At 72.8% G+C, this 57,244-nt stretch carries 47 protein-coding genes, 1 tRNA gene and 1 pseudogene (2 of these 49 only partly in view); 23 read left to right on the top strand and 26 right to left on the bottom strand.

Annotation, left to right across the window (positions count from 1 at the left end):
- Both ACIQVT_RS15815 and ACIQVT_RS15810 read right to left on the bottom strand, forming a co-directional pair.
- A protein-coding gene (locus ACIQVT_RS15815; protein ID WP_403752714.1) for an SUKH-4 family immunity protein crosses the window boundary here: on the bottom strand, positions 1–2,605 show its 5' portion. 5 nt of this gene lie to the left of the window's left edge; the window shows 2,605 of its 2,610 coding nt (coding positions 1–2,605); its start codon is at positions 2,603–2,605; its stop codon lies off the left edge, out of view.
- A gap of 10 nt (positions 2,606–2,615) precedes the next feature.
- On the bottom strand, positions 2,616–3,656 hold the full coding sequence (locus ACIQVT_RS15810) for an SMI1/KNR4 family protein (protein ID WP_403752711.1): 1,041 nt from the start codon (positions 3,654–3,656) through the stop codon (positions 2,616–2,618).
- A 275-nt stretch (positions 3,657–3,931) separates the two neighbouring features.
- Here ACIQVT_RS15810 and ACIQVT_RS15805 point away from each other — a divergent pair, with 275 nt between their 5' ends.
- Both ACIQVT_RS15805 and ACIQVT_RS15800 read left to right on the top strand, forming a co-directional pair.
- Positions 3,932–4,447, top strand: a complete 516-nt coding sequence (locus ACIQVT_RS15805; protein ID WP_403752708.1) for a YwqJ-related putative deaminase — start codon at positions 3,932–3,934, stop codon at positions 4,445–4,447.
- A 67-nt stretch (positions 4,448–4,514) separates the two neighbouring features.
- The gene (locus tag ACIQVT_RS15800) at positions 4,515–5,045 is read left to right on the top strand and encodes an SUKH-3 domain-containing protein (protein ID WP_403752705.1); all 531 of its coding nucleotides are present in this window, start codon (positions 4,515–4,517) and stop codon (positions 5,043–5,045) included.
- Positions 5,046–5,069: 24 nt separating this feature from the next.
- On the opposite strand, the gene ACIQVT_RS15795 is transcribed toward ACIQVT_RS15800, so the two are convergent.
- A complete protein-coding gene (locus ACIQVT_RS15795) occupies positions 5,070–6,383 on the bottom strand; it encodes a sensor histidine kinase (RefSeq protein WP_403752702.1) in 1,314 nt (437 codons plus the stop codon).
- Positions 6,384–6,550: 167 nt separating this feature from the next.
- Between ACIQVT_RS15795 and ACIQVT_RS15790 the strand changes: the two genes are divergently transcribed.
- From ACIQVT_RS15790 to ACIQVT_RS15760, 7 genes and pseudogenes are all read left to right on the top strand, one after another.
- Positions 6,551–7,423 (top strand): hypothetical protein, encoded by an 873-nt coding sequence (locus ACIQVT_RS15790; RefSeq protein ID WP_403752699.1) that lies wholly within the window; start codon positions 6,551–6,553, stop codon positions 7,421–7,423.
- Positions 7,424–7,436: 13 nt separating this feature from the next.
- A tRNA-Gln gene (locus tag ACIQVT_RS15785) sits at positions 7,437–7,508 on the top strand.
- Positions 7,509–7,623: 115 nt separating this feature from the next.
- A complete protein-coding gene (gene glmU / locus ACIQVT_RS15780; RefSeq protein WP_403752696.1) occupies positions 7,624–9,072 on the top strand; it encodes a bifunctional UDP-N-acetylglucosamine diphosphorylase/glucosamine-1-phosphate N-acetyltransferase GlmU in 1,449 nt (482 codons plus the stop codon).
- Positions 9,073–9,225: 153 nt separating this feature from the next.
- The gene (locus ACIQVT_RS15775; RefSeq protein ID WP_403752693.1) at positions 9,226–10,206 is read left to right on the top strand and encodes a ribose-phosphate diphosphokinase; all 981 of its coding nucleotides are present in this window, start codon (positions 9,226–9,228) and stop codon (positions 10,204–10,206) included.
- Positions 10,207–10,411: 205 nt separating this feature from the next.
- The gene (locus tag ACIQVT_RS15770; protein WP_403752690.1) at positions 10,412–11,002 is read left to right on the top strand and encodes a 50S ribosomal protein L25/general stress protein Ctc; all 591 of its coding nucleotides are present in this window, start codon (positions 10,412–10,414) and stop codon (positions 11,000–11,002) included.
- A 75-nt stretch (positions 11,003–11,077) separates the two neighbouring features.
- Positions 11,078–11,680, top strand: a complete 603-nt coding sequence (gene pth, locus ACIQVT_RS15765; RefSeq protein ID WP_403752687.1) for an aminoacyl-tRNA hydrolase — start codon at positions 11,078–11,080, stop codon at positions 11,678–11,680.
- A pseudogene (locus tag ACIQVT_RS15760) lies at positions 11,677–12,035 on the top strand (hypothetical protein). The gene pth and the pseudogene ACIQVT_RS15760 overlap by 4 nt, the downstream one beginning before the upstream one ends.
- Before the next feature lie 97 nt (positions 12,036–12,132).
- On the opposite strand, the gene ppc reads toward ACIQVT_RS15760, so the two are convergent.
- The gene (ppc, locus tag ACIQVT_RS15755) at positions 12,133–14,865 is read right to left on the bottom strand and encodes a phosphoenolpyruvate carboxylase (protein ID WP_403752684.1); all 2,733 of its coding nucleotides are present in this window, start codon (positions 14,863–14,865) and stop codon (positions 12,133–12,135) included.
- A 302-nt stretch (positions 14,866–15,167) separates the two neighbouring features.
- On the opposite strand from ppc, the gene ACIQVT_RS15750 reads away from it, so the two are divergent.
- Both ACIQVT_RS15750 and ACIQVT_RS15745 read left to right on the top strand, forming a co-directional pair.
- On the top strand, positions 15,168–16,175 hold the full coding sequence (locus ACIQVT_RS15750; protein ID WP_403752681.1) for an acyl-CoA desaturase: 1,008 nt from the start codon (positions 15,168–15,170) through the stop codon (positions 16,173–16,175).
- The gene (locus ACIQVT_RS15745; RefSeq protein WP_403752678.1) at positions 16,172–16,852 is read left to right on the top strand and encodes a TetR family transcriptional regulator; all 681 of its coding nucleotides are present in this window, start codon (positions 16,172–16,174) and stop codon (positions 16,850–16,852) included. The genes ACIQVT_RS15750 and ACIQVT_RS15745 overlap by 4 nt, the downstream gene beginning before the upstream one ends.
- 4 nt (positions 16,853–16,856) lie before the next feature.
- Here the strand turns inward: ACIQVT_RS15745 and ACIQVT_RS15740 are convergent, their stop codons facing one another.
- The gene (locus tag ACIQVT_RS15740) at positions 16,857–17,669 is read right to left on the bottom strand and encodes a trans-aconitate 2-methyltransferase (RefSeq protein WP_403752675.1); all 813 of its coding nucleotides are present in this window, start codon (positions 17,667–17,669) and stop codon (positions 16,857–16,859) included.
- Between the two features lie 89 nt (positions 17,670–17,758).
- Here ACIQVT_RS15740 and tamR point away from each other — a divergent pair, with 89 nt between their 5' ends.
- Complete coding sequence (gene tamR, locus ACIQVT_RS15735; protein WP_403752672.1) at positions 17,759–18,256, top strand: MarR family transcriptional regulator TamR; 498 nt, start codon at positions 17,759–17,761, stop codon at positions 18,254–18,256.
- Here the strand turns inward: tamR and ACIQVT_RS15730 are convergent.
- Entirely contained in the window at positions 18,215–18,982 is a 768-nt protein-coding gene (locus ACIQVT_RS15730) for a LuxR C-terminal-related transcriptional regulator (protein WP_403752669.1), read from the bottom strand. The genes tamR and ACIQVT_RS15730 overlap by 42 nt on opposite strands.
- A gap of 316 nt (positions 18,983–19,298) precedes the next feature.
- On the opposite strand from ACIQVT_RS15730, the gene ACIQVT_RS15725 reads away from it, so the two are divergent.
- Entirely contained in the window at positions 19,299–19,742 is a 444-nt protein-coding gene (locus ACIQVT_RS15725; protein WP_403752666.1) for a GNAT family N-acetyltransferase, read from the top strand.
- Between the two features lie 32 nt (positions 19,743–19,774).
- On the opposite strand, the gene galK is transcribed toward ACIQVT_RS15725, so the two are convergent.
- Genes galK through galT form a run of 3 tightly spaced genes read right to left on the bottom strand, consistent with a single transcriptional unit; the run spans position 19,775 to position 22,949 of the window.
- Positions 19,775–20,929, bottom strand: coding sequence for a galactokinase (galK, locus tag ACIQVT_RS15720; protein WP_403752663.1), 1,155 nt, complete (start codon positions 20,927–20,929; stop codon positions 19,775–19,777).
- Positions 20,929–21,891 (bottom strand): UDP-glucose 4-epimerase GalE, encoded by a 963-nt coding sequence (gene galE, locus ACIQVT_RS15715; RefSeq protein WP_403752660.1) that lies wholly within the window; start codon positions 21,889–21,891, stop codon positions 20,929–20,931. Before galE ends, galK begins: the two co-directional genes overlap by 1 nt.
- Positions 21,888–22,949 (bottom strand): galactose-1-phosphate uridylyltransferase, encoded by a 1,062-nt coding sequence (gene galT / locus ACIQVT_RS15710; protein ID WP_403752657.1) that lies wholly within the window; start codon positions 22,947–22,949, stop codon positions 21,888–21,890. The genes galE and galT overlap by 4 nt, the downstream gene beginning before the upstream one ends.
- 197 nt (positions 22,950–23,146) lie before the next feature.
- Between galT and ACIQVT_RS15705 the strand changes: the two genes are divergently transcribed.
- Together ACIQVT_RS15705 and ACIQVT_RS15700 are read left to right on the top strand one after the other, a co-directional pair.
- Complete coding sequence (locus ACIQVT_RS15705; protein WP_403752654.1) at positions 23,147–24,838, top strand: sodium:solute symporter family protein; 1,692 nt, start codon at positions 23,147–23,149, stop codon at positions 24,836–24,838.
- Positions 24,839–24,859: 21 nt separating this feature from the next.
- Complete coding sequence (locus ACIQVT_RS15700) at positions 24,860–25,198, top strand: hypothetical protein (protein ID WP_403752651.1); 339 nt, start codon at positions 24,860–24,862, stop codon at positions 25,196–25,198.
- A 450-nt stretch (positions 25,199–25,648) separates the two neighbouring features.
- On the opposite strand, the gene ACIQVT_RS15695 is transcribed toward ACIQVT_RS15700, so the two are convergent.
- From ACIQVT_RS15695 to rsmI, 10 genes are all read right to left on the bottom strand, one after another.
- Complete coding sequence (locus ACIQVT_RS15695; RefSeq protein ID WP_403752648.1) at positions 25,649–26,329, bottom strand: LuxR C-terminal-related transcriptional regulator; 681 nt, start codon at positions 26,327–26,329, stop codon at positions 25,649–25,651.
- Between the two features lie 175 nt (positions 26,330–26,504).
- Positions 26,505–28,286, bottom strand: coding sequence for a PQQ-binding-like beta-propeller repeat protein (locus tag ACIQVT_RS15690; protein WP_403752645.1), 1,782 nt, complete (start codon positions 28,284–28,286; stop codon positions 26,505–26,507).
- Positions 28,287–28,395: 109 nt separating this feature from the next.
- Positions 28,396–30,447, bottom strand: coding sequence for a PQQ-binding-like beta-propeller repeat protein (locus ACIQVT_RS15685; protein ID WP_403752642.1), 2,052 nt, complete (start codon positions 30,445–30,447; stop codon positions 28,396–28,398).
- A gap of 222 nt (positions 30,448–30,669) precedes the next feature.
- Positions 30,670–32,478, bottom strand: coding sequence for an ABC-F family ATP-binding cassette domain-containing protein (locus ACIQVT_RS15680; protein ID WP_403752639.1), 1,809 nt, complete (start codon positions 32,476–32,478; stop codon positions 30,670–30,672).
- Between the two features lie 90 nt (positions 32,479–32,568).
- Positions 32,569–33,462, bottom strand: coding sequence for a 4-(cytidine 5'-diphospho)-2-C-methyl-D-erythritol kinase (locus ACIQVT_RS15675; protein WP_403752636.1), 894 nt, complete (start codon positions 33,460–33,462; stop codon positions 32,569–32,571).
- Positions 33,463–33,624: 162 nt separating this feature from the next.
- Positions 33,625–34,512: a 16S rRNA (adenine(1518)-N(6)/adenine(1519)-N(6))-dimethyltransferase RsmA gene (gene rsmA / locus ACIQVT_RS15670; RefSeq protein WP_403752633.1), complete on the bottom strand. Its 888-nt coding sequence runs from the start codon at positions 34,510–34,512 to the stop codon at positions 33,625–33,627.
- 120 nt (positions 34,513–34,632) lie between these two features.
- A complete protein-coding gene (locus ACIQVT_RS15665; protein WP_403752626.1) occupies positions 34,633–36,120 on the bottom strand; it encodes a ubiquitin-like domain-containing protein in 1,488 nt (495 codons plus the stop codon).
- 112 nt (positions 36,121–36,232) lie between these two features.
- Positions 36,233–37,129, bottom strand: coding sequence for a TatD family hydrolase (locus ACIQVT_RS15660; RefSeq protein WP_403752623.1), 897 nt, complete (start codon positions 37,127–37,129; stop codon positions 36,233–36,235).
- Positions 37,130–37,176: 47 nt separating this feature from the next.
- Complete coding sequence (locus ACIQVT_RS15655) at positions 37,177–37,599, bottom strand: hypothetical protein (protein ID WP_403752620.1); 423 nt, start codon at positions 37,597–37,599, stop codon at positions 37,177–37,179.
- A gap of 191 nt (positions 37,600–37,790) precedes the next feature.
- Positions 37,791–38,639, bottom strand: a complete 849-nt coding sequence (rsmI, locus tag ACIQVT_RS15650) for a 16S rRNA (cytidine(1402)-2'-O)-methyltransferase (RefSeq protein ID WP_403752617.1) — start codon at positions 38,637–38,639, stop codon at positions 37,791–37,793.
- Positions 38,640–38,765: 126 nt separating this feature from the next.
- Here rsmI and ACIQVT_RS15645 point away from each other — a divergent pair, with 126 nt between their 5' ends.
- The 3 genes from ACIQVT_RS15645 (at position 38,766) to ACIQVT_RS15635 (ending at position 44,041) form a co-directional block, all read left to right on the top strand.
- Positions 38,766–40,523, top strand: coding sequence for a dolichyl-phosphate-mannose--protein mannosyltransferase (locus tag ACIQVT_RS15645; RefSeq protein WP_403752614.1), 1,758 nt, complete (start codon positions 38,766–38,768; stop codon positions 40,521–40,523).
- 128 nt (positions 40,524–40,651) lie between these two features.
- Positions 40,652–42,280, top strand: a complete 1,629-nt coding sequence (locus tag ACIQVT_RS15640) for a penicillin-binding transpeptidase domain-containing protein (RefSeq protein ID WP_403752611.1) — start codon at positions 40,652–40,654, stop codon at positions 42,278–42,280.
- Positions 42,281–42,376: 96 nt separating this feature from the next.
- Complete coding sequence (locus tag ACIQVT_RS15635) at positions 42,377–44,041, top strand: penicillin-binding transpeptidase domain-containing protein (RefSeq protein ID WP_403752608.1); 1,665 nt, start codon at positions 42,377–42,379, stop codon at positions 44,039–44,041.
- A 10-nt stretch (positions 44,042–44,051) separates the two neighbouring features.
- Here the strand turns inward: ACIQVT_RS15635 and ACIQVT_RS15630 are convergent, their stop codons facing one another.
- Positions 44,052–44,390, bottom strand: coding sequence for an SsgA family sporulation/cell division regulator (locus tag ACIQVT_RS15630; protein ID WP_403752605.1), 339 nt, complete (start codon positions 44,388–44,390; stop codon positions 44,052–44,054).
- Between the two features lie 149 nt (positions 44,391–44,539).
- On the opposite strand from ACIQVT_RS15630, the gene ACIQVT_RS15625 reads away from it, so the two are divergent.
- The 4 genes from ACIQVT_RS15625 (at position 44,540) to ACIQVT_RS15610 (ending at position 48,716) form a co-directional block, all read left to right on the top strand.
- A complete protein-coding gene (locus tag ACIQVT_RS15625) occupies positions 44,540–45,583 on the top strand; it encodes an energy-coupling factor ABC transporter permease (RefSeq protein WP_403752602.1) in 1,044 nt (347 codons plus the stop codon).
- A gap of 1 nt (position 45,584) precedes the next feature.
- Positions 45,585–46,346, top strand: a complete 762-nt coding sequence (cbiQ, locus tag ACIQVT_RS15620; protein ID WP_403752599.1) for a cobalt ECF transporter T component CbiQ — start codon at positions 45,585–45,587, stop codon at positions 46,344–46,346.
- Positions 46,334–47,092, top strand: a complete 759-nt coding sequence (locus tag ACIQVT_RS15615; RefSeq protein ID WP_403752596.1) for an energy-coupling factor ABC transporter ATP-binding protein — start codon at positions 46,334–46,336, stop codon at positions 47,090–47,092. The genes cbiQ and ACIQVT_RS15615 overlap by 13 nt, the downstream gene beginning before the upstream one ends.
- 454 nt (positions 47,093–47,546) lie before the next feature.
- Positions 47,547–48,716, top strand: a complete 1,170-nt coding sequence (locus tag ACIQVT_RS15610; protein WP_403752593.1) for a serine hydrolase domain-containing protein — start codon at positions 47,547–47,549, stop codon at positions 48,714–48,716.
- A gap of 15 nt (positions 48,717–48,731) precedes the next feature.
- Here the strand turns inward: ACIQVT_RS15610 and ACIQVT_RS15605 are convergent, their stop codons facing one another.
- From ACIQVT_RS15605 to ACIQVT_RS15580, 6 genes are all read right to left on the bottom strand, one after another.
- Positions 48,732–49,007 (bottom strand): DUF1876 domain-containing protein, encoded by a 276-nt coding sequence (locus ACIQVT_RS15605; protein WP_403752590.1) that lies wholly within the window; start codon positions 49,005–49,007, stop codon positions 48,732–48,734.
- Between the two features lie 96 nt (positions 49,008–49,103).
- Positions 49,104–49,724, bottom strand: coding sequence for a contact-dependent growth inhibition system immunity protein (locus ACIQVT_RS15600; protein ID WP_403752587.1), 621 nt, complete (start codon positions 49,722–49,724; stop codon positions 49,104–49,106).
- Between the two features lie 180 nt (positions 49,725–49,904).
- The gene (locus ACIQVT_RS15595) at positions 49,905–50,462 is read right to left on the bottom strand and encodes a hypothetical protein (protein ID WP_403752584.1); all 558 of its coding nucleotides are present in this window, start codon (positions 50,460–50,462) and stop codon (positions 49,905–49,907) included.
- A gap of 60 nt (positions 50,463–50,522) precedes the next feature.
- Positions 50,523–51,170, bottom strand: coding sequence for an RNase A-like domain-containing protein (locus ACIQVT_RS15590; RefSeq protein WP_403752581.1), 648 nt, complete (start codon positions 51,168–51,170; stop codon positions 50,523–50,525).
- 165 nt (positions 51,171–51,335) lie between these two features.
- On the bottom strand, positions 51,336–53,534 hold the full coding sequence (locus ACIQVT_RS15585) for an MMPL family transporter (RefSeq protein WP_403752578.1): 2,199 nt from the start codon (positions 53,532–53,534) through the stop codon (positions 51,336–51,338).
- A gap of 106 nt (positions 53,535–53,640) precedes the next feature.
- Complete coding sequence (locus ACIQVT_RS15580) at positions 53,641–54,243, bottom strand: TetR/AcrR family transcriptional regulator (protein WP_403752575.1); 603 nt, start codon at positions 54,241–54,243, stop codon at positions 53,641–53,643.
- A gap of 182 nt (positions 54,244–54,425) precedes the next feature.
- On the opposite strand from ACIQVT_RS15580, the gene ACIQVT_RS15575 reads away from it, so the two are divergent.
- Positions 54,426–57,244: the 5' portion of a S41 family peptidase gene (locus ACIQVT_RS15575; RefSeq protein ID WP_403752572.1), read on the top strand. 472 nt of this gene lie beyond the right edge of the window; 2,819 of the gene's 3,291 nt are visible here — the first part of the coding sequence; it begins with the start codon at positions 54,426–54,428; its stop codon lies off the right edge, out of view.

Here is a 57,244-nt window from a genome sequence, read left to right as displayed (position 1 = left end):
GCAACCCGTCCCACATCTGCTCCAGCAGCACCGACCACCAGCTCTCCGGCGACCCGAGCGCCGCCGGGTCCAGCGTGGCCAGCTGTGCCTGGAAGTCGACGGTCCAGCGGCCCGCCTGCTCCTGGTTCAGCCCGTACCGCAGCCGCCACATCCGGCCCAGCAGGGCCAGGCAGCGCACGAACTCCGGCAGCCCGGTGTTGACGAACTGCGGCGCCACGGGCGCGCCGCCCGGCCCCGCCTCCACGGGCACGGCCACGATGTTCGCCGTCCCGTACTGCACGCAGACCGCCTTGCCGAAGTCGGTGCCCATGACGAGGTACGAGCCCGCGTCCGCGGCCGGCCGCACCCCCCGCTCCGCCGCCAGCTCCGCCAGCGTCGGCACCGGACGGCCCGGCTGGGCCTGCGCCCAGAAGAACGGGCCCATGTCCAGCGGCAGCCCCGCCACCACCAGCGTGTGCGCCACGACCGGCGGCACGCCCTGCCGGGAGACCGCCTGCTGCTCGAACCGGAAGATCCCCGGGCCGAACGCCGCGGCCAGCTCCTGCGCGACGGCCTCCGGCGGGACGGGCGGCACCGGCCGCACCGGCGGCAGCGGCGCCCGCACCGGCGCCGGCCGCGCCGGACCGTCCGCCACCTGGTGCAACTCACCCTGGTGCGCCAACAGCTGACGCATGCCCTGCTGCCGGCTCGCGTGGTCCGTGCCGTACGGCGCGATGCTCGCGATCCGCGCCTGCGGCCACTGCTCCCGGATCATCCGCGCGCAGTAGGCGCCCGGCAGCTCGCACGACTCCAGCTCCGTGTGCAGCTCCAGCACCTGGTCCGGCGGCACGTTCATGGCCCGCAACTCATGGAAGATCTGCCACTCCGGGTGCGGCGTACCCGGCGCCGAACGCCGGATCAGCTGCTGCTCCGAACCGTCCTGCGCCCGGTAGCGCAGCACCGCCTGGTAGCCGGGGCCGACCGTCGGCTGTCCCTGCTGCGGGTACCCGTACGCCCCGGCGGGCCCCGGGAACGGACCGCCCGGCGGCGGCATCGCCCCGGGCGGCGGCATGGCACCCGGCGGGGGCATCGCCCCGGGCGGGGGCATCATGCCGGGCGGGGGCACCGCGCCGGGGGCGGGCGGCGGGGGCATGCCCGGACCGCCCGGCGCGGGACCGGACAGCACGGTCTCGGCGTGGTGCACCCCACCCGGCGTCCGGCCCGGAGCGCCGGGGGCGCCGGGCGTCCCCGGCGGCTGCGGCGCGCCCGGCGCACCGGCCGGACGGCCGGGGTCGGCCAGCATCGTGGCGGCGTGGTGCACACCGCCCGGCGGCGTACCCCCCGGAACACCCGGGGGCGCCTCGGGCGGACGGGGGCCGCCCACGGTCTCCGGCGCTCCCGCGCCACCCCGGCGCTCCGGCCCGGTGGCCCCCTCGGACCCCTCCGGTCCCAGCGCCGAGACGAGCTGCGTCGGCACGTACCCACCCGCGGGCGCGCCCGGCGCGGGCGGCGGCACCGCGTTCCCCGGGCGCGCGCCCGGCAGACCGGGCGCCCCCGGCGGCGGCGGAGGCGCGCCCACCACACCGCGCGCCTTCTTCGGCGGCGGCGCCGCCTTGCTCGTCGCGGCGTCCGCGATGTCCCCGGCGTTCGGCGCGAGCTGCCGTCCCGGCGCGCCCGGCCCGGCCGGCGCCAACGGGTAGCCGTACCCCGGGGCGTCCCGCGGCGGGGGCGTGCTGCCGTGCGGGCCCGCCATCGTGGGAGCCGCCTGCGAGGCGTCGGGCGCGGGCGCGGGCGCGGGCGGCGGGGGCGTGGACCCCGGCCCCGGGCCCGGCGCGCCGGACGCGTCGAGCGCCGGCACGACCGCAGTCGGCGGCAACTGGCTGCCGCCCGACATCAGCGCCGTCGGCGCGTCCGGCGCGGCCTTCGGCGGGCGCGGCGGAGCGTCCTGATCACCGAGCGGTGGCGCGAACACCGTCGCGGGCAGCGGCACCGAACGGTCCTCCCCGGCACCGTCCGCGTTCGTGTCGGTACCGGCCCAAGGCGTGGCCCCCGCGGGCACGTCCACCGGCCCCGGCACCCCGGCCCGCGTCGACGCCGCCGCGGCCCCGCCCGGGGACACCGCACCCGGCACCCCGTCGGAGACCGCCGCGCCGGCGGTCGGACCCGCACCACCGGAGACGGCACCGGCACCGGCCGCCGCACCACCGGGGACCGCGTCCGGCCCGGAACCGGCCCCGTCCGACCCCTCCCCCGGCCTCCGCCCGTCCGCCGCCTCCCGCAGCCACTGCGGCGGAGTGAGCAGGAACGACGTCTGGTCGGCGTCCACCCGGGCGGCAGCCGCCGGCACCACGTCCTCGGGCCCGTCGGGGCGGCCGTACTCCTCCTCGTACCGGCGGATCACCTCACCCACCGGCACGGCCGGCCACAGCGTCGCCTCCCCGCTGTCCCGGGCGATCACCAGCCGCTGACCACCCCCGTCCGACCGCGGCCCCTCCGCCCGGTCCTCACCCCACACCACGAAACCCAGCCCGAACTCCCGCACCCGCACCTCACGGTGCTGGTACGCCGGCACATCGCCGTTGAGCCACTCCTCGGCGCGCTCCTGCGCCTGCGCGTACGTCACCATCGTCGTCAGCTCACTCCCCCGCCGGACCCGGCGACACCGGACCGGAGGACACCGGGACGGCACGCGCGAACCCGCCGTCGACCATCAGGTCCGCCACCGTCTCCAACTCCGGCGGACGACCGGCCAGCCGGGACAGGAAGGCGTCGAAGTCGTCACCGCACGGCAGCAGCAGGCGCTCCACCCGCTCCGCCGGCGACCACGACGGATCCACGTCCCGCACATCGTCGTACGCGCAGAACCACACCGAACCGGCCCGCTCACCCTTCACCTTCACCGCGAGCAGACCGCCCTGCACGAAACCGACCCCGAGATAGTCCTTGGTCAGATGGTCGCGCAGACACTTGTTCACGTACGCCAGGTCGTTGACCGCCGCCTCGTCCCGCACCGTGAAGAACGGCTGGTCCAGCAGCAGCCCCAGCTCGGCGTCGAGCGCCGCGCCGACCGGCGCGCAACCACCCGCCGCCTTCAGGAACGACCGGTACGCGCCCGGCAGCCGGTACCCCAGATCCTCCTCCAGACCCCGCACCTGCGCCTCCGGCACCGCCACACCCGACTTCGGCAGACGGAAGTGGGCCGGCCGCGCCTCCGGCAACGGCCGCGTCCCCCGCTTGCCGTGGTCCACCGGCGCCGTCGCCAGCCCACCGTGGTGCCGCAGCAACGCCTTCACCTCGACCGGCACCAACTCCAGGCGCCGCGTGCCCGCCACGTGATGCCACGTCCAGCCGTGCGGCGTCGCCACCCGCGGCACCGTGTCCCACAACGCGTGCCCCGCCGCCGCCAGCGCGGCGTTCGCCGACACGTAGTCCGTCAGCCGCAGCTCGTCCACCCCGAACCCCTGCGGCGGCTCGGCGATCTCCACCGCCACCCGCGCGTACGGCGAGAAATCCGGGTGACCGTACTCGTCGACCCGTACCCCTCTCGGGTGACGCGCCGCCCGCACCGGGTCCGGGAAGTGCACGACCTGCCCGGCGTAGGCCGCGTTCGGCGGCGCGGTCCGTCCCCCGGTCGGGCCGCTGGGCGCTGCCCCCAGCCCGAGCCGACCTGTCGTCATGGCGGTTGCCCCCTGCGGCGTTGTCTGTGGCGCCTGAACGGCGGTGTCGATCGCGGACGGCGACAGCCTATGCGGTGCGCCCACCACGGTCACCGGCCCACCGCGTCCCCGCCCCCACACCCCCCGCGCCCCGCCCCCGACTCCGTGACCAGCCGTCACCCCACCGTCACCGCCCGCCTCCCCACGGGCGTGTCGCGACGCCCCAGCTTCCCCACCAGCCACGGCATTTGGCACCCTGTGTCCGTCAGGGGGACACCCGCGGAGGGAAAACGATCATGAACGCGTTGCAGACCGGAGGCACCGACCTGCGGGCCGGCGACCCCCGCATCGGCTGGAGCGGCACCGGCACACCCCCCGCCCCCACCCTCCGCCACCGCCGCGACGGCATCCTGCCCACCGTCGCCGCCGCCCTCTCCGTCCGCGGCGCCACCCTCACCGGCACCGCCACCCGCGGCGACCGGCCCCCCGCCCTGCACCCCCTCGTCCAGGACTTCCTCGACACCCTCACCAGCGCCCAGCGCGACCGCTTCACCGGACGCTGCGCCGAGACCGTCCTCATCTCCCGGCACCTCACCACCGCCGACGCCGCCCGCAGCAGACGCGCCGCCCGCAGACCCATGACCAACGGCGAAGCCCGCAAAGCCCTCCGACACGCCAAACTCACCGCCCGCCGCATACGCGAGGACGGCGACCCCCTCCACGGCAGCTTCGCCGCCCCCTGCCGCGCCTGCACCGCCCTCAGCGACCACTTCGGCGTCCGCATCGTCGACCCCACCCCCACCGACGGCTGACCACCCCACCCACCCCGGCCCACCACACCCCCACACCCACCCCGCCGGCACGACGAACGAAGGGCAGATGCACCCCGACCGCCCCACCCCCCAGCACCCGGCCACCCGCGCCCCCGCGGGGAACTCCACCCGCTTCTCCGTACCCGTCGACGCCGCCCTGCGCGCCGCCGGCTGGCACCCCGGCCGCTGGGACATAAAACAAGCCGAGATCTGGGCCGACACCCTGCGCGCCCACACCTCACCCGCGGGCCACCGGCACACCGTCTTCCCCGCCGCCGTCGAAGCCTGGGCCGAGTTCGGCGGCCTCGACATCACCCCCACCGGCCCCGGCCGCCAGATCGCCCCCGCCGCCCTCCGCCTCGACCCCCTGCACGGCCGCCACCTCGCCCGCACCCTCGGCGACCTCGGCCGCGCCCTCGGCACCGAACTCTGCCCCCTCGGCGAGGAGACCGACACCGCCGCCGTCCTCGCCATCGACACCGAAGGCCGCGTCTACACCGTCGACCACACCGGCGACTGGTACCTCGGCCCCGACATCGACCACGCCCTGACCACCCTCATCACCGGCATCCCCCCCGTACGCCTCACCGCCGGCTGACCACCCCCCACAACCCCCGCCCCCCTACACCGCCGGAATCACCGCCGACACCCGGAACCCACCCGCGTCCGTCGGCCCCGACACGAACACCCCACCCAACGCCGCGACCCGCTCCCGCATCCCCACCAGCCCGTTCCCACCCGACGGCAACCCCGCCGACGCCGACGCCGGCTCCGGCGGCGGCTCGTTCTCCACCTGCATCGCGATCTCCGACACCCGGTGCGCCAACCGCACATACGTCTTCGCACCCGCCGCGTGCTTGTGGACGTTCGTCAACGCCTCCTGCACCACCCGGTACGCCGTCTGCTCCACCTCCGCCGCGTACGAACGCACCTCCCCCTGCACCGACAGATCCACCACCATCCCCGCCGCGGCCGACTGCCCCACCAACTCCTCCAGCTCCGACAGACAAGGCCCCTCCACCGCCCCCTCCGCCTCCGCCACCCGCGAAGCCGCCGCCGCGGCCGCCTCCCCCACCGCCGCCAACGACGACACCGAAGCGGCCCGCCGGACCACCCCCTCCCCGGCCCGCAACACCCCCAACATCTCCCGCAACTCCGTCAACGCCTGCCGGCCCATGTCCCCCACCAGCGCGGCGTTGCGCACCGCCTTCTCCGGATCCTTCCGCGCCACCGCCTGGAGCGCCGCCGCGTGCACCACCATCAGACTCACCCGGTGCGCCACCACGTCGTGCATCTCCCGCGCGATCCGCGTCCGCTCCTCGTTGCGCGCCCACTCGGCCCGCTCCTCCGCCCGCTCCGCGAGCAACTGGAGCTCCCGCTCCAGCGAATCCGCGCGCTCCCGCAGACTCTCCATCAACCGGCGCCGCGCCCCCACGTACAACCCCAGCAGCAACGGCGGAGCCGTCAGCCCCAGCGCCGTCGTCACCGCCGCGAACGGCAGGAACCAGTCACCGAGCGTCAGGTCCCCCCGCGCCATGTCCTGCCGCACCCGCACGAACGTCACCACCGCCGTCCCCAGCAGCGACATCCCCGCCAGCGCGGCGAGCAGCCGCCGCGGCAGCTCGCACGCGGCGAGCGTGTACAGCCCCACGACGCTCAGCAGGAAACCCATCTGCGCCGGCGTGATCGCGATCGCCACCAGCACCACCGCGATCGGCCACTTGCGCCGCAGCAGCAGCACCGACCCGGCGACCGTCCCGAACACGATCCCCGCCCACACCGGGACACCCGCGTCCCGGGCGAACGGGATCCCCTCCGCACCGCACTCCGCCGCGGACGCCAGCGCGACACTCCCGTCGAGCACCGCGCTGCGCCACCTGGCCCACCACCAAGGGCCGGTCAGAGCCCTGGCATGGTCTTCCCCCGTCGTGGTCATGCACCCCAGCCTACGGGCGGGAGGTGCGGCTTTTCCGGTGAGTTTCGCCTACCACCGCACACCACACTCCGTAACCGAACGGCCTCGAAACCCACCGCTATCCCCCGAACTGGTGAACCACTCCCGTCCGGGCCCGGAACCCCACATTCCAGCCGGACGGTACGTCCATGACACCGATCCCCGGCACACCCGCCGACTTCGAGACCCTCCGCCACCGGGCGATCGCCCTGCGCCGGGCGGGCCACAGCCTCCGCCAGATCCGGGACGAACTGAAGGTCTTCAACAACGACACGCTCCACCGGCTGGTGAAGGGGGAGCCGCCACCGGAGTGGACGAGGCGCCCGAACGCGAAGGACGGCCTCAGGGAGCGGGCGCGGGAGCTGCGGCGTGCGGGCTGGACGTACGACCGGATCCAGGCGGAGCTGGGCTGTTCGAGGAGTTCCGTCTCCCTGTGGGTCCGGGACCTGCCGAAGCCGGAACCTCGTTACACACCCGAGCAGCAGCGGGCGCTGATGAACGAGGGCCTCGCGGCCGTGCGGGCGGCGCAGGACCGGGAACGCGCCGCGACCAAGCTGCGGGCCGCGGCGGACATCGGCGAACTCTCCGACCGCGAGCTGTTCCTGATCGGCGTGGGTCTCTACTGGGCCGAGGGCGGCAAGGACAAGCCCTACGACCGCCGGGAGTGCGTGGTGTTCGTCAACAGCGACCCCGGGATGATCAGGGTCTTCCTCGCCTGGCTGCGCCTGGTCGGGGTGGAGGGCGAGCGCATCCGCTACACGGTCGCAATCCACGAGAACGCCGACGTGGCGGGCGCCGAGCGGTACTGGGCCGACCTCGTCGGCGCGGACGCCTCCGCCTTCAACAAGACCACTCTCAAGAAGCACAACCCCCGGACGGTCCGCAGGAACACCGGCGACGACTACCGGGGCTGTCTCGTGATCAAAGTCCGCAAGGGTGCCGACTTGTACCGTCGCATCGAGGGCTGGTGGTGCGGCATAGTAGGTGCCGCGGCCTCAGCGGACCAGCAAAATGTCCGTTAAGGGACCTTAATAATCCCCTGTGGTGTAATCGGCAACACGGGTCACTTTGGATGATTTGTTCCAGGTTCGAGTCCTGGCAGGGGAGCAACACACGACCGGGCCCTGACCTCACCGTCAGGGCCCGTGCTCATTTGGCGTGGGGTGGGCCCCGGTATCCTGCGGCTGTCACCCCCACCCATCCAGAGCCGAAGGGCAACCCCGTGAGCGCCATCCGCCCGGCCGCCGTCGTCGTTCTCGCCGCGGGTGAGGGCACCCGTATGAAGTCGGCCACACCCAAGGTCCTCCACCAGCTCTGCGGCCGCTCCCTGGTCGGTCATGTGCTGGCCGCCTCGCGCGAGTTGGACCCGCAGAACCTGGTCGTCGTGGTGGGTCACGCCCGTGAGCAGGTCACCGCGCACCTGACGGAGGTCGACCCGGACGCGCGCACGGCCGTGCAGGCGGAGCAGAAAGGCACCGGGCACGCGGTGCGGATGGGCCTGGAGGAGCTGGGCGGGACCGTGGACGGCACGGTGGTGGTCGTGTGCGGGGACACGCCGCTGCTGACCGGGGAGACGCTGCGGCGGCTCGCGGAGACGCACCGGGCGGACGGCAACGCGGTGACGGTGCTGACGGCCGAGGTGCCGGACGCGACCGGGTACGGCCGGATCGTGCGGGACGGGGTGACGGGGGCGGTCACCGCGATCGTGGAGCACAAGGACGCGTCCGCGGAGCAGCGGGCGGTCCGGGAGATCAACAGCGGGGTGTTCGCGTTCGACGGGGCGTTGCTGGCGGACGCGCTGAAGCGGGTGCGGACGGACAACAGCCAGGGTGAGGAGTACCTCACGGACGTGCTGGGGATCCTGCGGGAGGCCGGGCACCGGGTGGGGGCGTCGGTGGCGTCCGATCACCGGGAGATCGCGGGGATCAACAACCGGGTGCAGTTGGCGGAGGCGCGCCGGATCCTGAACGACCGGCTGCTGACGCGGGCGATGCTGGACGGCGTGACGGTGGTGGATCCGGCGACGACCTGGGTGGATGTGACGGTGTCGTTCGAGCGGGACGCCGTGGTGCATCCGGGGACGCAGCTGGCGGGGTCGACGCATCTGGGTGAGGGGTGCGAGGTGGGGCCGAACAGCCGGCTGCGGGACACGATGGTGGGTGCGGGGGCGCGCCTGGACAATTCGGTGGCGGAGGGGGCGCGGATCGGCGCGGGGGCGGTGGTGGGTCCGTTCGCGTATCTGCGGCCGGGTACGCGGCTGGGTGCGAAGGGCAAGATCGGGACGTACGTGGAGACGAAGAACGCGTCGATCGGTGAGGGGACGAAGGTTCCGCACCTGTCGTACGTGGGGGACGCGACGATCGGGGAGTACACGAACATCGGGGCGGCGAGTGTGTTCGTGAACTACGACGGTCAGGACAAGCACCACACGACGGTGGGGTCGCACTGCCGGACGGGTTCGGACAACATGTTTGTGGCTCCTGTCACGGTGGGGGACGGTGCCTACACCGCTGCCGGGTCGGTGATCACGAAGGATGTGCCGCCGGGTTCGCTGGCCGTGGCCCGTGGCCAGCAGCGGAATATCGAGGGCTGGGTGGCGCGGAAGCGGCCGGGGAGTGCGGCGGCGAAGGCGGCCGAGGCGGCGTCCCGGCGGGGTGAGGGCGAGGCCTGAGCGCGAACGTGCGCCTCGAACACGGCGTACCGTGATAAGTGCACATCCGCGCATGTGCGCCCGCACCCTTACCAGCTGATACGGCCTCTCATGCCCAGCCGAGAGGTCGCCGAGCAGCCGGCTGGCTGAGACAACCTCTGAGGAGACAGTGCTGTGACCGGGATCAAGACGACCGGCGAGAAGAAGTTGATGTTCTTCTCCGGCCGCGCCCACCCCGAGCTTGCCGAGGAGGTCGCCCAGCAGCTGGGTGTCGGGGTCGTCCCGACGAAGGCCTTCGACTTCGCGAACGGTGAGATCTACGTCCGTTACCAGGAGTCGGCTCGCGGTGCGGACTGCTTCCTGATCCAGAGCCACACGGCTCCGATCAACAAGTGGATCATGGAGCAGCTGATCATGATCGACGCGCTGAAGCGTGCGTCGGCTCGTTCCATCACGGTGATCGTGCCGTTCTACGGTTACGCGCGCCAGGACAAGAAGCACCGGGGTCGTGAACCGATCTCGGCGCGTCTGATCGCCGATCTGATGAAGACGGCGGGTGCGCACCGGATCCTGACGGTGGACCTGCACACGGATCAGATCCAGGGTTTCTTCGACGGTCCGGTGGATCATCTGTTCGCGTTGCCGCTGCTGGCGGACTACGTGGGCCGGAAGGTGGACCGGAACAAGCTGACGGTGGTCTCGCCGGACGCGGGCCGGGTGCGGGTGGCGGACCGGTGGTGCGACCGGCTCGGTGCGCCGCTGGCGATCGTGCACAAGCGGCGTGACAAGGACGTGGCGAACCAGGTGACCGTCCACGAGGTCGTGGGTGAGGTCGAGGGCCGGGTGTGTGTGCTGGTCGACGACATGATCGACACGGGTGGCACGATCTGTGCGGCGGCGGACGCGCTGTTCGCGCACGGTGCGGAGGACGTCATCGTGACGGCGACGCACGGTGTGCTGTCGGGTCCGGCGGCGGACCGGCTGAAGAACTCGCGGGTGAGTGAGTTCATCTTCACGGACACGCTGCCGACGCCGGGTGAGCTGGCGGTGGATCTGGACAAGATCACGGTGCTGTCGATCGCCACGACGATCGCGAGCGCGGTGCGTGAGGTGTTCGAGGACGGCTCGGTGACCAGCCTCTTCGACGAGCAGTGAGGTTTCTGCACGGTCGTCGCCGGCGTTAGCCGTTGATCCTTTTGGGTACGGCCTCCCTTTCCGAGTAAACTGCACGAGTTGCTCGGCGAGGGAGGCCGTGTCCGTTTCCGCGAACACGGTGGTCCGTTATCGACGCGCTCTTCGTAGCAGGCCGTTCGTGGCCGGGTGACCACGTCCGTTGCTAGTTCTACGAGGAGTGATCCGTATGTCCGAGGTCAAGCTCGCCGCCGAGACCCGCACCGAGTTCGGCAAGGGTGCCGCCCGTCGTATCCGTCGTGACAACAAGGTTCCCGGTGTGCTGTACGGCCACGGTTCCGACCCGCTGCACCTGACCCTCCCGGGCCACGAGCTGCTGCTGGCGCTGCGTACGCCGAACGTCCTGATCTCCCTGGACATCGACGGCAAGTCCAACGAGCTGGCGATCCCGAAGGCCGTGCAGCGTGACGCGGTGAAGGGCTTCCTGGAGCACGTCGACCTCCAGCTGGTGAAGCGCGGCGAGAAGGTCAACGTCGAGATCTACGTGCACACCGAGGGCGAGCTGGCCCCGGGTGGCAACCTGCTGGAGCACGTGCTGAACACGGTGCCGGTGGAGACCGAGGCCACGCACATCCCCGAGTCGGTCACCGTCTCCATCGAGGGTCTGGAGGCCGGTGCCTCCGTCCTCGCCAAGGACATCCCGCTGCCGTCCGGCACCACGCTGGCCGTCGACGGTGACACGGTCGTCCTCCAGGTCCTGGCCGCGCAGGCCGAGGAGTCCGCGGGCGAGTCCGAGGACGGGGAGGCGGCCGAGGCCTGATCCTCGCCGTCGTCGTCAACCGGTCAGCCGCCGCTCCCTCGCCGGGAGCGGCGGCTGGCGTGTATTCGAGGAGAGATGGACGTGACAACCCCCGCCAGCGAACCCTGGCTGATCGTCGGGCTCGGCAATCCCGGGCCGGAGTACGCCATGAACCGGCACAACGTCGGTTTCATGGTGGCCGACCTGCTCGCGGAGCGGATCGGGGGGAGGTTCAAGCGGGCGGGCAAGGCGCAGGCCCAGGTGCTGGAGGGGCGGATCGGTCCGGTGGGGCCGGCGAGCCGCCGGGTGGTCCTGGCGAAGCCGATGTCGTTCATGAACCTGTCCGGCGGCCCGGTGAACGCGCTCAGGGACTTCTACAAGGTGCCGCTGTCGAACGTCGTGGCGGTCCATGACGAGTTGGACATCGACTACGGCACGCTGCGGCTGAAGCTGGGCGGCGGGGACAACGGGCACAACGGTCTGAAGTCGATGACGAAGGCGATGGGTCCGGATTATCACCGGGTGCGGTTCGGGATCGGCCGGCCGCCGGGGCGGATGCAGGTGGCGGACTTCGTGCTGAAGGACTTCTCCCCGGCGGAGCGCAAGGAGCTGGACTACTTCGTGGACCGTGCGGCGGACGCGGTGGAGGCCCTGGTCACGGAGGGGCTGGAGCGGGCGCAGGGCACGTACAACTCCTGAGCCCGCTGGGGGACGCGCAGCACGCGATGCTGACCAAGGGGCGTGAGCGGGGGGCAGGTGTGCCGGTCCGTTCACGCCGGTGTCGGCGGGGGCGCGGGCACGTGCGCGGGCGGAGGTCGGGGACCCGGTCGCGGTGCGGGCTGGGGAGACGTACGACGTGATGCTGAAGCCCGGTACCGGGGACGCGGTGCGCTGCGGGCCGGCGGGGGTCCTGTACGCGTGGGTGCCGCTGGGCGGTGCGCTGCTGCCGGCCTCGGTGGTGGTGGCGGGCGGGATGCGGCTGGCGCGGGCGGCGTGGGTGCTGGGGCTGTGCGGGGCGGGGCTTCTGACGGCGGCGTTCGCGGCTCTGGGGTGACGGCGGGCGCCCGTACGGCGGGCATGCGTGCGGCGGACGTGGGACGCCCCCGGGGCCTGGTGGCCTCGGGGGCGTCGTGGTGCCGGGGCGGGGCGGGTCAGCCGGTGTTGCGCAGGCCGGCCGCCACGCCGTTGACGGTGAGGAGCAGGGCGCGGGCGAGCAGCGGGTCGGGGTCGGTGCCGGCCGCGGCGGCGTCGCGCTGCCGCTTGAGCAGGGCGACCTGGAGGTAGGAGATCGGGTCGAGATAGGCGTCGCGGACGGTGAAGGTCTGCTTGAGGGCCGGGTGGGCGTCGAGCAGCTCGGTCTCACCGGTGACCCGCAGGACCTCGCGGACCGTCAGCTCGTGCTCGGCCCTGATGGTGTCGAAGACGTGCCGCAGTTCGTCGGGGACGAGGGTGTCGACGTAGTGCCGGGCGATGCGCAGGTCGGTCTTGGCGAGGGTCATCTCCACGTTGGAGACGAAGTTGCGGAAGAAGTGCCACTGCTGGTGCATCTCGTCCAGGACCGTGTCGAGGCCGGCCTCGCGCAGGGCCTTGAGGCCGGAGCCGACGCCGAACCAGCCGGGGACGATCTGCCGGGACTGGGTCCAGCCGAACACCCACGGGATGGCGCGCAGGCCGTCGAGTGAGACTCCCGAGCCGGGACGGCGGGAGGGCCGTGAGCCCAGGTGCAGGTCGGCGAGCTGGTCGACCGGCGTGGAGGCCAGGAAGTACGTCGGCAGGTCGGGGTCCTCGACCAGCTCGCGGTAGGCCCGGTGGGCGGCGTCGGAGACGACGTCCATGGCGGCGTCCCAGCGGGCGAGGGCCTCGTCGGACTGGCGGGGGGCGGTGTGCAGGGCGGAGGCCTGGAGGGTGGCCGCGACGGTCAGTTCCAGGTTCTCGCGGGCCAGCGAGGGGATGAGGTACTTGTCGGAGATGACCTCGCCCTGTTCGGTGACCTTGATCTCGCCCTCCAAGGTGCCCCAGGGCTGGGCGAGGATGGCGTCGTGGGAGGGGCCGCCGCCGCGGCCGACGGTGCCGCCGCGGCCGTGGAAGAGGCGCAGGCGGACGCCGTAGCGGTGGGCGACGTCGCGCAGGCGGCGCTGGGCGCGGTGGATCTCCCACTGGCTGGTGGTGATGCCGCCGAACTTGGAGGAGTCGGAGTAGCCGAGCATGACCTCCTGGACGTCGCCGCGCAGCGCGACCAGGCGCCGGTAGGACGGGTCGGAGAGCATGTCCTCGAGGATGGTGTCGGCGGCGCGCAGCTCGTCGGTGGTCTCCAGCAGCGGCACGATGCCGATCTTGGCCCAGCCGGCGTGCAGGTCGAGGAGGCCGGCCTCGCGGGCGAGGACGGCGGCGGCGAAGACGTCGTCGGCGCCCTGGCACATGGAGATGATGTAGGACTCGATGACCTCGGGTCCGAAGACCTCCAGGGCCTTGCGCACGGTGCGGAAGACGCCGAGGGTCTTCTCGCCGGCCGCGTCCACCGGCGCCGGGGTGGGCGCCAGGGGCCGGCGGGAGCGCAGTTCCTTGGCGAGGAGCTTGCCGCGGTAGTCGCGGGGCATGTCGGCGTAGCGCCAGGACTCCTCGCCGAGCCGGTCGAAGAGCTGGCCGAGGGCGTGGTGGTGGGCGTCGGCGTGTTCGCGGACGTCCATGGTGGCGAGCTGGAGGCCGAAGGCGGCCAGGGTGCGGATGGTGCGGGCGAGGCGGCCGTCGGCGAAGAGGCCGCCGCGGTGCTCGCGCAGCGAGGTCTGGATGATTCGCAGGTCGGCGAGGAGTTCGCCGGTGCCGAGGTAGTCGCGGCCGGCCTCGTGGGGGGTGCCCTTGGCGAGGCGCTGCTTGGTGTTCTCCAGCTTCTGGCGGATGCAGGTGGCCTTGAGCCGGTAGGGCTCCTCGGCGTTGAGGCGCTTGTAGCGGGGGCTGATCTCGGGGAGGAGGTCGAGGTCGGTGGCGAGGGAGTCCAGCAGTTCCCGGGTGGCTCCGGCGTAGCGGATGGAGTTGGACAGCAGGCCGCGCAGCTCGTCGATGGTGGCGAGGGCGTCGTTGATGCCGTGTTCGTGCTGGAGAATGAGGACGTCCCAGGTCACCTGGGGGGTGACATTGGGGTTGCCGTCGCGGTCGCCGCCGATCCAGGTGCCGAAGGTGAGGGGTCGGGTGTCGTCGGGGAGCCTGACGCCGACGCGCTCGAGTTCGGCCGTCAGGTCCTCCAGGACGTCGCCGACGGCGTCGGCGTGGAGTTCGTCGAGGTAGTAGATGGCGTTGCGGGCCTCGTCGGCGGGTTCGGGCCGTACGACGCGCAGCTCGTCCGTCTGCCAGACCAGGTCGATGTTCTCGGCGAGGCGGGTGTCGTGGCGACGGCGGTCGGAGTCGAGGACGGGGGTGTCCAGGAGGGCGGCGACGCGCCGGAGCTTGTTGAGGACGGAGCGGCGGGCGGCCTCGGTGGGGTGGGCGGTGAACACCGGCCGGACGTTGAGGTTGCGCACGGCCTCGCGCAGGTGCTCGGGGTCGGCGTCCTTCAGCCGGTCGGCCGTACGGGCGAGGAGTCCGCCCTCGGCGGCGCGCCGGGCGCGCAGTTCCCGGCCGCGGTGCACCTGCTCGGTGATGTTGGCCAGATGGAAGTAGGTGGAGAAGGCGCGGACCAGCTTGGCCGCGGTCTCCAGTTCCGTGCCGCGCAGCAGCTCGGCGGCGGCTTCGCCGTCCTCCCGGGTGAGGCGGCGGACCTTCTCGACCAGCTCGAGGAGTTCGGGGCCCTCCTGCCGGACGAGGGTCTCTCCGAGGAGATCACCCAGGCGGCGGATGTCGGCGCGCAGTTCGGTGCTGGCCGTGGTGGTCTGGTCGTCGGCACTGCTCACAGGTGCGGCTCCTTGCAGTGTTGAAGCTCGTCTGGAGGGGAACCCGGGCGGCTCCAGGCGGCGGGCGCCGCATACGGGCCGGAGCGTCCGGGAAAGGAAACGTCAGCGGACCGCGCTGTCCGACCGCGTCCAAGGATAGGTGTCCGCGTGGACGCGCGGGGTCCGGGGCTCTTGCCGCGGCGCGGCACACTGCCATACTTACGAAGCCGTAGGTTACGGAACCGTAGGGAGTACCGGCGAGTCCACCCGGTCCCGGCGGCCCGTACCTGCCTGTCTTGACCCTCGACCCCACAGGGGACCGCATGACCTCACGTTCCGATGTGATCGAAGAAGCCCGTCAGGCCGACGACACACCCGCTCCCCCCGCCACCCTGGGCGGTGAGAAGAAGCGCTCGATCGAGCAGGTCGCGCTGCTGCTGTTCATCGTCGTGCCGTTCGTGGCACTGGTGGCGGCCGTGCCGCTGGCCTGGGGCTGGGGGGTGAGCTGGCTCGACCTGGGCCTGCTGGTCTTCTTCTACTTCCTCGGATGCCACGGCATCACCATCGGCTTCCACCGCTATTTCACCCACGGTTCGTTCAAGGCCCGGCGGCCGCTGCGCATCGCGCTGGCGATCATGGGCTCGATGGCCGTGGAGGGGCCCCTGGTGCGCTGGGTGGCCGACCACCGCAGGCACCACAAGTTCTCCGACGCCGAGGGCGACCCGCATTCGCCGTGGCGGTTCGGCGAGACGCTGCCGGCGTTGATGAAGGGGCTGTGGTGGGCCCACATCGCCTGGATGTTCGACGAGGAGCAGACCTCGCAGGAGAAGTACGCGCCCGACCTGATCAAGGACGGGGCCATCCGGATGATCTCCCGGCAGTTCGTGCTGTGGACGCTGGTGTCCCTCGGGCTGCCGCCGCTGATCGGCGGTCTGGTGACGATGTCCTGGTGGGGTGCGGCCACCGGATTCTTCTGGGGTTCACTCGTGCGGGTGGCGCTGCTCCACCATGTGACGTGGTCGATCAACTCGATCTGCCACGCGGTGGGCAAGCGGCCGTTCAAGTCGCGGGACCGGTCGGGCAACGTGTGGTGGCTGGCGGTGCTGTCCTGCGGTGAGTCCTGGCACAACCTGCACCACGCCGACCCCACGTCGGCGCGGCACGGGGTGATGCGCGGCCAGATCGACTCGTCGGCCCGCTTCATCCGTCTGTTCGAGCTGGCCGGCTGGGCGTACGACGTGCGCTGGCCGTCCCGCTCGCGTATCGATTCCCGCCGGGACACCGGGGAGGGTGGTTCCCGGCGCCGGAAGGAGACCGCCGAGGCGGCATGATTGACGCCGTGGCGACCGACTCCAGCAGCAGCGATCCGGGCAACGACAAGCAGCGGCGGACCCGCCGGACGCGTATGACCGGTGCGGAGCGCCGCCAGCAGTTGCTGGAGATCGGCCGCACCCTCTTCGCGGCCAAGGGCTTCGAGGGCACCTCGGTGGAGGAGATCGCGGCGAAGGCCGGGGTGTCCAAGCCGGTGGTGTACGAGCACTTCGGCGGCAAGGAGGGCCTGTACGCGGTGGTGGTCGACCGCGAGATGCGCCGGCTGCTGGACATGGTGACCGGTTCGCTCACCGCCGGTCACCCGCGTGAGCTGTGCGAGCAGGCGGCCTTTGCGCTGCTGGACTACATCGAGGAGTACACGGACGGGTTCCGCATCCTGGTCCGCGACTCCCCCATCCCGCAGTCCACGGGCACCTTCGCCTCGCTGATCTCGGACATCGCCACCCAGGTGGAGGACATCCTGGGCCGCGAGTTCAAATCCCGCGGCTTCGAGCCGAAGCTCGCCCCGCTGTACGCGCAGGCGCTGGTCGGCATGGTGGCGCTGACCGGCCAGTGGTGGCTGGACGTGCGGCGCCCGAAGAAGGCGGAGGTGGCGGCGCACCTGGTGAACCTGGCCTGGCACGGCCTGGACGGGCTGGAGCAGCGGCCGCGGCTGATCGGCCACCGCAAGGCTTGAGGTGTCAGGCCGGCTTCCGGGCGACGGCGAACAGCCGTCCGAAGGGCAGGACCGTGCCGTAGGGCGCGCGCGGGTAGGCCGTGCGCAGCAGCTCCCGGTACTCGTCGAGGAACGCGTCGCGTGCAGCGGGGTCGTCGGCGAGTGCGGTGAGGGCGGGGCGCAGGCCGGTGCCCTTCACCCAGTCCAGCACCGGGTCCTCACCGGTCAGGACGTGGAGGTACGTCGTCCGCCACACGTCGGTGGCGCAGCCGAGGCGGGCCAGGCGGTCCAGGTAGGCGCCCGGGGTGTGGACGGAGTCCGGGCGGCGCAGGACGCCGGCGAGGCGGGAGCGCCAGCGGGGGGTGGCGGCGAGGTCGCGCATCAGGGTGTGCAGCGGGGCGTCGGCGTTGTCGGGCACCTGGAAGGCGAGGGTGCCGCCGGGGTTCAGGGCGGCGGTCCAGTCGGCGAAGCGGTCGGCGTGCCCGGGCACCCACTGGAGGGTGGCGTTGGAGACGATCACGTCGTAGGGCTCCGCGGGCGTCCAGGTGCGGACGTCGGCGTGGGCGAAGTCGAGCCGGCCACCGCCGTTGGTGGGGCCCTCGTGTTCGACGTGGGCCCGGTCGAGCATCGCGGGCGAGTTGTCGTAGCCGGTGACGCGGGCGGTGGGCCAGCGGCCGGCGAGCAGGGCGGTGGCGTTGCCGGGGCCGCAGCCGAGGTCGGCGACGCGCGGCCGGGCGGTGGGCGGGTCCGGGATCCGGGCGAGGAGGTCGGTGAAGGGGCGGGCCCGGTGGCCGGCGTGGCGGAGGTACTGGGCGGGGTCCCAGGCGGGCGTCGTCATGGAGCCCACTCTCCCCGTGCATTTATCTCCACGTCAAGAGACTCGACATCAAGAGACTTCATGTCGACACAACCACTACACTGATCTCCATGGAGGACGAGGTCGATCGGCTGGTCGCAGCGTGGCGCCGGGAGCGTCCGGACCTCGACGTGGAGCCGCTGGAAGTACTCAGCCGGGTGAGCCGACTCGCCCGGCACCTCGACCGCGCCCGCCGGCTCGCCTTCGCCGAGCACCAGCTCGAACCCTGGGAGTTCGACGTGCTGACCGCGCTGCGCCGCGCCGGGACGCCGTACCAGCTCTCCCCCGGCCAGCTCCTCACCCAGACCCTGGTCACCTCCGGCACCATGACCAACCGGATCGACCGGCTGGCCAAGAAGGGCCTGGTGGAGCGGCTGCCCGACCCCAGCGACCGGCGCGGTGTGCTGGTCCGACTGACCGACGAGGGCCGGGACCGCGCCGACCAGGCACTGGCGGGCCTGCTGGAACAGGAACGGGCCATCCTCGGCGAGCTGTCCCGCACCCAGCGCGGCGAACTCGCCGGACTGCTACGCCAGTTGACCGCCCCGTTCGACAACCTCCCCGGCTAGGTCCGCCGGTCCCACCCCCGCCCGCCGGGCCAGCGCCACCGCGGCCAGCGTCGAGTGGACGCCGAGTTTGCCGAGGACGTTCTGCATGTGGGTGCGGACGGTGTGCGGGGAGAGGAACAGCCGCTCGGCGACGGCCTTGCGGCCGAGCCCGGCCACCATGCAGCGCAGCACCTCCCGTTCCCTCGGGGTGAGGGACTCCACCAGCCGCTCGCTCTCGGTGCGGTGCCGGCGCGCGGCCGTCAGCTCCCGGAGCACGCCGGTCAGCAGCGCCGGCGGCAGATGCGTCTCGTCGCGCAGCACCCCGCGCACCACCGTCAGCAGGCGCGACAGCGAGCAGTCCTTGGCGACCCAGCCGGAGGCGCCCGCCTGGAGGGCGAGGGCCGCGCGGCGCGCGTCGTCCTTCTCGGCGAGGACGACGATCCGCACCCGCGGCTGGGCGGCCCGGACCCCGGCGACCAGCGAGATGCCGTCGACCGGACCCGCCGCGTCACCGTCCGGCACCGGTACGGCAGGACGGGCGCCGGGCACGGCGCCGCCCAGGTCGGCGTCGGCCAGCAGGACGTCGAAGCGGCGGCCCTCGCCGGCCGCGCGCTCCAGGCAGCGCAGCGCGGCCGGGCCGCTGCCGGCGGCGGAGACCTCGACGTCGGGCTCGGCGGCCAGCGCCGCGGCGAGCGACTCGGCGAAGATGCGGTGGTCGTCCACGACCAGGACTCGGATGCGAACCACGAAACCCCCTTCCCCAGGCTCCGCGCGGAGCAGGGGATACCAAGGTCCGGAAGACTCCGGATGAGCCGGTCCGGTAAGCCCGGAAAAGGTGCGGAGCACGACGGCACGCGCGGGCACGGCGTCCGCGGCCGAGGACGCGCGCCGCACGGCCGCCGCCGTTGCGGAGTGGCTACCCCCGGCGCGGGCGCCGTACCCGCCTGTCTCGCCCCCTGAGCGCACCGGCCCCCACCGGTGCTGCTCCTCAGAGTACGGATGCGCGCACGCGACGGAAGACGATTCGCGGAACTGGCCGTCCGGCGCGTCTATCGTGTGCCGCATGTTTCGTATCGAGGCGGAAGTCGACAGAGACCGACAGGATCTGCTCCGCACCCGGCTGCGGGAGACGAACGCCGCGGCGTCCCCGGTGCTCGCCGCGCTGCGCGGCACCCCCGCCGAGCGCGAGACGCCGCTGCACGTGTGGGCGCTGGACGACGCCGGTGACCTGGCGGGCGGGCTGGTCGGCCACACCTGGGCGGCCTGGCTGCACGTCACCTACCTCTGGGTCGACGCCCGACACCGCGGCACGGGCCTGGGCAGCCGCCTCCTCACCGAGGCCGAACACCTGGCCGCCACCGGCCGCGCCTGCACGGCGTCCCGCGTGGAGACCTGGGACTTCCAGGCCCCCGGCTTCTACCGCGCCCACGGCTACGAGATCGTGGGCACCGTCCCCGACTACCCCCCGGGCACCACCGAACACACCCTCACCAAGCCCCTGCCCTGACGAACACAGCCCGGGGAGGGGCCGGTTGGGGGTCAGGAGAGGGGGTGGGCTCCTGGGGAGGGGGTTGCTTCGAAGACTCGGGGGGTGGTGAGGCCGGCCGCGGTGAAGGCCTCCTCGATCGCCTTGGTCAGCGCGTCCACGTCGGTCGCCTCGGCGAGGACGATCGCCGAGCCGCCGAAGCCGCCGCCGGTCATGCGGGCGCCCAGCGCGCCGTGGGCGAGGGCGGTGTCGACGACCAGGTCGAGTTCCCGGCAGGAGACGCGGAAGTCGTCGCGCAGGGAGGCGTGGCCCTCGGTGAGGACGGGGCCGATCGCGCGGGTCTCGCCGGCGCGCAGCAGGCCGACGACGCGTTCGACGCGGTGGTCCTCGGTGACGACGTGGCGCACGAGGCGGACGACCTCCTCCTCGTCGCCCAGGCGGGCCAGTGCCGCGTCCAGGCCGGCGTGGGGGATGTCGCGCAGGGCGTCGACGCCGAGCAGGGCCGCGCCCTTCTCGCAGCCGGCCCGGCGCTTGCCGTACTCACCGCCGCTGTGGGCGTGTTCGACCTGGGTGTCCACGACCAGCAGGCGCAGCCCCTCGGCCGCGAGGTCGAAGGGGATCTGCCGCTGGGACAGGTCCCGGGTGTCGAGGAAGAGGGCGTGGCCCTCCTCGCAGCACGCCGACGCCGTCTGATCCATGATGCCGGTGGGGGCGCCGACGTAGACGTTCTCGGCACGCTGGCACAGGCGGGCCAGTCTCCAGCGCTCCAGGCCGAGGTCGTACAGGTCGTTGAGTGCCAGGGCGACGACGACCTCCAGCGCGGCGGAGGAGGACAGGCCGGCGCCGGTCGGCACGGTGGACGACAGGTGGACGTCGGCGCCGGTGATCTCGTGGCCGGCTTCGATGAGGGCCCAGACCACGCCCGCCGGGTACGCCGTCCAGCCGTGGTCGGTGCCGGGCGCGAGGGCGTCGAGCCGCAGTTCCACGACCTCGCCGCCGACGTCCGCCGAGTGCAGGCGCAGCAGCCCGTCGTCCCGGCGGGAGACCGCCGCGAGCGTCCGGTGCGGCAGGGCGAACGGCATGACGAAGCCGTCGTTGTAGTCGGTGTGCTCGCCGATCAGGTTGACCCGGCCGGGGGCCGCCCACACGCCCTGCGGCGGCGCCCCGTACAGCTCGGCGAAACGCTCCGTGACCCGCTGTGCCCCCACTAGTGCTCCTTCGTGATGCGCTGCGCGAACTCCCAGGCGTCCGCGACGATGCCCGCGAGGTCCGCGCGGGACGGGTTCCAGCCCAGCTTCTCGCGGGCCGTGGCCGCCGAGGCGACGAGGACCGCGGGGTCGCCGCCCCGGCGCGGGGCGACCACCTCGGGGACCGGGTGGCCGGTGACCCGGCGGACGGTCTCGACGACCTCGCGGACGGAGAAGCCGTTGCCGTTGCCGAGGTTGCAGATCAGGTGCTCGCCGGGCCGGGCGGCCGTCAGGGCGAGGAGGTGGGCCTCGGCCAGGTCCGCGACGTGGATGTAGTCGCGGACGCAGGTGCCGTCGGGGGTCGGGTAGTCGTCGCCGTAGACGGAGATCGCGTCGCGGCGGCCCTGGGCGACCTGGAGGACCAGCGGGATGAGGTGCGACTCGGGGTCGTGGCGCTCGCCGTGCGCGCCGTAGGCACCGGCGACGTTGAAGTAGCGCAGCGACACCGCGGCCAGGCCGTGCGCGTGCGCCTCGCTGGTGATCATGTGGTCGACGGCGAGCTTGGAGGCGCCGTAGGGGTTGGTCGGCCGGGTCGGCGCGCTCTCCGTGATCGGGACCTGCTCCGGCTCGCCGTAGGTGGCCGCCGTGGACGAGAAGACCAGCGAGCGCACGCCCGCGTCGCGCATCGCGGCGAGCAGGGACATGCTGCCGCCGACGTTGTTGTCCCAGTACTTCTCGGGCTTCACCACGGACTCGCCGACCTGCGAGGACGCGGCGAAGTGGAGCACGCCGTCGAAGGAGGGGTCGAGCCACTTGGCGGCGTCGCGGATGTCGCCCTCGACGAAGGCGGCGCCGGCGGGCACGCCCGCGCGGAAGCCGGTGGAGAGGTTGTCGAGGACGGTGACCTCGTGCCCGGCCTCCAGCAGATGCTGGGCCACGACCCCGCCGACGTATCCCGCGCCACCCGTCACCAGGTACTTCATGAACTCGCTACCTCTCGCAGTCGCTCGGCCGCGCGTTCCGGCGGCACGTCGTTGATGAACACGTTCATGCCGGACTCGGAACCCGCGAGGAACTTCAGCTTGCCGGAAGTGCGGCGGATGGTGAAAAGCTCGAGGTGGAGCGCGAAGTCGTCGCGCCTGACGCCGTCGAACTCCTCCAGCGTGCCGAACGGGGCCTGGTGCCAGGCCGCGATGTACGGCGTCGGAGGCTCACCCTCGCCGAAGATCCGGTCGAAGCGCCTCAACAGTTCCAGGTAGACCTGGGGGAACTCTGTGCGCGCCGCCTCGTCGAGCCCGAGCAGGTCCGGGACGCGCCGCTTGGGGTACAGGTGGACCTCGTACGGCCAGTGCGCCGCGTACGGCACGAAGGCCGCCCAGTGTTCACCCTCCAGGACGACCCGCTCGCCCGCGAGTTCCCGTTCCAGGACGGTGTCGAAGAGGTTCTCCCCGCCGGTCGCCTCCTTGTGCGCGGCGAGCGAGCGGAGCATCAGCGCGGTGCGCGGGGTGGTGAAGGGGTAGGCGTAGATCTGTCCGTGGGGGTGGCCGAGGGTCACGCCGATCTCGGCGCCACGGTTCTCGAAACAGAACACCTGCTCGACGGAGGGCAGATGCGACAGCTCCGCGGTGCGGTCCGTCCACGCGTCCAGCACCAGGCGCGCCTGTTCCCCGGTGAGTCCGGCGAAGGAGGCGTCGTGGTCGGAGGTGAAGCAGACGACCTCGCAGCGGCCGGAGTCGCCGGCGAGGGAGGGGAACCGGTTCTCGAAGACGACGACGTCGTAGGAGGAGTCCGGGATCTCGCTGAGCCGCTCGCCCCGGGTCGGGCACAGCGGGCACTCGTCGGCCGGCGGGTGGTAGGTGCGGCCCTGGCGGTGGGAGGCCACGGCGACCGCGTCGCCGAGCAGCGGGTCGCGGCGGATCTGGGAGGTGGTGACCGTACGGTCCAACGGGCGGCGGTCGGCCGCGTCGCGCACGGTGTCGTCCCGGAGGTCGTAGTAGATCAGCTCACGACCGTCGGCCAGCCGGGTCGAGGTCTTCTTCACGCCGGACTCCTCGCTCGACGCCCCTCGGGGGCGTACTCGCACCCAATCACTCAACACAATCAAACATAACAGATCACAACTCGACATCACCTCGCTCGATCACAATCAAACAAAGAACACCAGTCGAAGTGTTCAGATACTGAACACGGGGGCGTAGGTTCCGCTCTGGATCAGTTCGCGCAACGAAGCGAGTTCTCATGCAAACCCCCACAGAGTCCCCCACCTACCTGGCGGCGGAGCTACGGCTCCCCACCAACTGGCTGGACTACACGATCCTGGCGATCTACTTCGTCGTCGTCCTCGGCATCGGCTTCGCCGCCCGCCGGTCCGTGAAGACCAGCCTCGACTTCTTCCTCTCCGGGCGCTCACTGCCCGCCTGGATCACCGGCCTCGCCTTCATCTCGGCGAACCTGGCCGCCACCGAGATCCTCGGCATGGCCGCCAACAGCGCCCAGTACGGCGCCTACACCGTGCACTGGTACTGGATCGGCGCCATCCCCGCCATGGTCTTCCTCGGCCTGGTGATGATGCCCTTCTACTACGGCAGCAAGGTCCGCTCGGTCCCCGAGTTCCTGCTCCTGCGCTTCGACCGGGCCGCGCACCTGCTCAGCTCGATCCTGTTCGCGTTCGCCGCCATCCTCATCGCGGGCGTCAACCTCTACGCCCTCGCGATCGTCGTCGAGGCCCTGCTCGGCTGGCCGCAGTGGGTCGCGATCGTCGTCGCCGGCGCCTTCGTGCTCGCGTACATCACGCTGGGCGGCCTGTCCTCGGCGATCTACAACGAGGTGCTCCAGTTCTTCGTGATCCTGGCCGCCCTCATCCCGATCACCATCCTCGGCCTGAAGAAGGTCGGCGGCTGGGGCGGGCTCACCGACAAGCTGACCGCCACCCACGGCGGCAACTTCACCACCGCCTGGGGCGGCACCGGCATCGGCAGCGGCAACCCGCTCGGCGCCAACTGGCTGACCATCGTCCTCGGCCTCGGGTTCGTGCTGTCCTTCGGCTACTGGACCACCAACTTCGCCGAGGTCCAGCGCGCCCTGTCCGCGAAGAACCTCTCCGCCGGGCAGCGGACCCCGCTGATCGCCGCCTACCCGAAGGTCTTCATCGTCTTCCTGGTGATGATCCCGGGGCTGGTCGCCGCCGCGCTCATCCCCAACTTCGGCACCGCCGGCTCCGGTTACCAGTACAACGACGCCATCCCCTACCTGATGCAGGAGCTGCTGCCCAACGGCGTGCTCGGCATCGCCGTCACCGGTCTGCTGGCAGCCTTCATGGCCGGTATGGCCGCGAACGTGTCGTCGTTCAACACCGTGTTCACCAACGACATCTGGGGCAAGTACGTGGTGCGCGGCCGTGAGGACGCCTACTACGTCCGCTTCGGCCGGCTGATCACCGCGATCGGCGTCGCCGCGTCCGTCGGCACGGCCTTCCTCGCGTCGTCGTTCTCGAACATCATGAGCTACCTCCAGACGCTGTTCTCCTTCTTCAACGTGCCGATGTTCGTCGTCTTCATCGTCGGCATGTTCTGGAAGCGCGCGTCCGCCAAGTCCGGGTTCTGGGGGCTGCTCGCCGGCACCGTCACCGCGATGGTCAACTACTTCGTCCTCTACAAGAAGGACATCATCTCCATCCCCACCGACCAGGGTGCCAACTTCGTCTCCGCGATCGCGGGCTTCGTCGCCGGCGCGGTCGTGATGGTCGCGGTGTCCCTGTTCACCAAGCCCAAGCCGGCGGAGCAGCTCCAGGGCCTGGTCTACGGCACCCGCTCCCCCGGCATGTCCGAACCGCCCGCCGCGGGCGACGACGCCTGGTACCGCCGGCCCGCCCTGCTGGGCTGGGGCGCGGTCGTCCTGGCCGCCGCCTGCTACATCCCGTTCTCGTTCTGACGCGGGAGGATCGAGGAAACCATGACCGAGCACTCCGACCGTCAGCCCGAGCGCCACGCCTACTCGGAGGAGGACGTCCAGCGGGAGGTCACCGAGCTGGAGGCCAAGTCCGCCACGGCGGCCCGCATCTTCGACCTGCGCCGCATCATCGGCGGCCTGTTCGTGCTGTACGGCGTGATCGTCACGATCACCGGGATCACCGACTCCCAGGCCGCGATCGACAAGGCCGAGGGCGTGAACATCAACCTGTGGACCGGGATCGGGATGCTGCTGCTGGGCATCTTCTTCCTGGGCTGGCTGAAGCTGCGCCCCACGGCGCCGCCTGCTCCTCCGGAGGGGGTGGCGGAAGAGAAGCGGTAGTTGAGCGGGGTTTTCCGGTGCGGGGGGTGGGGGCTGGTCGCGCCGTTCCCCGCGCCCCTGACGGGATTTGCCCGGAGGGGGTTGTCGGCGCGGCCCCGGGTCGGGGGGGGTCGGGTTCGGGTGCCGGTGAGCGGGGGGCTGGTCGCGCCGTTCCCCGCGCCCCTGACGGGGTTCGCCCGGAGAGGGTTGTCGGCGCGGCCCCGGGTCGGGCGGTTCGCGTTCGGGTGCCGGTGAGCGGGGGCTGGTCGCGCCGTTCCCCGCGCCCCTGACGGGATTTGCCCGGAGGAGGTTGTCGGCGCGGCCCCGGGTCGGGCGTTCGGGTGCGGGTGAGTGGGGGCTGGTCGCGCCGTTCCCCGCGCCCCTGGCGGGGTTTGCCCGGAGGGGGTCCGCGGGGGGGCGCCGGTCGCCGTGTCCCTGGTGGGGGCTCCCGGAGGGGGGCGGGCGGGGTTGCTAGTGCGGGGGGTGTTGGGGGGTTGCTCGGGCCAGTAGGCCGGTGCGGGCTGCCAGGGCGGCTGCCTCCAGGCGGGAGCCGACGCCGAGCTTCATCAGCACCCGCTGGACGTGGGTGCGGGCGGTGCTCGGGGCGATGCCCATGCCCGCCGCGATCAGCCGGGTGTCCTCCCCGTCGGCGACCCTGACAAGGACCTCCACCTCCCGCGGCGTGAGCATCTCCATGAGCCGCTGCGCCTCGTCGTCGGGCTGCGCGGCCGGGTTGAGCAGCTCGCCGAAGGCCTGCTGGAGCAGTTGCGGGGCCACCGCCGCCTCACCGGTCCGGGCCTTGCCGATGGCCCGCTCGACGCCCTCGATCCGCTCGTCGTGCCGCACGTATCCCGACGCCCCCGCGGCGAAGGCCGCCGCGATGCCGCGCGGTGAGGGCACCGGGCCCAGCACCAGCACCGCGATCTGCGGCCGCTCCCGCTTGATCTTCACCACCGGGTCGAAGATCCCCGGTTCGGCCGGCGCCGCCGTACCCAGCAGGCACACCTCCGGCGCCCGCGCGATCACCAGGTCGGCCGCGCCCGCGGCCGGTGCCGCCGCGGCCAGCACCCGGTGCCCGCGCAGCTTCAGTGCCGACGCCAACGCCTCCGCGAGCAGGCGGTGGTCGTCGACGACCACGAGCCGCACTCCCATAGAGCAACCCCCCAGACCCCCAAGGCACCCCCGCCTTTCATGCCCCCGGAAGCTACACGCTTGTTCGACGTCGCGCTGCCCGTCTCACCGAGAAGTGCCCCGGATCGATGAAATCTGGGGCACTTCTCGGCAAGTCACTCATTCGGGTGACAGCGGTGGCGGGGTCCGCGCCGGATCAGCCGCCCGTGCCGAACGCCATCAGCAGGTACTCCTTGCCGTACGCCGGGTTCGTCTTGTGGGCGAAGACGGCCGACATGTACAGGCGGCCCTTGCCGAAGAGGATCTCCGCGTACTCGGGCAGCAGGCCGCTCTCGCCCTGGTGCACGCTGCGCGTCCCGGGGTTCTCCAGCAGCTTGGTGGTCTTCAGCGAGTCACCGTCGACGCTGACGATCTGGCCGCCCTTGTCCCACGGGGGCGCCATGTAGGCGAGGACGTTGTCGCCGTCCATGCGCAGCGGGGAGAGCGTGTAGCCGTCGCCGGCCTCGGCGCGTCCGCGGGCGGGCTTGCCGGTGGTGAGGTCGAAGGCGACGATCTCGTTGGTCTTGTTGTACTGGCCCGTGCCGTCGTGGACCTCGGTCGGCAGGTACAGCCTGCCGTGGCCGGCGACGATCTGCCGGCACCCCTCGATCCGGGTGATGCCGTCGCAGTGGCCGCCGTACGTGTCACCGGGCGCGGGGATGCGGGCGAGGAGCGCGCCGGTCCTGGCGTCGATGGAGAAGTAGTCCGAGACGCCGCTGCCGTCGCCCGCGCTGTCGCCGACGTCGGCCGCGATCACGAGCGGGTCGGTGGAGACGACGGAGGCGTACTCGACGCCGTCGGGCATCTTGTACTCGGAGATCACCTTGCCGGTCTTCGGGTCGACCGTCTGGATGTGCAGCTGCCGGTTGTCGTACGAGCCGCACTTGCGGACCGCGACCAGCCGGGTGCCGCCGCCGTAGCCCGCGTCGTAGCAGGTGTCGTCCGGTTTGGGCTGCCACAGGACCTTGCCGGTACCGATGTCGAACGCGGCGCCGCCGTCGGAGCTGCCGACCGCGACGGTGTGCTGGGCGACCGTCACGTTCTGGAAGGTGATCGGGAAGTCACCGGTCTTGACCGACTTGGTCCACAGCCTCTTGCCCGCGGCGAGGTCGATCGCGGCGACCTGGCTGCATCCCGCTGTCTTGTTCTTGGTGGGCATCTTCGGCTGGAACGTGATCGCCGTCAGCCCGTCGGAGGTGACGTGACCGCTGGCCGCGCAGACCGGCCCGGGCAGCTTGATCGTCCACAGCACGGTGCCCTTGGCCGGGTCGTGGCCGACGATCTCGGCGATGCCGCTCTTGGCGTACACGGTGTCGGTCAGCCAGGAGCCCGTGGTGCCGATGGTGTCGTCCGTGGACGGCATCGGGACCTGGAAGAGGACCTTGGACGCCGTGTCGGCCGGCACCTTCTCCTTGCCCCCACCGCCGGCCGAGCCCCCGGACGTGCCGGCGCCGTTCTTGCCCCCGGTGCCGCCGCCGGAGGAGGCGGTGTCGTGCTTCTTGCCGTCGTCGCCGGAGGAGCGCGCGTACCAGACGCCACCGCCGATGATCAGCGCGATGGCGACGACCGCCGCGACGACGATGAGCAGCGCGGTGTTGTTCCGTCCGCCGCCCTTGCCCGGCTGGGACTGCATCGGCACCGTCCCCGGCCCGCCGGGGTGTCCGGGCTGGGCGGGGTAGCCGTAGCCCGGCTGCGTGGGCTGGGCGTAGGGGTTGTGCGGCGGAGCGCCGGGGGCGGGGGGCTGCTGGGCGTACGGGCTCTGCTGCGGGCCCGGGTAGCCGTAACCGGGCTGGGCGGGGTACGGCGGGTAGCCGTAGCCGGGCTGGGCCGGGGGCTGCGGGGGCGCCGGCGGGGGGTAGCCGTAGCCGGGCGGCGGGGCCTGCGGGGGCTGGTTCGGCGGCTGCGGCGGCTGGTTGGGGGGCGGGGGCGGCTGACTCATGACGCGGGTACCTCGGGGACGGTCGGGCGGCCGGACGGCTCGGCGGGCGGCGGGCGGCGGGCGGCGGGCGGCGGAGGGACGGGAGAGGGGCCGGGAACGGACGCCGGGCTCAGTTGCCGAACGTCATGATCAGCTTCTCTTTCGAGGCGTCGTTGCCGGACAGCCGGCCCGAGGAGACGAAGAGCCGCCCGCCGGACCAGTCGACGACACCGTCGTAGAAGGAGTTCTCGGCGTCGGCGCCGCCCTGCGGGTTCCGCAGCAGCCTGGTCACGGGGTGGGAGGAGCCGGTGACGGGCACCGAGACCACCTGACCGCCCGCGTCGTACGACGGCCGCACGTACGCGACGAGCTTGCCGTCCTCGATCTTCACGGGGGTCATCGGCTCGTTCGCCGGGGACTTGACCCGCCACTTCGCCTTGCCGTCGGAGAGGCTGATCGCGACGATCTCGTTGGCGCTCGTGGTGGCGTCCGTGGGCAGGTAGAGCGTGTCGGCGTCGACCACGACACCCTGGCAGCCCTGGAGTTCGCGTTCGAGGATCGCCCAGCCGCAGCGGGGGGCGAACTTCTCGTCCACCTTGACCTCCGAACGGAACGCGCCGTCCTTGGTGAAGGTGGAGATGTTCCAGGCCTTCTTCTCCCGGTTGGTCAGGTAGACCACGAGCGGGTCGACGGAGTACGCCCGGGAGACCTCCCAGCCCTTCTTGACCGGGTGCGTCCAGCGGACCTTGCCGGATGCCGGGTCGAGTTCCTGGATCTCCTCGTGCTCGTCGGCGGTGCCCACCGCGCAGGAGGCCACCTGGACGAGCCGTCCGGTGCCGCCCGCGAACGCGGCCGGGAAGCAGGCCTCGCCGTACCGCTTCTTGTCGTACAGCTTCTTGCCGCTGTCGATGTCGTACGCCGTGCCCGACTGGGAGCGGCCCACCATCAGCGTCCGGCCGCTGACGCTCAGTTCGACGTTGAGCGAGCTGTCGAACAGGCCGCCGTCGGCGACCTCGGTGCTCCAACCCTTCTTGCCGGTGGCGAGGTCGATCTGCTGGAGCTGGTTGCACTTGGCCCGGTCGCTGGCGCCGCTCATGTAGGCGACGACGACCTTGTCGTCGGCCGACTTCTGCGTGGTGACCGCGCAGATCTTCTGCGGGAAGGCGATCGGCCCCCAGGCCGTCCCGCCGTCCTGCGTGCCGAAGGCGAAGACCTGCTTGTAGGCCGCCTTCACGACCGTGTCGCCGCTGACCCACAGGCCGGGCGCGTCGGCGCCCGAGGCGGGGGCGTCCGGGGCCTGCTTGTACCAGAGCACCCGCGCGTCGCCGGTCTGCCGGCCCTCGTTGAGGTTCTCCGGGTCGTCCCCGCCGGCGGACGCGGTCGGCGTGGCCGAGGCGGACCGCTTCGGGTCGTCGCTGCCCTGCGCCACGGGCTTCTTCGGTCCGTGGTCGCCGTCGCCGTCGCCGCCGGAGGTGACCGCGTACACCGTGCCGCCGATGACGAGCAGCGCCGCGACCGCCGCGCCGACGATGAGCGCCGGCTTCTTCCGCGACGCCGACTTGCCCGGACCGCCCGGGAAGGGGCCGCCGGGCGCGCCGGGGTACGGGGGCTGCTGCGGGTGGCCGTAGCCCGGCTGCGGACCGGCGTACGGACCCGGCTGCTGCGGGGGCTGCGGGTAGCCGTAGGGGCCGGGGGCGCCGGCGTACGGGCCCGGCTGCTGGGGGTAGCCGTAGCCCGGCTGGGGCTGCGGCGGGGGCCCGGCGGGCGGCGGCGGAGCCCCGAACCCGCCCTGCGGGGCCGGGACTTGAGGGGCACCGAAATCACCCTGGGCCTGCGGGGCCGGGGCTTGCGGGGCGCCGAACCCACCCGGGGCCGGCGGCGCGGGCGGCGTCCGAGGCGCTTCGGGAGCGCTCTGCGTGGGCGGCGTCCCCGGCGGCCCGAAGCCGCCGGACCGCGGCGCCTGCCCCTGCGCGGCACCGGACCCACCCGGAGTCCGGGGGTCGTCGGGGGCGCTCTGCGCGGGCGGGGTGTCCGGGGCGTCGGGAGCGGACCGGGTCTGCGGGGCGTCGGGAATGTGCTCGGCCGGCGGGGTCCGCGGCGGGCCGAAGCCGCCGGACTGCGGCGGCTGATCCTGCGGTGCTCCGAACCCGCCCTGCGGCGGCTGGTCGGGCGGCTGAGTCATCAGCGCTCTTCCCCCTGGTTCACTGATTTTTAGCCACGCCCTGAGGTTCGCGAGGCACCCAAGGTCGTACTGAAGTCGGTTCTCGGACGGCTCTTTCTATCACCCGGTACCGACGGCGCACGGGCCCGTGCCCTCCGCTGTTCCCAAGGGAGAACCGGCCCGTGATGCCGTCGTTATGCGCCTTCACGCCCTCTTCACGCCGGGCGTGCGCCGACGTCCGCGTTACGCGTCCTCCGCCAGTTCCAGCCAGCGCAGCTCCAGTTCCTCGCGCTCCCCGGCGAGGTCCCGCAGCCGGGTGTCGAGTTCGGCCACCTTCGCGAAGTCGGTGGCGTTGTCGGCGATCTGGGCGTGCAGCGTGGACTCCTTCTCGGAGATCTTGTCCAACTGGCGCTCGATCTTCTGGAGTTCCTTCTTCGCGGCGCGCTGGTCGGCGGCGCTGCGCTCCGTGGTGGCCGGCTTGGGCGCCGCGGTGGCGGTCTGCGCGGCGACCGTCTCCTCCATGCGCCGGCGCCGCTCCAGGTACTCGTCGATGCCCCGGGGCAGCATCCGCAGGGCGCCGTCGCCGAGGAGGGCGAACACCCGGTCCGTGGTGCGCTCCACGAAGAACCGGTCGTGGGAGATGACGATCATGGAGCCGGGCCAGCCGTCGAGGACGTCCTCGAGCTGGGTGAGGGTCTCGATGTCGAGGTCGTTGGTGGGCTCGTCCAGGAAGAGGACGTTGGGCTCGTCCATGAGGAGCCGCAGCAGCTGGAGCCGGCGGCGCTCACCGCCGGAGAGGTCCCCGACCGGGGTCCACTGCTTCTCCTTGTTGAAGCCGAACGTCTCGCACAGCTGGCCGGCGGTCATCTCGCGGCCCTTGCCGAGGTCGACGCGCTCGCGGACCTGCTGCACCGCTTCCAGCACCCGCAGGGCGGGGTCGAGTTCGGAGACCTCCTGGGAGAGGTAGGCCAGCTTGACGGTCCGGCCGACGGCGACACGGCCGCCGGCCGGCTGCGTCTCGCCCTCCGTGCGGGCCGCCGTCGCCATCGCGCGCAGCAGGGAGGTCTTGCCGGCGCCGTTGACGCCCACGAGGCCGACGCGGTCGCCCGGGCCGAGCTGCCACGTGACGTGCTTGAGCAGCACCTTGGGACCGGCCTGCACGGTGACGTCCTCGAGGTCGAAGACGGTCCTGCCGAGCCGGGAGGAGGCGAACTTCATCAGCTCGCTGCTGTCCCGGGGCGGGGGCACGTCCGCGATCAGCTCGTTGGCGGCCTCGACGCGGAAGCGGGGCTTGGACGTCCGCGCGGGCGCGCCGCGCCGCAGCCAGGCCAGCTCCTTGCGGACCAGGTTCTGCCGCTTGGTCTCCTCGGTCGCGGCGATCCGCTCGCGCTCCGCGCGCGCGAAGACGTAGTCGGAGTAGCCGCCCTCGTACTCGTACACGTCACCGCGCTGCACGTCCCACATGCGGGTGCAGACCTGGTCCAGGAACCACCGGTCGTGGGTCACGCAGACCAGCGCCGAACGCCGGTTGCGCAGGTGCTCGGCGAGCCAGGCGATGCCCTCGACGTCGAGGTGGTTGGTGGGCTCGTCGAGGACGACCAGGTCCTGTTCCTCGATGAGCAGCTTGGCGAGCGCGATCCGGCGCCGTTCGCCACCGGAGAGCGGGCCGATCACGGTGTCCAGACCCTTGGGGAACCCGGGCAGGTCGAGCCCGCCGAACAGTCCGGTCAGCACGTCCCTGACCTTGGCGTCGCCGGCCCACTCGTGGTCGGCCAGGTCGCCGATGACCTCGTGGCGGACGGTGGCGGCGGGATCGAGGGAGTCGTGCTGGGTGAGCACGCCGAGGCGCAGCCCGCCGGAGTGGGTGACCCGCCCGGTGTCGGCGTCCTCCAGCTTGGCGAGCATCCGGATGAGGGTGGTCTTGCCGTCGCCGTTGCGTCCGACGACCCCGATGCGGTCCCCCTCCGACACACCGAGCGAGACGCCGTCCAGCAGGGCACGGGTGCCGTACACCTTGCTGACGTTCTCGACATTGACCAGGTTGACGGCCATTTCACTCCTGTGCGCGGGGGTCGGTCAGCCTTCTAGCGTAGGCCTTCTTGGGGTGGGCGCGGGGTGCGCGGGACGGTCTTCGGGCCGCTGTCAGAGGACGGTCGCCCCCGGCACCGGCCCCGCCGCCGTCCGTACCGACCGGCACGTGCCCGACGCGCGCAGGGCTCGCGCGATCCGCTCCGCCGACCCGGTGTCACGCGCCAGGAAGGCGGTGGTCGGCCCGGATCCCGAGACCAGGGCGGTGAGGGCGCCCGCCGCGCGGCCGGTGTCCAGGGTGTCGGCGAGTTCGGGGAACAGGGACAGGGCTGCGGGCTGGAGGTCGTTGGACACGGCCGCCGCCAGCGCTTCCGGGTCGCCGTCGGCGAGGGCGCGCAGGAGGTCCGGGGAGGCGACCGGCGCGGGGATGTCCCGGCCGTGCGCCAGCCGGTCGAACTCGCGGAAGACCGCCGGCGTGGACAGGCCCCGCCCGGCCATCGCGAACACCCAGTGGAAGGTGCCGCCCGTCTCCAGCTCGGTCAGCCGCTCGCCGCGTCCGACGCCGAGGGCGGCGCCGCCGACGAGGCTGAACGGCACGTCGCTGCCGAGTTCGGCGCAGATTTCGAGGAGTTCGGCGCGGGAGGCGCCGGTGCCCCACAGGGCGTCGCAGGCGAGCAGCGCGCCCGCGCCGTCCGCGCTGCCGCCCGCCATGCCGCCGGCCACCGGGATGTCCTTGGCGATGTGGAGGTGCACGGCGGGTTCGATGCCCCGGCGTCCGGCGAGGGCGAGGGCCGCGCGCGCGGCGAGGTTGGTGCGGTCCAGCGGCACCTGGCCGGCGTCGGGGCCGGCGCAGGTGACGCGCAGCTCGTCGGCCGGGGCGACGGTGACCTCGTCGTACAGGCCGACGGCGAGGAAGACGTTGGCGAGGTCGTGGAACCCGTCGGGGCGGGCGGCGCCCACCGCGAGCTGGACGTTGACCTTGGCGGGGACACGGACCGTGACGCTCACTGCTGACCGGGCTCCTTGGGGGGCGGGCTGTACGGGCGGTGGGGCGGCGGGGCCGCCGGGTGTCGCGGAAGGGGGCCTCCGGTGCCGGGTCACCGGACGGTGCCGGTGGTCGCCGCCGCGCGCCGCCGGCTCCGGCCCCGGAGCCGGCCGGACCGGCCGGAGCTACCCGGCGCGCCGGGCGTCGTCCCCGGCGCCGTGGTGCTCGGCGATGCGGGCGAACTCCTCGACGGTCAGGGCCTCGCCGCGGGCCTGCGGGGAGACCCCGGCCGCGACCAGGGCCGCCTCGGCCGCCGCCGCGGAACCGGCCCAGCCGGCGAGCGCCGCCCGCAGCGTCTTGCGGCGCTGGGCGAAGGCCGCGTCGATCACCCGGAAGACCTGGTCCTTGGCGGCGGTGGTACGGACCGGCTCGGTCCGCCGGACGAGGGAGACCAGGCCGCTGTCCACGTTCGGCGCGGGCCAGAACACGTTCCGTCCGATGGCGCCGGCCCGCTTCACCTCGGCGTACCAGTTGGCCTTCACCGACGGCACGCCGTACACCTTGTTGCCGGGCACGGCGGCGAGCCGGTCGGCGACCTCGGACTGGACCATGACCAGGGTCCGCTCGATGCTCGGGAAGGTGTCGAGCATGTGCAGCAGCACGGGGACGGCGACGTTGTAGGGCAGGTTCGCCACCAGGGCCGTCGGCGCGGGGCCGGGCAACCCGGTGACGTGCATGGCGTCGGAGTGGACCAGGGCGAACCGGTCGGCGCGTTCCGGCATGCGGGCGGCGATGGTCGCGGGGAGCGCGGCGGCCAGCACGTCGTCGATCTCGACGGCGGTGACCCGGTCCGCGACCTCCAGCAGGGCGAGGGTGAGGGAGCCGAGTCCCGGGCCGACCTCGACGACCACGTCGTCGGGGCGGACGCCGGCGGTCCGCACGATCCGGCGGACCGTGTTGGCGTCGATCACGAAGTTCTGGCCGCGCTGCTTGGTGGGACGGACACCGAGTGCTGCGGCGAGTTCACGGATGTCGGCCGGGCCGAGGAGGGCGTCGGGGAGGGGGCTGCTCACGGGACAAGGGTACGGGGACGCCACCGGCCCTCTCACCAGCCGCCCGCGCCCACCGGTGCCTGCCGCCCCGGGGGCCCGGGGTCTCCCCCAGCGAGCCCGGCATGATCCGAACGAGAGGCCCTACGTGTGCAGGCGGGCTCCGCAGTGCGGCCAGGGGGCCGCGCCACGGCTCAGGTACAGCTTCTTGGCGCGGTACGTCTGCTCCTCCGCCGGCGCGTCCTGCGGGCGTCCGCTGCCGCCGAGGCTGTGCCAGGTGCGGGTGTCGAACTGGTACAGCCCGCCGTACGTGCCCGAGGCGTCGACCGCCTGCGGCCGGCCGCCGGACTCGCAGGCGGCGAGGCCGCGCCAGTTCAGCCCGTCGGCGCCCTCCACCGCGGTGGGCCGCGCTCTGGTGCCCACCCGCACCACCTGCCGGCGCGGCCCGCGCACCAGCTCGGTCCGCTCCAGGCGCGGCTTCTCGCGGACGCCGTTGACGGTGCGCAGCAGGTAGGTGGTCCGGCGCAGGCCGGGCTGCCCGGGCCGGGCGACGACCTCGGTGCCCCGGAACAGGGTGGGGTCCTCGACGCGCCGGACCCCGTAGGGGATCTGTTCCTCGCGGACCTCTCGGACGCCGCTGATCCGCAGCACGGTCACCGTCTGCCCGTCGCGCGGGAAGCTGTCCGGCGGGACGGAGACGGTGTCCTGGCCGCGCAGCGTGATCCCGGCCTCCTCGACCGCTTCGCGGACGGTGGCCGCGTTGGTGCGGACGGTCCGGGCCCGGCCGTCGGCGAGGACGGTGAAGGCGCGCTCGGTGCGCACGTCGAGCGCGAGCCCGGTGCGTCCGATGGGCCGGGAGCGGGAGGCGGACAGGTACGCGCCGTCGGCGCGGACCCCCAGCTCGGCCAGCGCGCCCTCCACCGTGTCGGCGGTCGTCCACACCTCGCGCCGCCGGCCGTCCAGGGTGAGCCGGACCGGGCGGCCGTAGCGCACCGCGACCTCGTCGCCGCTGTGCAGGGCCGTGCCGGGGGCCGGCGCGATCATGTCGTGCGTGCCCACGCGCACCCCCTCCTCGGCCAGGAGTTCGCCCACGTCGTCGGCGAAGGTGTGCAGGGTGCGCGGCCGGCCGTCGACGGTCAGGTCGACGGTCTTGTCCTCGGCGACGAAGGCGGTGGTGCCGCCGGCCAGGAAGGCGACGACCAGTGCCTGGGGCAGCAGGCGGCGCACGGCGGAGTCGGGGCGCTCGGCGCGGCGGGCCCGGCGCCGGCGCGCGGCCCGCCCGTCCGTACCGGCGCGCGTGCCGGGGTCCCAAGCGGGCGCCGCCACGAGCGTGGGGGTGGGGGTCGGGCTGGGGATCGCCGCGAGCGTGGGCGTGCGGACCGGCGCGGGTGACCGGCCGGGTGACCCGAGCGACGCCGATGACGCGAGGGGCGACACCGGTGACGCGGGGGCCGGGACCGTCCGCGCCTCGTACGCCGGCCGGTAGGTGTCGTCGTCCGCCGGCCCGCGCACCGCGACCCCGTACGCCACCGTCTCCGCGTCGTGCAGACCGGGCCACGCGCCGTCCGGCGCACCGGGCGGCGCGCCGCGGGAGCCGTACGTCTCTCGGGTCTCGTACTGCGATCTGCTCACGCCGACACGCTCCAGAGGGCCACGGGGGTCCGGATCGGGCCCCCAGAACCTAGCGGAGCGCCGGTCACTCTCCAAAGCGGCACGACTACACAGGGTCGCGGCCGTGAGTGGTTCAGTAACCGAAGGCGCGGGCGGTGTTCGCGGCCAGGGCCGCCGCCAGCGTGTCCTCGTCGGTGCCGCGCACGGCGGCCATCGCGCGGACCGTGACCGGGACGAGGTACGGCGCGTTGGGCCGTCCGCGGTACGGCGCCGGGGTCAGGAACGGCGCGTCGGTCTCCACGAGGACCAGCTCCTGCGGGGCGACGGCGAGCGCGTCCCGCAGGTGCTGGGCGTTCTTGAAGGTGACGTTGCCGGCGAAGGACATGTAGTAGCCCTCGCGGGCGCAGACGGCTGCCATCTCGGCGTCGCCGGAGTAGCAGTGGAAGACGGTGCGGTCGGGGGCGCCCTCCTCCTTCAGGACGCGCAGGACGTCGGCGTGGGCGTCGCGGTCGTGGATGACCAGCGCCTTGCCGTGCCGCTTGGCGATCTCGATGTGGGCGCGGAACGACCGCTCCTGCGCGGCCCTGCCCTCCGCCCCGGTGCGGAAGTGGTCCAGGCCGGTCTCGCCGACGCCCTTGACCTGGGGCAGCCCGGCGAGCCGGTCGATCTCGGCGAGGGCCTCGTCCAGCGCCGCGTCACCGCCCGGGGTGCGGGCGCCCTGCCGGGACCAGCCGTCGGGGTCGCCGTGGACGATGCGCGGCGCCTCGTTGGGGTGGAGGGCGACGGTGGCGTGGACGGCGTCGAACGCCGCCGCGGTCTCGGCGGCCCAGCGCGAGCCCTCGATGTCGCAGCCGACCTGGACGACCGTCGTGACGCCCACCGACGCGGCCTTCGCCAGCGCCTCCTCGACGGTGCCGGACTGCATGTCGAGGTGGGTGTGCGAGTCGGCGACGGGCACCTGGAGCGGTGCCGGGAGGGGTGGTGCCGCGTTGCGGTCGTCCGTGGGGCCGCGGCCGGTGTTCGAAGGCATGCCCCGATCCTACGAAAGGGGCGGCCCCGGGCGGTCCGGTGCTCCGGTCAGCTCGCCCGGCGCTGGAACGGGTGCAGGAGGTCGGACAGGTGCCAGTGGTGCGGCTCGGGCGGCTGCCCGGCCGGTCCGCCCTGCCCGGGGACCTGCGGCGCCTCGGCGGGTCCGGCCTGCGGCACCGGGTGGTGCCCGCGCTCGGCCGCGCTGCGCACCGAGGAGACCTGGCCGGCGCGCATGATCCGTACGACGTGGCCGTCGCAGTTCTGGCAGCCCGGCCGGCTCAGCGGCGACGGCACGATCCGGCCGTCGGCCACGTACCGCACGAACTTCTCCCCCTGCGCGTCCGTGTGGTGCTCTATCTCGTACGACTGTTCCCAGCCGTGCCCGCAGCGCATGCAGGCGAACGAGTACGACTCGTGAACGACCGCCGTGGCGGTGCCGTGGAGGCCGGTCTGCCCTGCGTTCTCACTCATGCCAGCTCCCTTGTGGACGGGTGCGTCCTTGGCACCAGTGGACTGCGCCGGCGGCCGGAACGCATGGGGTCTGCCGAGTGTTGGAGCCGATTTGGACCGGGCTTGCCCAAGCACCGCGAATGGGACGCGTGGGCTTTGCCTGGCTCGTCAGCCCTTTGCCGTCCTATGGGGCGTGAAGTGCGCGGACAGGCTCATTCACCGGCGCGCTTCGCGGCGACCACGGCGTCGAACACCACCCGCTTGGCCAGTCCCGCCTCCGCCGCGACGGCCGCGATGGCCTCCTTGCGGCGCTCGCCCGCCTCCTCGCGGTCCCGGACCCGGCGGACCAGCTCCTCGGGGCCGACCTCCTCGGGCCCGGTGTCCGGGGCGCCCTCGACGACGACGGTGATCTCGCCGCGCACCCCCTCCGCGGCCCACCGCGCCAGCTCCTCCAGCGGACCGCGCCGCACCTCCTCGTACGTCTTGGTCAGCTCCCGGCAGACGGCGGCGCGCCGGCCGGCGCCGAAGACCTCGGCCATGGCGGCGAGGGTGTCGTCGAGCCGGTGCGGGGCCTCGAAGTAGACCAGGGTCCGCCGTTCGGCCGCCACCTCGCGCAGCCGGGAGAGCCGCTCGCCCGCCTTGCGCGGCAGGAACCCCTCGAAGCAGAACCGGTCGACGGGCAGCCCGGACAGGGCGAGCGCGGTGAGCACGGCGGACGGGCCGGGCACGGCGGTGACCCGGACGTCCCGTTCGACGGCGGCGGCGACCAGCCGGTACCCGGGGTCGGACACCGACGGCATGCCGGCGTCGGTCACCAGCAGCACGCGCGCCCCGCCGAGCAGTTCCTCGACCAGCTCCGGTGTGCGGGCGGACTCGTTGCCCTCGAAGTAGGAGACGACGCGGCCCTTCGTCGTGACGCCCAGCGCCTGCGTGAGCCGGCGCAGCCGCCGGGTGTCCTCGGCGGCGACGACGTCGGCGCCGGCCAGTTCCGCGGCGAGCCGGGGCGGCGCGTCCGCGACGTCGCCGATGGGGGTACCTGCGAGGACAAGGGTTCCAGTCACGCCCCCATCCTCCCAGGAGTTCCGGGGCCGGCTCCGGCCGCCCGTCGGCCGGGGGGCCACGGCCGTGTCCCGACCGGTACCGCGCTTGCGCGGGACTCGCACAGCGCCGTTCCCTACGATGGCGCGGTGACCAGTACCGCGTCCTCCATGGACCTCCGGCAGGGGCAGGCGCCGCACGACCGGCGGCCGTCGTGGCAGCAGCGGCTGCGCCGCTTCGGGTACGCGCCGCCCGCGGACGCGCCCACGGGCGACGTACGCGACCGGCTGGTGCCGCCGTACGCCGAGCCGAGCCCCCGGCTGTGGCGGGTGTTCGGGGTGCCGCCGGTCCTGGCCGACCGGATCACCCGCTGGTCGGGCTGGGCCGGGCCGCTGCTGGTGACGCTGATGGCGGGCCTGACGCGGTTCTGGCACCTGGGCCGGCCGGACCAGGTGATATTCGACGAGACGTACTACGCCAAGGACGCGTGGGCGATCGTCCACCGCGGTTTCGAGGTCAGCTGGGACAAGTACGGCAAGGCCGCCAACGACCTGGTGCTGCGCCGGCACGACGGGATCCGCATCCCGACGGACCCGGCGTACGTCGTGCACCCGCCGGTCGGCAAGTACGTCATCGGGCTGGGCGAGCTGGTGTTCGGGTTCGACCCGTTCGGCTGGCGGTTCATGACGGCGCTGCTGGGGACGCTGAGCGTGCTGCTGCTGTGCCGGATCGGGCGCCGGATGTTCCGGTCCACGTTCCTCGGCTGCCTCGCGGGCGCGCTGATGGCGGTGGACGGGCTGCACTTCGTGATGAGCCGGACCTCGCTGCTCGACGGGGTGCTGATGTTCTTCGTGGTGGCCGCCTTCGGCTGCCTGGTCGTCGACCGGGACCGGGCCCGGGAGCGGCTGGCCGCCGCGCTGCCGGTGGACCCGGACGGCCGGGTCCGCCCGGACGGGCACGTCGCCGACACCTTCCGCTTCGGCCTGCGGCCCTGGCGCTGGGGGGCCGGGCTGATGCTGGGCCTGGCCGCCGGCACCAAGTGGAACGGGTTGTACGTGCTGGCCGCGTTCTGTGTGATGACCGTCCTGTGGGACGTCGGCACCCGCAGGGTCGCGGGCGCCCGCCGGCCGTACGCCGCCGTCCTCAAGTACGACACCGGTCTCGCCTTCCTGGCGACGGTCCCGGTGGCGCTCGTCGTCTACGTGGCCTCCTGGACGGGCTGGATCCTGTCCGCGACCGACGGCACCGGCGGCTACTACCGCAACTGGGCGGCCACCTCGGGCAAGGGCGGCACCTGGTCGTTCCTGCCGGACTGGCTGCGCAGCCTGTGGCACTACGAGCACGAGGTCTACGAGTTCCACCTGCACCTGTCGCAGCCCCACACCTACCAGTCCAACCCGTGGAGCTGGATCGTGCTGGGCCGCCCGGTGTCGTACTTCTACGAGTCGCCCTCGCCCGGCGCCGACGGCTGTCCCGTGGACGCGGGCCAGAAGTGCGCCCGCGAGGTCCTCGCGCTCGGCACGCCGCTGCTGTGGTGGGCGGCCTGCTTCGCGCTCGTCTACGTCCTGTGGCGGTGGGCGTTCCGCCGGGACTGGCGGGCCGGCGCCATCGCCTGCGGCATCGCGGCGGGCTACCTCCCCTGGTTCATGTACCAGGAGCGGACGATCTTCCTCTTCTACGCGGTCGTCTTCCTGCCCTTCCTCTGCCTGGCGGTGGCCATGATGACCGGCGCGCTGATCGGCCCACCGGGCTCGACCGACACCCGCCGCGTGATCGGCGCGTCGGCGGCGGGCGTACTGGTCCTGCTGATCACCTGGAACTTCATCTACTTCTGGCCCCTGTACACGGGCACCGCGATCCCCCTCGACTCCTGGCGCTCCCGGATGTGGCTGGACACCTGGGTCTGAGTCACGGTTTCGACAAGATTCGTCGCCGCGGCTTCCCCGGCGCTTAGAGTGCCTGCGGCAACCTGTTTTTGAACGCGTTCAGAACTGGACGCGTCAGGGCACGACGGGGGCACGGGGAGGAGCGCGCGATGCGCAGGGGAGTCAGGGCCGGGGTCATAGGCGGCGTGTGCGCGGTGGTGCTGGGCGGCGGCGGTTACGGCGCCTACAACCTGCTGAGCGCCCTCGACGGCGACGGCGGCGGCAGCGGCCCGGCGGTCAGGACCGGGCCGCCCGACGCCGCCGAGGTCAGGGAGGCGTCGGCGCGGTTCCTCGCCGCCTGGCAGAAGGGCGACGCCGCGACCGCCGCCTCGTACACCAACTTCCCGGAGGCGGCCCGGCAGCTGCTGACGGCCTACCGCGCCGACGCCCACATCACCGCGGTGCGCGTCACCCCCGGCACGGCCACCGGCCGGACCGTGCCCTTCACCGTCACGGCGAAGGTGTCGTACCACGGCACGTCACGACCGCTCTCCTACCGCGGCAGGCTCACCGTCGTCCGCGGGCAGACCTCGCACCGCCCACTGGTCGACTGGCTGCCGTCCGTGGTGCATCCGCGGCTGGGCAAGGGGGACACCCTCGTGACCGGCGAGTCGGCGGCCCCGCCGATCCAGGCCGTGGACCGGGACGGCCGCGTGCTGACGAAGCAGGAGTATCCCTCCCTCAGCCCCGTCCTGGACGAGCTGCGCAAGCGGTACGGCGACAGGGCGGGCGGCCGGGCCGGCGTGGAGCTGGCCGTCCGGCACTCCGGCGCGGACGGCTCCACGCCGGCCGACACACCGCTGCTCACCCTGGTCAAGGGCAGGCCGGGCAGGCTGCGTACGACGTTCAGCGGGAAGGCGCAGGCGGCGGCCGAGACCGCCGTGGGCCGGTACCCGGACGCCTCCGTGGTGGCCGTCCGGGCGAGCACCGGCGAGATACTGGCCGTCGCCGACCACCGCAACGACGGCTTCGACGCGGCCCTGCTCGGCGAGCGCGCGCCCGGCTCCACCATGAAGATCATCAGCGCGGCGGCCCTCATCGACACCGGCCGGACCACCGCGAACGGCCCGGCGCCCTGCCCGCCGTCCGCCGTCTCGATGAGCCAGACCTTCCACAACCTGCGGGGCCTGGCACCGGACGACCACGCCACCCTCTCCGACAGCTTCGCCCGCTCCTGCAACACCGCGTTCGTGAAGTTCGCGGACGAGGTGCAGCCGGACACCCTCACCCGGGAGGCCGAGGAGCGGTTCGGGCTCGGGCGGGACAACTGGCGGATCGGGGTGCCGTCCTTCGACGGCCGGGTGCCCGCCGCCGGCGGTTCCGACAAGGCGGCCGGGCTGATCGGCCAGGGGCAGGTGCAGATGAGCCCGCTGAACATGGCCTCCGTGACGGCGACCGCGATGACCGGCGCCTTCCGGCAGCCGGTGCTGGTCCCGCTCGCCCTGGACGGCCGTACGCCGGCACGCGCGCGCGGGCTGGCGCCGGGCACGGTCGCCCAGCTGCGCGCCATGATGAACCGCACCGCGCGCAGCGGCACCGCGGCGGGCGTGATGGCCGGGATCAGCGGGAACGTGGGCGCGAAGACGGGTTCGGCGGAGGTCGACGGGGAGGCCAGGTCGGACAGCTGGTTCACCGGCTACCGCGACGACGTGGCCGCGGCGGCGATGGTCGAGGACGGCGGCCACGGCATCGACGCGGCCGGTCCGATTGTCGCAAGCGTGCTACGGAACACCCGCTGATGACTTCCGCGAAAACGGGGACTCTAAGGTGAATTCCGTCGTCGGGGCGGGTGAGGGCTGTGCGCAGCCCGGTGCGGATGTGGAGGAACAGGGGCCGTGGGCAGGAGAAGGCGTGTCGCCGAGCGGCGCAGGACCCGTCCGGCGGTGCTCGGCGGGATGATCGCCGTGGTGGTCGGCGGCGCCGGGTTCGGGGTCTACGCGCTCTACGGCGGCGGGGCCTCGGCCGAGGAGCGGCCCGCCGCGGCCGGGCACAGGGCCGTACGGACCGGTCCGCTCACCGCCGCCGAGGTCCGCTCGGCCTCCACCCGTTTCCTCACCGCCTGGCAGCGGGGCCGGGTCCCGGAGGCGGCCGCCGCGACCGACGACCCGACCGCCGCGGCCCGGCTGCTCACCGGCTACACCAAGGACGCCCACCTGACGGACCTCACGCTCACTCCGGGCCGGGCGAAGGGCGCCGCGGTGCCGTTCGCCGTCAGGGCGACCGTGGCCTACCGGCATCAGAGCAGGCCGCTGGCGTACGGCAGTTCGCTCACCGTCGTCCGCCGGGCGAGCGACGGCAGGCCGCTGGTCGACTGGCACGCCTCGGTGGTCCACCCGGACCTGCGGGACGGCGACACGCTCGTCACCGGGGCGTCCGGCACCCCGCCGGTCAAGGCGCTGGACCGCGACGGCGGCGCGGTGACGGCCGCCCGGTACCCCTCGCTGGGCACGGTGCTGGACGGGCTGCGGGAGAAGTACGGCAAGAAGGCGGGCGGCACCGCGGGCGTCGAGCTGCGCGTGGTGCGCGGCAAGGCGTCCAGGGCGGCCAAGCTGTCCGACAAGACGCTGGCGGAGCTGAGCGAGGGCACCCCGGGCACGGTGCGGACGACGCTCAGTCCGGCGCTCCAGGCGGCGGCCGAGCGGCAGGTGGCCCGGCGACCGCGTGCCTCGGTGGTCGTCCTGCGGCCCTCGACCGGTGAGATCCTCGCGGTCGCCAACAGCGGCCACGGCTTCAACACCGCTTTCCAGGGCTCCCTCGCGCCCGGCTCCACGATGAAGATCATCACCTCGTCGCTGCTGATCGACAAGGGCCTGGCGGCCGCGGACCGCACGCACCCCTGCCCGAAGACGGTCACCTACGGCGGCTGGAAGTTCCACAACGACGACGACTTCGAGATCAAGGGCGGCACGTTCAAGGCGAGCTTCGCCCGCTCCTGCAACACCGCCTTCATCAGCCAGGCCAAGAAGCTGAAGGACGGCGACCTGACCCGGCAGGCCCAGCAGGTCTTCGGCCTGTCCATGAACAACTGGGCGATCGGCGTGCCCACCTTCGACGGCTCGGTGCCGGTGCAGTCGGCGGCCCAGATGGCGGCCTCGCTGATCGGGCAGGGCGGGGTGCGCATGAACCCGTTGAACATGGCGTCGGTCGCCGCCACGGTCCGGTCGGGCGCCTTCCACCAGCCCTACCTGGTCTCCCCGGCGGTGGACCACCGCACCCTGGCCAGGGCGACGCGGCGGCTGCCGGCGCGGACCCTGTCCCAGCTGCGCGAGCTGATGCGGTACACGGCCGCCTCCGGCACCGCCGCCGAGGCCATGTCGGGGCTCGGCCCGGACTACGGCGCGAAGACCGGCTCCGCGGAGGTCGACGGGCAGAAGAAGCCGAACGGCTGGTTCACCGCCTACCGGGGCGACCTGGCCGCCGCGGGCGTGGTCCAGGCGGGCGGCCACGGCGGCGACACGGCCGGCCCGATCGTGGCGGCGCTGCTGCGCGCGGGCGGCTGAGCGGGTCCCGTCAGACCCGTACCGGCACGGCGGTGTACGTCCGGTTCAGGAACCTGATCAGGGTCTTCGACTCGAACTGCACCACCTCGACGCCGTGGTCGGTGTGGAACTCGACGATGGCCTGGACGCGTCCGCAGGGCCAGACCCGGACGTCGCCGCTCTCGGCCGGTGTCCGCAGCCCCCGTTCGAGGAGGGCGCGGGCGAAGGTCCACTCGTGCGGTCCGGGGAGGCCGACGCGGACGGAACGGGGGTCGCTGTCGGGGTCGTAGCGCAGCGTGACGGGTACGGACCCCGGCTCCTCCTCGTCCGTGACGATATGAGCGCGCGCGTACTGTTCGACTACCGACATCGGACCGCCCTCTCACGCATCGTGACGTATGCGAAAGCTGTGCATCCGCTTTCTATCCAGAATCGCACACTTCGCGGCTTCCGCCCTGGTGAGAAGCGAGACCGCGTCTCTCTTGCAAAGCATTCGCAACAAGGGCCTAAAATCGTACGGTGCACGTACCTGACGGATTCATCGACGCCCCCACCTCCGCGGTCACCGCAGTGGTCGCCGCCGGCGCCCTCGCGGTCAGCCTGCGCGGCGCCCGCCGCGAACTCGACGAGCGCACGGCACCGCTCGCCGGTCTCGTGGCGGCGTTCATCTTCGCCGTACAGATGCTCAACTTCCCGGTCGCCGGCGGCACCAGCGGCCATCTGCTCGGCGGTGCCCTGGCCGCGATACTCGTCGGCCCCTACACCGCCGTGCTGTGCGTGTCGGTGGTCCTGCTCATGCAGGGCGTGCTGTTCGCCGACGGCGGGCTGACCGCGCTCGGCGTCAACATCACCGACATGGCGATCGTCACCACCGTCGTGTCCTACGCCGTCTTCCGCGGCCTGCTCGCCGTGCTGCCCCGCAAGCGGCGCTCGGTGACGGTCGCCTCCTTCGTCGCCGCGCTGGTGTCCGTGCCGGCCGCCGCGGTCGCCTTCACCCTGATCTACGCGGTCGGCGGCACCACCGACGTCTCCCTCGGCAAGGTCGCCACCGCCATGATCGGCGTCCACGTGCTGATCGGCGTCGGGGAGGCCGTCATCACCGCGCTCACCGTCGGCGCCGTCATCGCCGTACGGCCCGACCTCGTGCACGGCGCGCGCGGCCTGCACCAGCGGCTCCGGCTGCGCGTCGACGGCGTACTGGTGGACGCACCGGCTCCCACCGCGCCCGTGGCGGCGCGCACCTCGCGGCGCACGCTGTGGGTGACCGGCCTGGTCACCTCCCTGGTCCTCGCCGGCTTCGTCAGCTTCTACGCCTCCGCCAGCCCCGACGGCCTGGAGAAGGTCGCGCACGACAAGGGCATCGACAAGAAGGCGGAGAAGCACGCCGCGTCCGACTCGCCGCTCGCCGACTACGGCGTGAAGGACGTCAAGGACGCCCGGCTCTCCGGCGGCCTCGCGGGCGTCATCGGCGTCGGCGTCACGATCGTCGCGGGCACCGCGGTGTTCTGGGCCGTGCGCAGGCGCCGCACCGACGACGTCTCCCCCGTGAACACGGCCGTCTGAGATGGGCGCCGGACACGCGCACAAGCTCTACCGGCACGGGCACTCCCCCGTGCACGCCCTGCCGCCGCACACCAAGCTCGCCGCCACCTTCCTGTTCGTCGTGGTCGTGGTGTCGACCCCGCGCGAGGCGATGTGGGCGTTCGCGGTGTACGCCGTGCTGCTCGCCGCCGTCGCCCGCCACGCGCGCGTGCCCGCCCGTTTCCTGCTCGGACGGCTGCTGATCGAGGTGCCCTTCGTCGCGTTCGCGGTGCTCATGCCGTTCGTCGCGGAGGGCGAACGGGTGCACGTCCTCGGGCTCTCGCTCAGCGTGAACGGGCTGTGGGGCGCCTGGAACGTGCTCGCCAAGGGAACCCTCGGCGTCGCCGCCTCCGTGCTGCTGGCCGCCACCACCGAGCTGCGCGAACTGCTGCTCGGCCTCCAGCGGCTGCGGCTGCCACCGCTGCTCGTGCAGATCGCCTCCTTCATGATCCGCTACGGCGACGTCATCACCGACGAGATGCGCCGGATGCGGATCGCCCGCGAGTCGCGCGGCTTCGAGGCACGGGGCGTGCGGCACTGGGGCGTGCTCGCCAAGTCCGCCGGCGCGCTGTTCATCCGCTCCTACGAGCGCGGGGAGCGCGTCCACCTGGCCATGGTGAGCCGGGGATACGCCGGCGCGATGCCGGTCATCGACGAGGTGACCGCGGACCGCGCGCAGTGGCGGCACGCCCTCACCCTCCCCTGCGCCGCCCTCGTCGTCTGTCTGCTGGGATGGGTACTGTGACTGCTTCTCTGGAGGTCTCCGGCCTCGCCTTCGCCTACCCCGACGGCCACCAGGCCCTGTTCGGCGTGGACTTCTCCCTCGCCCGCGGCGAACGCGTCGCGCTCCTCGGCCCGAACGGCGCCGGCAAGACCACGCTGGTGCTGCACCTCAACGGCATCCTCGGCGGCGGCACCGGCACGGTGACCGTGGCCGGACTGCCCGTCGGCAGGCAGCACATGGCCGCGATCCGGCAGAAGGTCGGCATCGTCTTCCAGGACCCGGACGACCAGCTGTTCATGCCGACCGTGCGCGAGGACGTCGCGTTCGGGCCGGCCGCCGCCGGGCTGAAGGGTGCCGCCCTGGAGGAGCGGGTGCGCACCGCGCTGGACCGGGTCGGCATGGGCGACTTCGCCGACCGGCCCCCGCACCACCTCTCCTTCGGCCAGCGCCGCCGTGTCGCGGTGGCCACCGTGCTCGCCATGGAACCGGAGATCCTGGTCCTGGACGAGCCGTCCTCCAACCTCGACCCGGCCTCCCGCCGCGAACTCGCCGACATCCTGCGCTCCCTGGACGTCACGGTCCTGATGGTCACGCACGACCTGCCGTACGCGCTGGAACTCTGCCCGCGCTCCCTCGTCCTGAGCGACGGCGTGATCGTGGCGGACGGCCCGACCGGCCGGCTGCTCTCCGACGACGCGCTGATGCGGGCCCACCGACTGGAGCTGCCGTTCGGCTTCGACCCGACGTCCGTGGCGACGGACGCGTGACGGCCGGGCTTCGGCGGCCGGCCTCGGTGGCCGGGCCTCGGCGGCCGGGCTCCGGCGGCCGGGCTCCGGCGGCCGGGCTTCAACGGGCGCGTGACGCCCCGGCTCTGACGGCCCGGCTCTGACGGCCGGGCTTCGACGGCCGGGCTCCGACCGGCGGGCCTCGGCGACCAGGCCCCGGCGGGCGGGCCCCGGCGGGCGGGCTTCAACGGGCGCGTGACGGCCCGGCTCCGACCGGCGGGCGGACCCCGACGGGCGGACCCCGACGGGCGGACCCCGACGGGCGGGCTCCGACGGGCGGGCTCCGGCGGGCGGGCTCCGGCGGGCGGGCTCCGGCGGGCGGGCTCCGGCGGGCGGGCTGAGAGGCACCTCACGTTCGACGCCCCGGCGCCGAGGAATCGCAGGTCCGCGGTCGATGTTGCACCCAGCGTCGCAGGCGAGGGAAGGGACGGCGGGCGTGGACGTGCACGGCACTGTGGCCGAGGGCTTCGAGCCGGTCGGGGAGGCGTTCGCCGCGAACTTCGCGCGGCTCGGCGAGCGGGGCGCGGCCGTCACCGTCTACCGCGACGGGCATCGGGTCGTCCACCTGTGGGCCGGCGACCGGGACGTCGACGCCCCGCCCGCCGCGGCCCCCTGGGAGGAGGGCACCGCGCAGATCGTGCGCTCCGCCACCAAGGGCGTCGCCGCCGCCGCGCTGCTGCTCCTGCACCAGCGCGGCGAACTCGACCTGGACGCCCCGGTCGGCACCTACTGGCCGCAGTACAAGGCGGCCGGCAAGGAGTGCACCCTCGTCCGGCACCTGCTCGCCCACCGCGCCGGCGTTCCCGTCCTGGACCGCCCGCTGACCCCCGCCGAAGCGGCCGACCCCGGGCTCGGGGCCGCGGCCGTCGCCGCCCAGGCCCCGGCGTGGGAGCCGGGCACGGACCACGGCTACCACGCCCAGACCTACAGCTGGCTCACCGGCGAACTGGTCCGCCGGGTCACCGGCCGCCCCGTGGGCGAGTGGATCGCCGACGAGATCACCGGGCCCGTCGGCGCGGACCTGTGGCTGGGGCTGCCGGAGCGGGAGCGGGCGCGCGTCGGCCGCGTGGGCCCGCTGGAGGCGCCCCCGGCACCCGGCGGTCTCAGGACGCGCCCCAAGCGGGCGGTGGCCGAGGCCTACGCCGACCCCGGCTCGCTCACCCGCCGCGCGTTCGCCGCGATCACCCCGCTGCCGGACGAGAACGACCCCGCCTACCGCGCCGCCGCGCTGCCCGCCTCCAACGGCATCGCCACCGCCGACGGACTGGCCCGCTTCTACGCCTCGCTGATCGGCGAGGTCGACGGCGGCACCCGCCTGTTCACGCCGGAGACGGTGGAACTGGCCCGCACCGAGCAGTCGGCCGGGGCGGACCGGGTCCTGGTGGTCAGCACCCGCTTCGGCCTCGGCTACATGCTGCACGGCGCCGCGTCCCCGCTGCTCTCCGCGGGCTCCTTCGGCCACCCCGGCCGGGGCGGCGCCCTCGGCTTCGCCGACCCGGACAGCGGCATCGCCTTCGGCTATGTCACCAACGGCTTCCGCAAGAGCGTGACGGCGGACCCGAGGGCCCAGGCGCTGGTCGGGGCCGTGCGCACCGCGCTGGGCTGACGCGCGGGGCGTCGGTCAGACGTTGATCGGGTGCGAGGTCCGGCCGGAGTCCGCGTCGATCTCCTCGTGTGCCTTGGCCAGCAGCAGCATGGCCAGTTCGTTCAGTGCCCGGGCGCCGGCGACCTCCTCGCCGACCCGGGGCTGGTGCGCGTCCACCCGGTGCCGGCTGGCCCGGCCGTGCGCGCGTACCTCGCTGCCGTCGGGCAGGCGCACCATGGCCGCCGCGCGCGTGTGCTGGTCGTCCTCCATGAACTCCAGCTCGACGTGCCATCCCACAGCGGTGTGCATCATGAGGACCACCTCCGAGAACCACTCCTCCCAGGGTGCGCCCGAGAACCCTGCCCCGTCATGTCGACGCCGCCCCTCCCCCCTACCCGGCGTGCACCGTCAGCCCGGTCCCGGCCCGACGAGCAGGTCGGCGACAAGCGCGAGCCAGGCGTCCGGTGAGTAGGGGGCCGGGGGGTCGACCTCCATGCCCAGCTCGGCGACGGCGACGGCATAGCCGGCCTCGTCGAGATCGAGCGCGAGGAGTTCGTGCAGTTCCCCGATCAGCCGGGCGACGAGATGCGGGTGTGTCGACACCCGGTAGTCCTCGACGGCGGAGGCGTGGTCGGTGAACTCGTCGGGCATGTCCTGCGAGAACCAGCCGCCGAGGAACTGGCCCAGTTCGGGAAAACGGGCTTGCCACTCCCAGTGGGTGGCGGGGATCGCCGGCGGTGGGACCTCGCCCGCCTCGATGCTGTGCTTGATGTGGTCGGCGAGGCAGAGGAGCCACTGTTGGGTCTCGCCCTCGGCAAGGCCTGTGTCGGGGACGGCGTAGAACTCCCCGAGCCGCAGCCGCAACCGCCCCGGCGGATTCTCCGCGTAGTCACGCAACTGTCGCTCGGCGATGGCCAGAGCCCACGGTCGGCTGTGCCAGGTCTGCCGGAGGTACGCGGTCAGGGCCGCGCCGGGCCTGTCCGGGGTGTCGTCCGCCGGATGTCCGAGGTAGGCGCGCACCTTTCCCATCTATCTGTAGCGATCACAGAGGCTGACCCCCGTGCCCCTGAGCCCCCTCGAACACGACCGCCGCTACGGCGAGCTCGACCAGGTCACTGCTCATTGACGGTGACGACCTGCTGGGTGGCCCACTGGGCGGTCTCGCGGTCGGGGTAGGTCGCGGAACGGGTGCGCATGTATGGATCGCTTTCAATCCTCGTCAAAGGCCCAGAAGACTCCCACCTCGGAGTCTGCAACGACAATCAGACCACAGTCGGTGGTGAAATCGGACAGCCGATTCCATTCCGTGTCCGGGTTCAGCAGGTCCGGATCAGAATCTCCTCGGGCCTCGGCCGCATTGGTGCAGTAGGTGGCCCGCTGCCCGAACCTGGAAAGGATGAGTTCAGCGGAATCGAAAAGCCGCTCTTTGCGGGCCTCAAAATCCGGAATGTTCGCTGCCTGATAGTGCAGGCCTTGCAGAGCGACAAGCAGTTGAGCCGCCGATCGCCTCCCGATTCCGTACAGGAGTTCATCGAATTCTTCGATGCGCAGATCGGCGAACGGTTTCCCCTCGGCCTTCTCGACGTCCGAGGTGGGGGGCGGACAGTTGATGACCCCCAAATTCCGCGGATCGAAGGCCTCCAGCGCCATGACGGCCTGCACATCGCGGCGCCAGTCCTCATTTCTCCGGGGGCCCGCAGCCGCGAAGGCGAAAGTCCCGCCGAAAAGTTCCAGCAGAGCCGACTGCCAAGAAGTCGAATCGATCACCCGATGTCCTTCCCTGAGTTGATGGTCCGTTACAGGTGCGACTGCTCACGGTGAGCAGCCTCACTGCTGAACCGTGTCGCTCGGCATGGAAGTGAGGACGACATACGGCGGATGACCCCCTGGGCGGGGTCGCAACGCCACATTGACGATATGTGAGTCGTGCGCGGAGGAGTCGCCTCGGGTCCAGGTCCTGCCGACGACATCGTTGAAGCTGAGGCCCACCGTGCGGGTGGATCGGTCCGGGTTCGGGTTGCTCGCCAGCCAGTTGGCGATCTTTTGCTGGTTGCGCGGGTCATCGAGGACGGACTGCGTGTAACGCTGCGCTGAGGCCAGGTCGGTGAATGTCGATGCGGCGATCGGGGCGACCGTACCGTCCGGGCGCATCTTTGCCTGATCGCGAAGTCTCTGCTCCAGCTGCGCATCCGTCTTTCCTACGTGTTTGTCGATCACGTGCGCGCCTGCGAGTCCCTCCTGATTGGCGAGATCCACAGGATATCGGTGATGGGACTCGTCATCTCCTGGGACCGTGTACAGCGGGTTTCCCTTGAAGGCCGTCAGAGCTCGCGCACCGAAGGCCTCGGCCCTGGCGGATTCTGCATTGAAGGTCGGCGCACTCGTATACGCCTCGTCCAGCGCCGACATCAGATCCTTGATGCCTCGTACCTGGCGATGGACCCGGTTGTTGTAGGTGGCGACGGCGTCGTTCATGGCGCCTTCGTCGATGTTGAGGACCTCCAGTCGCAGCCGTACCCGTACAACGCGAGGGACAGCCGGGACAGCACGGGACAGAGGCGGGACAAGGGACGGCCGGTGAGGGTGTCGCCCCGTTCCCACGGGGCGACACCCTCACCGGCCGCCGCCGGACGCGCCGTGTCAGGCGCGTACCAGCTCCTTCTCCGCGTCGGGGTCGGCGGCGCGCAGCGCCTCGCCCTCGACGTCCACGTTGGGCAGCGCGCGGTCCAGCCAGCGCGGCAGCCACCAGGCCCGCCGGCCGAGGAGGGCGAGGACGGCGGGGACGATGGCCATGCGGACGATGAACGCGTCGAAGAAGACGGCGATCGCGAGGCCGAAGCCGATCATCTTGACCATCGCCTCGCTGGAGCCGATGAAGCCGGAGAAGACGGCGATCATGATGACGGCGGCGGCGGTCACGACGCGCGCGCCGTGTCGGAAGCCGGTGACCACGGCCTGGCCGGGGCTCTCGCCGTGGACGTACGCCTCCCGCATGCGGGTCACGAGGAACACCTCGTAGTCCATCGCGAGGCCGAAGACGACGCCCACCATGAAGATCGGCATCATCGACATGACCGGTCCGGTCTGCTCGACGTTCATCAGGCCGGACAGCCAGCCCCACTGGAAGACGGCGACGACGGCGCCGAGGGCGGCGAGCACCGACAGCAGGAAGCCGAGGGCCGCCTTCAGCGGCACCAGGACCGAGCGGAACACCACGATGAGCAGGAGGAACGCCAGGCCGACGACCAGGGCGAGGTAGGGCAGCAGGGCGTCGTTCAGCTTCTGCGAGACGTCGATGTTCATGGCCGTCGAGCCGGTGACGAGGACCGTGGAGCCGGTGTCCCGCGCGATGTCCGTGCCCTTGTCGCGGATGGCGTGCACCAGGTCCTCGGTCGTCGCGGAGGACGGCTTGGACTTGGGGACGACGGTGATGGTGGCGGTGTCGCCGGCCTTGTTGGGCGCCGCCGGCGTGACCGTGACGACGTCCTTCAGGCCCTTGATCTCCTTGCCGACCTCGGCGAAGGCGCCCTTGGGGTCGGGGCTGCCCTTGGCGTCGACGACGACCATCAGGGGGCCGTTGAAGCCGGGGCCGAAGCCGTCGGAGAGCAGGTCGTAGGCGCGGCGCTGGGTGGTGGAGACGGGCTGGGAGCCGTCGTCGGGCAGCCCGAGTTCCAGGGAGGCGGCCGGGATCGCGGCGGCGCCGAGGCCGAGCACACCGAGCACGAGGACGGCGACCGGCCGGCGGACGACGAAGCGGGCCCAGCGGGTGCCCATGTTGGGGCGGCCGGGGTTCTTCGGGGTGCGGCCGCCGCCGAGCAGCCGGCTCTTCTCCCCGGCCGGCTTGACCCTGCGGCCGGCGTAGCCGAGCAGCGCGGGGATCAGCGTCAGGGCGATCAGGACGGCGATGGCGACGGTGCCCGCCGCGGCGACGCCCATCTTCGTCAGCATCGGGATGTTGACGACGGACAGGCCGACCAGGGCGATGACGACGGTCAGGCCGGCGAAGACCACCGCGGAGCCGGCGGTGCCGACGGCGCGGCCGGCGGCCTCCTCGCGTTCGCGGCCCTCGGCGAGTTCGGCGCGGTAGCGGGAGACGATGAACAGGGCGTAGTCGATGCCGACGGCGAGGCCGATCATCGAGGCCAGGGTGGAGGTCGTGGAGCCGAGGTCCAGGGTGGAGGCGAGCGCGGTGATGGTGGAGACGCCGATGCCGACGCCGATGAGCGCGGTCAGCAGGGGCAGCCCGGCGGCGAGCAGCGAGCCGAAGGTGATGACGAGGACGACGGCGGCGATCGCGATGCCGATGACCTCGCTGGAGCCGGTCTCGGGGGTCGTGTTCAGCGCGTCGCCGCCGACCTCGACGGTCAGTCCGGCGTCCCGCGCGTGCTGGGCGGCGGTCTTGAGGGCGTCCCGGGAGGAGTCCTCCAGTTCCATGCCGGAGACCTTGTACTTCACCGAGGCGTAGGCGACGGTGCCGTCCTTGCTGACGGCGTGGCCGCGGTAGGGGTCGGCGACGGAGGCGACCTCGGAGCCGCTTCCCAGCTCCTTGACGGTCTTCTCGACGGCCGCCTTGTTGCCGGCGTCCGTCATCCTGCCGTCGCCGGCCTTGAAGACGACGCGGGCGGTGGCGCCGTCGGCGCTCATGCCGGGGAAGCGCTGTTCCAGCAGGTCGAAGGCCTTCTGGGCTTCGGTGCCGGGGATGGAGAAGGAGGTGTTGCCGGCCGCCGGCGCGGATGCGGCGCCCACCCCCGCGAGGGTGAGCAGGGCGACCCATATGAGGGCGACGAAGTGGCGTCGCCGGAAGGCGAGCCGGCCGAGTTTGGCGAGGAACATGGCCACGGAGGCGTACTCCCGGTCAGGTCGTGGATTCAGCTGGGCAGGGGTGATCAGCCCGACGACGTGAGCGGTGACGTCAGGTGGAGGCTGGTGGGCTGGACGGGGACTGTCAGTCGGTCCGCACGCCGAGGGCGGGGAGGACCACGGCGTCGATGTACGAGGTGAGGAAGGCCCGGGTGGGCGGCTGGTCGTCCAGCAGGGCCCGGGTGGCGAAGCCCCCGACCATCATGTGCAGCAGGAACTCGATCGCGGGGCAGTCCGGGCGGACCTCGCCCCGGTCGATCGCCCGCTGCACCACCTGCCGGAAGCCGCCCATCTCGGGGGCCACCATCTGGTCCCGGAAGGCTTCCCGCAGGTCGTCGTTGTGGTGCATCGCCATGGCGACGCCCCGCATCAGCGCGGAGTTGCGTTCCATGGCGCAGTCGTCCTCGAGCGACACGACGGCGTGCAGGTCGCCGCGGAGGGAACCGGTGTCGATGTCCTCCGCGTGGATCCGCTTGCCGTGCCGCAGGGCCTTGACGACCAGCTGGGCCTTGCCGCCCCACTGGCGGTAGAGCGTGGCCTTGCTGGACCGGGTGCGGGCGGCCACGGCGTCCATGGTGAGGGCGTCGTAGCCGACCTCCCGGAGGAGGTCGAGCACGGCCTCGTACAGCTCGGCCTCGCGCTCGGGGGTGATCCGGCTGCGACGCGTCGTCGGGACCGCTTCGGTCATGCCCGTCACCTTCCCCGCTTCCGGAACTTCCGTCGTCGTACCTGCACGAAGATACCCCGCCCCCTCTACGAAACGAAACCGTTTCGTACGTGTGCTGGGTCACGAAGGTGAAGGGGCGATAAGGCCGGAGTGGGGCCGGCTCACGAGTTGCTGGTGTTCCGGGACCGGAAAAGCATGGGGAGGTGAGCTATCTGCGCAGCCCCCACCTCAGCGGCGGCCTGCTGTGTTTCGTGGCCGAGGACGACCTCTGGCTGGCCCCCCTCGACGCCCCGGGCCGCGCCTGGCGGCTCACCGTGGACCGCACCCGGACCGGGTCCCCGCGCTTCTCGCCCGACGGCCGGCACATCGCGTACACGAGCTGGCGCACCCTCGCCCCGGAGATCCACCTCGCCGCCGTCGACGGCGGTCCCACGCGACAGCTGACGTACTGGGGCGGCGCCGACACCGAGGTCCGGGGCTGGACGCCCCCCGGCCCGGACGGCACCGCCGACATCCTGGCCGTCGCCTCCCACGGCGAGCCCTTCTCGCACTTCACCTGGGCGTACAAGGTGCCCGCCGACGGTGACCCCGGCGCGCGGCTGCCCTGGGGGCCGGTCACCGACATCCAGGCCGCCGACCTCGCCGGGGAGCGCAGGACACTGCTGCTCACCGGCACCCCGCCGCACGAGCCTGCCGCCTGGAAGCGGTACCGGGGCGGTGCCACGGGCCGGCTGTGGCTGCACGGGCGGCGGCTCCTGCCGGACCTCGGCGGCCACCTGTCCTCCCCCCTGTTCGTCGCCGGCCGGATCGCCTTCCTCTCCGACCACGAGGGCGTCGGCAACCTCTACTCCTGCGCCCACGACGGCACCGACCTGCGCCGGCACACCGACCACGACACCTTCTACGCCCGGCACGCCGCCGGTGACGGTGAGCGGGTGGTCTACCAGTGCGCGGGCGACCTGTGGCTGGTGGACGACTTCTCCCCCGACGGCGTACCGCGCAGGCTCGACGTCCGGCTCGCCGGGGCGCGCGCCGGCCGCCGCCGCCACCAGGTGCCGGCCGCGCAGGAGATCGACGGCATCTCCGTGGACGAGACCGGCCGGGCCAGCGCCGTCGTCGTCCGCGGCAGCCTGTACTGGCTCACCCACCGCGACGGGCCCGCCCGCACGATCGCCGACACGCCCGGCGTCCGGGTCCGGCTGCCGGAGATGCTGGGCGCCACCGGGCAGATCGCCTACGTCACCGACGCCGAGGGCGAGGACGCCGTCGAGATCGCCCGTCTGCCCCGGGCCACCGGCGACCGCCCGCCCCACCGGCTCGCCTCCGGCGCGCTCGGCCGCGTCCGGGAGCTGGTCTGCGACCCGCTGGGCGAACGGCTGGCCGTCGCCTCGCACGACGGGCGGCTGCTGCTGCTCGACGTGCCGGCGGAGGAGGACGCGGACGCGGCGGAAGGGGCCGGTCCGCCGGCCGGCCGGGTGAGCGAGCTGGTGCGGTCCGGCAACGGGCCCGTCCGTGACCTCGCCTTCTCCCCCGACGGCGCCTGGCTCACCTGGTCCCACCCCGGCATCGGCCGCACCCTGCGCCAGATCAAGCTGGCCAGGATCCAGGACCGGTTCATCGTGGACGTCACCGACGGCCGCTTCGAGGACGAGAACCCGGTGTTCACCCGCGACGGCCGCTACCTCGCCTTCCTCTCCTGGCGCGGCTTCGACCCGGTGTACGACGTGCACACCGGCGACCTGTCCTTCCCGCTCGGCTGCCGCCCGTACCTCGTCCCGCTCTCCTCGGCGACCCCCTCGCCCTTCGCCCTGAACCCCGAGGGCCGCCCCGCCGCCGGCGGACTCGACCCGCTGGTGGACGACGAGGACACCGGCGGGTCCGGGACGGTCGCGGTCGAGGTGGACGGGCTGGAGAACAGGGTCACGCCGTTCCCCGTCATCGCCTCCAAGTACTCCTCGCTGTACCCGGTCGCCGGCGGCGGCCTGGTCTGGCTGCGCTGGCCGATCTCCGGCGCGCTCGGCGAGACCTTCGCCAACCCGGACGACACCACCGGCCGTCCGACCCTGGAACACTTCGCCATCGGCAAGGCGAAGAAGTCAGAACTCGTCGGCCACCTCGACTGGTTCGCCGTGAGCGGCGACGGCACCCGGCTGGTCGTCGTCGACGAGGGCGAGCTGCGGGCCGTGCCGTCGGTCGAGCCGGGCGACGGCGACACGACCGTCTGGATCGACTCGCGGCGCATCCTGCACGAGGCCGACCCGGCCGCCGAGTGGCGCCAGGCCTACGACGAGGCGGGGCGCCTGGTCCGCGCCCACTTCTGGGACCCGGGCATGTGCGGCATCGACTGGGAGGCGGTCCTCGGCCAGTACCGTCCGCTGGTCGAACGGGTCGCCTCCCCCGACGAGTTCGCGGACCTGCTCCGCGAGGTGCTCGGTGAACTGGGCACCTCCCACGCCTACGTCACCGCCGCCCGGCGCAACGAGGGGCCGCCCCACTACCAGCGCAGGCAGGGCCTCCTCGGCGCCGACCTCGTCCGCCGCGACGGCCGCTGGCTGGTCGGCCGCGTCCTGCCGGGCGACTCCTCCGACTCCAAGGCCCGCTCACCGCTGGCCGGCACGGGCATCCGTGAGGGCGCCGCCCTCACACACGTCGACGGCCGCCCGGTCGACCCGATCACCGGCCCCTACCCGCTGCTCGCCGGCTCCGGCGGGACGACCGTGGAGCTGACGTTCGCCCCCGCCGCGGGCGAGCCGGGACGGGCCCGGCGGGTCGCCGTGGTCCCGCTCGTCGACGAACGGCCGCTGCGCTACCAGGACTGGGTGACCAAGCGTCGCCGGGTGGTCCGGGAGCTGAGCGACGGCAAGTGCGGCTACCTGCACATCCCCGACATGGGCGGCTCCGGCTGGGCCCAGTTCAACCGTGACCTGCGCATGGAGGTCTCCCGGCCCGCGCTGATCGTGGACGTGCGGGGCAACGCCGGCGGCCACATCAGCGAACTCGTCATCGAGAAGCTGACCCGTAC

The organism is Streptomyces sp. NPDC100445 (assembly GCF_044759735.1).
Classification (GTDB): Bacteria; Actinomycetota; Actinomycetes; order Streptomycetales; family Streptomycetaceae; genus Streptomyces.
The sequence above is the reverse complement of the archived record's forward strand: the minus strand, read 5'-3'. Positions and strand labels throughout refer to the sequence as shown.

Bases quoted from the DNA above. Each gene is read 5' to 3' on its own strand.
- ACIQVT_RS15705 (WP_403752654.1), top strand. From the start codon at position 23,147: ATGCAAACCCCCACAGAGTCCCCCACCTACCTGGCGGCGGAGCTACGG.
- ACIQVT_RS15640 (WP_403752611.1), top strand. From the start codon at position 40,652: ATGCGCAGGGGAGTCAGGGCCGGGGTCATAGGCGGCGTGTGCGCGGTG.
- ACIQVT_RS15590 (WP_403752581.1), bottom strand. From the start codon at position 51,170: ATGAACGACGCCGTCGCCACCTACAACAACCGGGTCCATCGCCAGGTA.
- ACIQVT_RS15745 (WP_403752678.1), top strand. From the start codon at position 16,172: ATGATTGACGCCGTGGCGACCGACTCCAGCAGCAGCGATCCGGGCAAC.
- ACIQVT_RS15770 (WP_403752690.1), top strand. From the start codon at position 10,412: ATGTCCGAGGTCAAGCTCGCCGCCGAGACCCGCACCGAGTTCGGCAAG.
- ACIQVT_RS15695 (WP_403752648.1), bottom strand. From the start codon at position 26,329: ATGGGAGTGCGGCTCGTGGTCGTCGACGACCACCGCCTGCTCGCGGAG.
- ACIQVT_RS15690 (WP_403752645.1), bottom strand. From the start codon at position 28,286: ATGAGTCAGCCGCCCCCGCCCCCCAACCAGCCGCCGCAGCCGCCGAAC.
- ACIQVT_RS15660 (WP_403752623.1), bottom strand. From the start codon at position 37,129: ATGCCTTCGAACACCGGCCGCGGCCCCACGGACGACCGCAACGCGGCA.
- ACIQVT_RS15800 (WP_403752705.1), top strand. From the start codon at position 4,515: ATGCACCCCGACCGCCCCACCCCCCAGCACCCGGCCACCCGCGCCCCC.
- cbiQ (WP_403752599.1), top strand. From the start codon at position 45,585: ATGGGCGCCGGACACGCGCACAAGCTCTACCGGCACGGGCACTCCCCC.
- ACIQVT_RS15805 (WP_403752708.1), top strand. From the start codon at position 3,932: ATGAACGCGTTGCAGACCGGAGGCACCGACCTGCGGGCCGGCGACCCC.
- ACIQVT_RS15615 (WP_403752596.1), top strand. From the start codon at position 46,334: ATGGGTACTGTGACTGCTTCTCTGGAGGTCTCCGGCCTCGCCTTCGCC.
- ACIQVT_RS15630 (WP_403752605.1), bottom strand. From the start codon at position 44,390: ATGTCGGTAGTCGAACAGTACGCGCGCGCTCATATCGTCACGGACGAG.
- pth (WP_403752687.1), top strand. From the start codon at position 11,078: ATGGACGTGACAACCCCCGCCAGCGAACCCTGGCTGATCGTCGGGCTC.
- ACIQVT_RS15810 (WP_403752711.1), bottom strand. From the start codon at position 3,656: ATGACGACAGGTCGGCTCGGGCTGGGGGCAGCGCCCAGCGGCCCGACC.
- ACIQVT_RS15605 (WP_403752590.1), bottom strand. From the start codon at position 49,007: ATGATGCACACCGCTGTGGGATGGCACGTCGAGCTGGAGTTCATGGAG.
- ACIQVT_RS15680 (WP_403752639.1), bottom strand. From the start codon at position 32,478: ATGGCCGTCAACCTGGTCAATGTCGAGAACGTCAGCAAGGTGTACGGC.
- ACIQVT_RS15750 (WP_403752681.1), top strand. From the start codon at position 15,168: ATGACCTCACGTTCCGATGTGATCGAAGAAGCCCGTCAGGCCGACGAC.
- ACIQVT_RS15725 (WP_403752666.1), top strand. From the start codon at position 19,299: ATGTTTCGTATCGAGGCGGAAGTCGACAGAGACCGACAGGATCTGCTC.
- ACIQVT_RS15600 (WP_403752587.1), bottom strand. From the start codon at position 49,724: ATGGGAAAGGTGCGCGCCTACCTCGGACATCCGGCGGACGACACCCCG.
- ACIQVT_RS15700 (WP_403752651.1), top strand. From the start codon at position 24,860: ATGACCGAGCACTCCGACCGTCAGCCCGAGCGCCACGCCTACTCGGAG.
- ACIQVT_RS15790 (WP_403752699.1), top strand. From the start codon at position 6,551: ATGACACCGATCCCCGGCACACCCGCCGACTTCGAGACCCTCCGCCAC.
- ACIQVT_RS15655 (WP_403752620.1), bottom strand. From the start codon at position 37,599: ATGAGTGAGAACGCAGGGCAGACCGGCCTCCACGGCACCGCCACGGCG.
- galE (WP_403752660.1), bottom strand. From the start codon at position 21,891: ATGAAGTACCTGGTGACGGGTGGCGCGGGATACGTCGGCGGGGTCGTG.
- ACIQVT_RS15685 (WP_403752642.1), bottom strand. From the start codon at position 30,447: ATGACTCAGCCGCCCGACCAGCCGCCGCAGGGCGGGTTCGGAGCACCG.
- tamR (WP_403752672.1), top strand. From the start codon at position 17,759: ATGGAGGACGAGGTCGATCGGCTGGTCGCAGCGTGGCGCCGGGAGCGT.
- ACIQVT_RS15740 (WP_403752675.1), bottom strand. From the start codon at position 17,669: ATGACGACGCCCGCCTGGGACCCCGCCCAGTACCTCCGCCACGCCGGC.
- ACIQVT_RS15580 (WP_403752575.1), bottom strand. From the start codon at position 54,243: ATGACCGAAGCGGTCCCGACGACGCGTCGCAGCCGGATCACCCCCGAG.
- ACIQVT_RS15795 (WP_403752702.1), bottom strand. From the start codon at position 6,383: ATGACCACGACGGGGGAAGACCATGCCAGGGCTCTGACCGGCCCTTGG.